This window comes from Streptomyces blattellae (assembly GCF_009709555.1).
Taxonomy (GTDB): Bacteria; Actinomycetota; Actinomycetes; order Streptomycetales; family Streptomycetaceae; genus Streptomyces; species Streptomyces blattellae.
In genome coordinates this window covers 1-49,711 of sequence record NZ_WJBG01000138.1, presented here as the reverse complement: position 1 = coordinate 49,711, position 49,711 = coordinate 1, and the positions used below count along the sequence as shown (strand labels likewise).

Genomic DNA, 49,711 nt, shown 5'->3' with positions numbered 1-49,711 from the left:
AGACCGCCGTCAGGACACCGAAGCGCACCCCGCGCTGTGGTGACACCGACACGGACCTTCCAGACCGAAACGCCTGGAAGGCTGAGAGTCACTGAGACTTTGAGTAACGGCTATTGCGGATCCGGCCCCACGGCAACCGGCCGTGACTGATCCGCGGACCACTCCGACCAGGACCCCACGTACAACGCCGCCGGAATCCCCGCGACCGCCAGTGCCAGCACCTCGTGCGCCGCGGAGACTCCGGAACCGCAGTAGACCCCGGCCTCAGGACCGTCCTCGGACACGCCCAGCGTCTTGAACCGTGCCCGAAGCTCCTCCGCGGCGAGGAAGCAACCGTCCGGCCCCACGTTCTCGTTGGTGGGTGCCGACACGGCGCCCGGAATGTGACCGCCGACCGGATCGATCGGCTCCACTTCTCCCCGGTACCGCTCCCCCGCCCGCGCGTCGAGCAGCACGCCGCTCCGCGCCAACACCGCCGCCCCGTCGGCGTCCAGCATCCCCACCGCCCCCGGCACCGGCTGGAAGTCACCCTCGGCAGGCACGGGCACGGTCGTCTCCAGCGGGCCCGGCCAAGCGGGCAGCCCGCCGTCGAGGACCCGCACATCCTGATGCCCCGTCCAGCGCAGCAGCCACCAGGCGCGTGCCGCGGCCCAGCCCTGGCCGCCGTCGTACACGACCACGGGCACCGCCGACGCGACACCGGCCCGGCGCATGGCACTGCCGAACTGTGCCGTGTCAGGCAGCGGATGCCGGCCGCGAGCGCCGGGTGCCGACGCGAGTTCCCGGTCCAGATCGACGTAGACCGCGCCGGGGAGGTGCCCGGCCGCGTACTCGGCCCGCCCGTCGAAGGACGGCTCCCCGGCCGCCTTGGCCACGCTCAGCTGCCAGCGGACATCGAGCAGGACGGGCGGGGTCGATCCCGCCAGCTCGCTCGCGAGTTCGGTTGCGGAGATGATGGCGTTCATGGCCACCATCCTTGCGTATGGGGTGGCCGCATCGTCCATGTCCGGCTACTCTGCTCGGCCGGACAGCCCCGATCACGAGGCGTACGGGATCGGGCACATGCTGTACAGCAGATCGACATCCGCCGGCAATCGCACCGAAACGGACGCGGAACCACACACCGGGCATTCTCCGGGGGCGGCGGCACAGACGGCGGCGTGCCCGGAGCGCCCGGTCCCACGGTGGTGCGAGCATCGGCACGGGGTCCGCAGAGCGGCGGCGACACGGCTGCCGCAAGGGGTCGAGGAGAGAGTGACGATGACCGAGGCACGGGGGTCGGCCGGCCCGAAAGGCGAAACGTACGCGCCCGGCACGCCCTGCTGGGTGAGTCTGATGGTGCACGGACTGGCCACGACCCAGGAGTTCTACGGGGCGCTGTTCGGCTGGGAGTTCCGGCCCGGCCCCCAGCAGCTCGGCCCCTATGTGCGGGCGCTGCTCGACGGCTGTGAAGTGGCCGGCATCGGCCAGCTCCCGCCGGACCGGCACCTCCCCATGGCCTGGACGCCCTACCTCGCCTCGGCCGACGTCGATCTGACCGCGGAGACCGTACGGCTGTGCGGCGGCACCGTCGGCGTGGGCCCGCTGGACGCGGAGGAGGCCGGGCGGCTGGTGATCGGTTCGGATCCGTCGGGCGCGGTCTTCGGCGTGTGGCAGGCGGCGGCGCACAGCGGCACGGCCATCGCCGGGGTGCCCGGCACACCGGCCTGGCACGAGCTGCTGACCATCGAGACGGCGAGTGTCGCCAAGTTCTACGAGACCGTGTTCGGCTACGACGAGGAGCCGGTGATCTCCGCCGGCTTCGACTACTTGACCCTGCTCATCGGCGGACGCCCGGTCGCCGGTGTCCACGGCGTCGGCCACTCCCTGCCCCGGGACCGGGGTCCGCACTGGGTGACGTACTTCGAAGTCGCCGACACGGACGAGAGCCTCGCCCAGGTCACCGACCTCGGCGGGCATGTCCTCAAACCGGCCCGCGACACCGCACACGGCCGCGTGGCGACGGTCGCGGATCCCGAGGGCGCCAGGTTCTGCCTGGTCCAGAGCCCGTGCTGAGCTGAGCGCAGGGCCGAGAGACCGGCAGTACGGGCTGAACTCAGGCCTGTGAGACCGGCAGTACGTCGGGGGACGGCGCCGCCGCGTGTGCCGTCGCCGCCGTCGCCGCGGTCATACGGCGGCGACGGCGGCGACAGCACAGGGCGTCCATGCTCCGAAGCCGCGGTCCGCGCCACCGCTCACCGGACGACCAGCGGCTTGAACGCGGACCGCACATCGGACTTGGATTCCGTGACGTACTGGCTTGTCGCGTCCGCGGTGGCGAAGATGGACGCCGGGCAGCTGTTGCCGTTGATCTGGATCGTGCGATTGGCGACGAGCTTGCCCGTGCGCAACTCGTAGACCTTCACCGGGACCGCGATCTTGTAGAAGGTCACGTACGAGCTGGCGCCGGAGGACCCGCTCCTGTAGTACGAGCAGGTCTCGACGGAGTCTCCGTAGGTCTCCTCGCCCATGCAGACCACGAGGGTGGCGTCTTCGGCACCGCTCGCCTGCCAGGCACCGGGGAGCTGCTCGGAGAAGTCGGTGTTGTACTCGTCGTAGGCGTAGAACAGCGCAGGGTTGGTGCCCTTGCCCATGGGCTTGGCGCCGCTGTACTTCGCCGGGCTGGAGCAGTACTCGGGCTGTGAGCCGGACCCGCCCGCGAGCAAATCCTGGACGGTGTCCAGCTCGATGCTCAGCGTGGCCTGCCTGGCGCCCTTGCGGGCCTGGTCCGCGAGGGCGTCGTCGGGATAAAGGTCGAGCAGTTCCTCGTAGTTCGTCTGGGCCGCCGCCCAGCTGTCCTTGGCCATGAGGTCGTCGGCGCACGCGACGAGCGCGGCGGGCTCGATCCGTTCGACCGTGTCGGAGGTCCGGTCCAGAACGTCGTTGCTGGGCTCGCGGTCGCGGAGCCAGTCGGCGACGGTGACGGTGTCGCAGGGATCCTCGGCGGGCAGGCTGCGGAGGAATCCGTTCAGGGTCGCCTCGACCGTCTTGTCGTTGCCGGGCTCCGCGAGCACCGACGCGAGGCGGTCGAATCCGTCCTCCAGGGCGCGGGTGTCTCCGGTCAGCGCGCCGTTCAACTGGCTCCGGGCCGTCTGCAACCGCTCGCAGGCCCGTACGACTTCGTCGCCGCGGGCGGCGAGTGGCGCGTCGGCGATGCGGTGCCCGAACCAGATCTCGTCCTGGGCGCTCCACACCCCAGCGCAGTCGCCGCGTTCGCGGGCGTCGGTGACGCTCTGCCCGATCCTGGAGGCGTCGAACCGCAGCAGCCCCACGGTCAGCAGCACCGGCAGCGTGACGCCGAGCGCGACCATGCGCTGCCGGGGTACCGCGACCCGGTCGGTGCCCCGGCCGGCCAGGTACCACCCGTGGATGATGACGGCGGCCCACCACACCAGCACGGCGATCTCGTACGACGTGTCTTCGGTCGACACGAGCTGGGAGACGAGTATGACGGTGCCGACCAGGGCGGCCACGGCGAGCCTCCACCGCCGCATCAACAGATAGCCGACACCGAGCAGGGAGGCGTTGCCCAGGGCGACGGCCAGCGGGTCGTACGCCCTGTCCTCGGCCGGCTCCGGCACCACGGGCCCGGCGGCGTACGTCGGGTTGCTCATGCTGATCTCCCTCGAACGCAGAACGTCTGGCTCACCGAATGGTGCGACCCTGCGCCTGGGAGGGGTCCCGGAGCTTCGCACGGACAGCCCCGGGCATGCCCCAGGAGCGCCCCGTGCAAGGGCGGAGACATAGCGGCGCGTCACGGCGACGGTGACGGCCGCGCTGCTCCTTCTCTTTCTCGGCCCGCACATGATCTGGGGGTTGCGAGACGCCGGCGGCGTGTCCCAGCCGGACTACGCGGTCCGGGCCCTCCTCGCCCTCATCCACGGCTCCGCCTTCACCCCGAGCAGCCCCAGGGAGACGCATGACCACCCGTATCGGCATCGAACCTGCACAGAGGCACGACTCCCCCCGGCGGCACCGCATTCGGGAGGGATACGGGCATCGCCATCACCAGTGATCCGCCCCTGCCCGGCGTCGATCCGGCTTCCCATGTTTGCGGCTCTTGCCCAGGACTCGAACCTCCGGCCGAGGCCGCCCTCCCGAAGCCACGGCCCGGAGACTCCCGCGCCCACCCAGGCGCTTGGCCCGCGGCCGACAGGCAAGTCGACGCGCTTCCCCCCGGCCGGAGGTCAAGTGGCGGTGACCGGCAGCACGTCCGGCGACAACGCCGCTGCCCGCGCCGCGGTGCTCGTCATCCGCCTGCGGTGATGACGTCGGCAGAGCACCTCGTACCCGACCTCGGCCGCCGACTGAGCCACATCGCCCACGACGACCTGCTCCCCCTCGACGACCATCTCTCCACCCACGGTGCGGGCATTGTGCGTGGCCCGGGCACCGCACCAGCACATCGCCTCGACCTGCAAAGTCTCCAGGCGATCGGCAAGTTCGATCAGACGCTGGGAGCCAGGGAAGAGCCTCGTCCGGAAGTCGGTGGTAATGCCGAACGCGAAGACGTCCAACTCCAGGTCGTCCACGATCCGGGCCAGTTGGTCGATCTGCCCGGTCAGCAGGAACTGGGCCTCGTCCACGATCACGTAATCGACCCGGCCACCCCGGGACAACTGCTCCACCACATATCCGTACAGATCCAGCCCCGGCCCGGCCTCCACCGCGTCGGTCACCAGCCCCAGACGCGACGACAGCTTGCCCTCACCGGCACGGTCGTCACGCGTGAAGATCAGCCCCTGCAGACCACGCGCCGTTCGGTTGTGTTCGATTTGCAGCGCCAAAGTCGACTTCCCGCAGTCCATCGTTCCGGAGAAGAACACCAGCTCGGGCATGGGAAGGTGAGCACCTTTCGGCGAGGATCTACGACGGTGGGCGTCAGGAGCGTACTTCGAGCAGCGGGACCAACTGCTCGGCAGGGGTCATCGAGCCGTGGTTGCCGACCATCGCCGACTCCTTCGGCTCCCGCTCGGAGGCGATGATCAGTACGTCGTCCCGCGCCGCCGCGACGACGTCGCCGATCCGGTCGTACACCCGCTCCTCGCATTCCCCGGGCCGCCCGAACCAGCCCGCCGCGATCGCCTCGTCCCGCGAGGCCACCCAGAACTGCTCGCCGAGCACCTCGCGCCAGCAGGTCAGTACGTCGTTCTCGGCGCCCGGCAGCGCGTAGACGTGGCGGGCGCGGCCCTCGCCGCCCAGCAGGGCGACGCCGGCGCGCAGCTCCCAGTCCTCGTCGAAGTCGATGCGGTGCTGCTCGTCGAAGGGCACGTCGATCATGCCGTGGTCGGCGGTGACGTACAGCGCGGTGCGCGGCGGCAGTTGCTCCGCGAGACGCTGGACCAGCCGGTCGACGTACATCAGCTGGCCGCGCCAGGTGTCGGAGTCGACGCCGAAGCGGTGGCCGGCGCCGTCGAGTTCGGCGTAGTACGTGTAGACGAGCGCACGGTCGCCGGCGGCCAGTTGCCCGGCGGCGAGATCCATCCGGTCCTCGCCGGTCAGCCGCCCGTGGAACGTTCCGCCGCTGAGCGCCACCTTCGTCAGCGGGGTGTTCTGGAAGGCGGGAGAGGACACCTGGGCCGCGTGCACGCCCGCGTCCTGGGCCAGCTGGAAGACCGTCGGGTGCGGCTGCCAGGGGCCCGGCGAGGTCCACGGCTGCCAGCGCAGCTGGTTCATCAGCTCGCCGGTGGCCGGATTGCGGACGGTGTATCCGGGCAGGCCGTGGGCGCCCGGCGGGAGGCCGGTGCCGACGGAGGCGAGGGAGGTCGCGGTGGTCGCCGGGTATCCGGCGGTGATCGGACGGCCGGTGCCCCCGCGTGAGCTGCTGATGAGGGAGGTCATGAAGGGCGCGTCCTGCGGGTGTGCCTTCAGCTGCTCCCAGCCGAGGCCGTCGATCAGAAACACGCAGTTGCGGTCGGCCGCGGTCAGCTCCGGAATGGCCGCGGTCATTCCGGGTACGTCCATGCCGGCGGCCAGCGTGGGGAGCAGGTCGGCCAGGGAACCGGTGCCGTACTCCGGCCGGGGGGCGGAGTCGACGGCGAGGGGTTCCGGGTGCGTGTCCCAGGTTGAATCGGGAGGTGTGGGCGCGGAGCGCCCTCCCTTATGGGCGGCGGGGGGAGACGGGTGGGCCATCAGTGGTCGAGATCCGCTGTCGCCTCGGAGAGCGACTGGGCGAAGGCGAGGGCCTGGCGGACCGTCTCCGGGCCGTCGCCGGCCTCGCTGACTCGCAGGCTGAGGTCGTCGGCCGTCGAACTGCCCGTGTAGCCGTGGTCGGCCTCGCAGTTGGGGTCGCCGCAGGCGGCGGGCTCCAGGTCGAGACGGGAGACGGCGCCCCAGCCGATGGTCAGCACGACCTCGCGCGGCAGCGTGCCCGGCGTGTACGACTCCGGGTTGGCGACGACCCGGCTGACCACGACGGACGAGATCCGGCTGAGCTTGACCGACTCGGTGGAGGTCGTGGCGTACGGCGTCGGGGAGGTGCTGTCGGCGGCCTGCTCGTCGGTGTGGCTGACGATGAAGCGGTTGCCGGTGAGGACGAGCACCGTCACGTGCCGCCGCACCTCGTTCTGGTCGAACGTCGTCTCCTGGTGGACCAGGTACGACCGCATGGGCTCGCCGCCCACAGCGGCCTCCACCGCCTCGGCCACGAGGGCCGGGTAGTAGCCGCTGCGCTCGATCGCCGCTCGCAGCCCCTGGGTCGTCGTACTGGTCTTGGCCATGACGCCCATCCTACGGTGGCCCACTGACTGCGAGGCACCGGTCAGGCCGGTCTCTCCGGTCTCTAATACGCCGGAAGCGTTCGCGGGCCGAGGTCGTCGCGCGCGGGCGGGGGCGCCAGCCGCACGGACGCCCCGAGCACGGTCACGCCGCGCGGGGCCACGACGACCGGCTCCAGGCTGACCTCGACGAGTTCCGGGTGGTCGTCCACCAGTCGCGACACACGCAGCAGCAGTTCCTCCAGGGCCGGGGTGTCGACCGGCGTCGAACCGCGCCAGCCGAACAGGAGCGGTGCCGTCCGGATCGATCGCACCAGCGAGGTCGCCTCCCGGTCGGTGATCGGGACGATCCGGTGCGCGGTGTCGCCGAGCAGCTGAGAGGCGGCCCCGGCGAGCCCGAACGACAGCACCGCCCCGACCGCCGGATCGATCACCGCCCGTACGACGGTGTCCACCCCGCGCGACGCCATCCCCTGCACCACCGGCCGCAGCCCCTCCGGCTTCCCGAACAGCCCGGTCAACTCGGCGTACGCCCTGCGCAGTTGCTCCTCGTCCGCCAGATCCAGCCGTACGCCGCCCAGATCCGCCCGGTGCCGCAGGTGCGGGGCCGTGGCCTTGAGGGCGACCGGGTAGCCGAGAGTGCGGGCGGCCACGGCGGCGGCGTCGGGGGACGGTGCGGGAAGCGCGCGGCGGACGTTGATCCCGTACTTCCCCAGCAACGCGCACGTGTCATCGGTACCGGGAGTGAGCCCCCGCCCGCGCGCGAGCAGCCCGTCGATCAGCTCGGCGGCGCCCTTCTCGTCGATGTCCTCGTACTCGGGCACCTTGCCGGGATCGGCGGCATCGCGCCGCCACTGCGCGTACTTCACGGCTTCACCCAGGGCGCGGACGGCACGCTCGGCGGCGGGGTAGGCGGGAATGAGCCCAGCTCCCTCAGGTGCCGCTCCCGCGGTGGGCAGTCGTTCCGCGGGGCCATGGGGGTCCCCCCGGTCCGGCGAAGCCGAGAGTGCGGGAGGGTGGGCGTCGCCTGCGGTGCCGAGTTGGGCTGAACCCGCCTGTGGTGCCGTACTCGTCGCAGCCGACAACGCCTCCGCAAGCCCTCCCAGCTCCACATGCACCACCAGCACCGGCTTCCCGGGAACGTCCGCCGCTGCCGACCGCAACGCCTCCGCCAGCATCGCGTCCCCGACCGACGACTCCCCGATCGCCGGTATCGCCGTCACCACCACCGCATCACACGCGTCGTCCGCCAATGCCCGTGACAACGCCGCATGGAAGTCCTCCGCGGTCGCCCCCGTGGTCAGGTCCAGCGGGGCCAACGGCCGAAGCCCCTCGGAGAGGCACGCGTCGTACGTCAGCAACCCCAGCGACTCCGAGTTCCCCAAGATCGCCACCCGGGGCCCCGCGGGCAGCGGCTGACGCGCGAGCAGCAGCCCCGCGTCGACCAGTTCGGTGATCGTGTCCACCCGGATCACCCCGGCCTGCCGCAGCAACGCGGACACCGTGGCATGCGGCAGCCGCGTCGCCCGCACCGCATGCCCCTGCGGCGCCGCACCCCCGTGCCGCGCGCCCTGCACGACGACCAGCGGCTTCGCCGCCGCCGTACGCCGGGCGAGCCGGGTGAACTTGCGGGGGTTGCCGATGGACTCCAGGTACATGAGGACGACGTCGGTGTCGGGGTCGTCGTACCAGTACTGGAGTACGTCGTTGCCGGACACGTCCGCCCGGTTGCCGGACGACACGAAGGTGGACACTCCCGTGACCCCGGTGACCCCTCCCCCGCGCCGGTGCAGCCGGGACAGCAGCGCGATCCCGATGGCCCCGGACTGGGCGAAGAGCCCGATGCGGCCGGCACGGGGCAGCTCGGGGGCGAGGGACGCGTTCAGCCGTACGCCGTCGGCGGTGTTGATGACCCCGAACGCGTTGGGCCCGATGATCCGCATGCCGTACGCGCGCGCGTGCCGTACGAGTTCCCGCTGCCGCTCGCGTCCCTCGGGACCGCTCTCGGCGTACCCGGCGGAGAGCACGACGAGCCCCTGCACGCCCTGCTCGCCGCACTCGGTGACGACCTCGGGCACGTGGTCCGCGGGCACGGCGACGACCGCGAGATCGACGGGCCCCTCGATGTCCTGCACGGAGCGGTACGCCGGCACCCCGTCGAGTTCCTTGAGCTCCCCGGGGAAAGCCCTGTTCACGGCGTACAGACCGCCCGTGAACCCGGCGTCCCGGATGTTGCCGAGGACGCTGCGGCCCACGCCGCCGGAGGTGCGGCCGGCCCCGATGACGGCGACGGAGCCGGGCGTCAGCAGCCGCTGCACGGACCGCGCCTCGGCGCGCTGCTCGCGCGCGTACTGCACGGCGAGCGACCGGTCGGTGGGTTCGAGGTCGAACTCCAGGCGTACGACGCCGTCCTCGAAGCTGCGCTTCTGGGTGTACCCGGCGTCCGTGAACACCTTGATCATCTTGGTGTTGGCGGGCAGCACCTCGGCGGCGAAGCGACGGATGCCGCGCTCGCGGGCGACGGCGGCGATGTGTTCGAGCAGGGCGGAGGCGACGCCGCGCCCCTGATGGGCGTCCTGCACGAGGAAGGCGACCTCGGCCTCGTCGGCGGGTGCCGACGCGGGCAGCCCCTCGGCGCCGATGCGGTCATAGCGTACGGTGGCGATGAACTCGCCGCCGATGGTGGCCGCGAGTCCCACCCGGTCCACAAAGTCGTGGTGCGTGAAGCGGTGGACGTCCTTGGCGGACAGACGCGGGTAGGGCGCGAAGAAGCGGTAGTACTTCGACTCGTCCGACACCTGCTCGTAGAAGCTGACCAGGCGCTCGGCGTCATCAACGGTGATGGGGCGGATGCGCGCGGTGCCGCCGTCGCGCAGCACCACGTCGGCTTCCCAGTGGGCGGGGTACTCGTGCCGGTCCGGCGCGCTCTGCATGGGGCCCAGAGTACGGCTCGCGTACGACAACGGCGCGAGGCAGTCTGTGGAGGACGTGAGTCGGGCCGAGGCCGCGGTCCGACGGCACTTCAAGGACGGGACGCATGGCCGTTCCGGGCTTGCTTCACGATATGGGAAAATGGTCTAGACAACCCTGAACACCTGAAGGGCAGCATCACATGGCTGAGCGCCGCGTCAACGTCGGCTGGGCCGAGGGTCTCCACGCCCGCCCCGCCTCCATCTTCGTCCGGGCCGCCACGGCCGCAGGGGTCCCCGTGACGATCGCCAAGGCCGACGGCAATCCCGTCAACGCGGCCTCCATGCTTGCCGTCCTCGGGCTCGGCGCCCAGGGCGGCGAGGAGATCGTGCTCGCCTCCGACGCCGAGGGCGCGGACGTCGCTCTCGACCGGCTGGCGAAGCTGGTCGCCGAGGGTCTTGAGGAGCTTCCCGAGACCGTCTGAGTGCCGAATTGAAGGGCTCGTCCGAATTTCCGGGCGAGCCCTTCGCATTTGCCGATCGCGGGCAGCAGAAATAATCCCCCACGAATTAGACCCTCTTTGTATACGGCCCTTGTGTTAATGCCGCAGGCTCGTCATGTTTACGACATGTTGCGAGTTCCTCACACGCTCCGTGCGATCTGCCGGGCTACTGAATCGCAGCCGGTGCGCGACCGTCGAGCGCTCCGTGTGCTGCGCCGTGACCGCCCGCGCGCGTTCGCCGTCGCCGCGCGCCACCGCGTCGACGATCGCGCCGTGCTCCACCCAGGACTCCACCGGGTCGGCCGGCGCCTCCACCGCGTACATCCAGGCGATCTTGTGCCGCAGCTGGGTCAGCATCGAGGTCAGCGCGGGGCTGCCGGAGGACTGGGCGAGCGTCTCGTGGAACCAGCCGCCCAGGGAGCGCAGATCCTCGCTGTTGCCCCGCCTGGCCCGCTCCTGACCCAGCCTGACCAGGCCCCGCAGCACCTTGAGATGCGCCTCGGTGCGCCGCTGGGCGGCCCGCAAGGCGCCGAGCGGCTCCAGGAGCATACGCATCTCCAGCAGGTCGGCGGCCTCCTGCTCGGTCGGTTCCGCGACGCACGCGCCCGCGTGCCGCCGGGTCACCACGAAACCCTCGGCCTCCAGCGTGCGCAGGGCCTCACGGACGGGGACGCGCGAGACGCCGTAGCGGCGTGCCAGGAGTTCCTCGGTGAGCCGGCTGCCGCGCTCGTAGACACCGGCGACGATGTCGTCCCGGATCGCCGTGCATACCGAGTGCGCCGGAATACGCATGACCGACCTCCGCCTTAATCCCCGTGAAACGTCGACGATTGACGCGTGTTCCGTGACTCTATGGCAATGAGCCGGAATTTCCGATGGCGGGCCGGAATCCATGGATATTTTTTGGACAGCCGAGGGTATGAAAGACCGAAGGTCCCGGCTCGTGGAGCCGGGACCTTCGGACGCGGAGCCGTCTGCCGTCAGACGTCCACGCCGTGCGAGCGCAGGTAGGCGACGGGGTCGATGTCGGAGCCGTACTCCGCGGTCGTACGGGCCTCGAAGTGCAGATGCGCCCCGGTGACGTTGCCGGTCGCGCCGGAGAGGCCTATCTGCTGACCGGGGGTGACGCTCTGGCCCACCGAGACGCCGATGGACGACAGGTGCCCGTACTGGGTGTACGTGCCGTCGTTCATCTTGATCACGACCTGGTTGCCGTACGCGCCGCCCCAGCCCGCCTCGACGACGGTGCCGCGTCCGACCGCGTGGACGGACGTGCCGCTCGCGGCGTGGAAGTCGACGCCGGTGTGGCTGCCGGAGGACCACACGGAGCCGCCGGCTCCGTAGCCGGTGGAGAGGTAGGAGCCGGTGATCGGCAGGACGTAGCCGTTGAGGCGCTTGTGCTCGGCCTCGCGGGCGGCGCGCTCCTCGGCCTCGCGGGCCTCCTTCGCCTTCTCCGCCGCGGCCCTCTTCGCGGCGGCGGCCCGCTTCGCGGCGGCGGCCTCCTCGGCGGCCTGCTGCTGGGCGGCGGCCTGCTCGGCGATCTGGTCGGCGGCGGCGCTGCTGAGGACCGGGATCAGGCCGGTCGTCTCGGCGGCGGGCTCGGCGGCGAGGGCCGGGGCGGCGAGGGTGCCGATGACGCCGGTGGTGGTGAGGGCGGCGACGCCCGCCGCGCGAGCGGTGGTGCGCTGGATACGGCTGGGACGGCGGTGCTTCCCGGAGGCGCAGGTGAACGCCATGTAGTGGCTGGTCCTTTCCTTCCTTCTCGCCTACCGGGTTAGCTGACGGGTTCGGAGCAGGAAGGTCTCCTACGGACCCCCTCGCTGCACGCGCGGGCGTCCGATTCACCCCAGGGACTGCGTTGTTGGGTCCCCGGCTCCCCTGGCTCGCGCCATTTGGGGACTCGGCGATGGCTGTCCGGTGCCGCGGGTGCGGCGCACTGCCTGACGGACAGCCCGGAAGACGCTAAACGGGACATCTTTCAATCCTCAAACGGATCACGGCTTTTGTAGCGCATGCCACAGACCAGACAGGCAACCTCTCCCATAATTCGGGCATAAGGGAGCCCTGGTGACGCTTCCGTCACCAGGGCTCCACGCGCGCGTGCCGTGCGTTCGCCTCTACTCGGCGGACACGACGGTGACTTGGCCGATGCCGAGGGCCTCCACCGGCTCCTTGATCTGGGCCGCGTCGCCCACCAGGACCGTCACGAGACGGTCCACGGGGAAGGCGCGTACGGCAGCCGCGGTGGCCTCGACGGTGCCGGTCGCAGCGAGCTCCCGGTACAGCGTGGCCTGGTAGTCGTCCGGCAGGTACTGCTCCACCTGGTCGGCCAGCGTGCCGGCCACGGCCGCGGCGGTCTCGTACTTCAGCGGCGCCACACCGACGAGGTTCTGCACGGCGACATCGCGCTCGGCGTCGGTGAGCCCGTCGGCGGCGAGCGTACGCAGCACCGTCCAGAGATCCTGGAGTGCGGGACCGGTGTTCGGGGTGTCGACGGAGCCGCTGATGGCGAGCATCCCGGCGCCCGAGCCGTCCGGGGCGGACCTGAGGACCTGCCCGAACGCCCGCACTCCGTAGGTGTAGCCCTTCTCCTCACGCAGGACGCGGTCCAGCCGGGAGGTGAGGGTGCCGCCGAGGCAGTACGTGCCGAGCACCTGCGCGGGCCACACGCGGTCGTGCCGGTCGACACCGACCCGGCCGATGAGCAGCTGCGTCTGGACGGCACCGGGGCGGTCCACGATGACGACACGGCCGGTGTCGTCGGCGGTCACCGGCGGCACCGGGCGCGGCTGCGCGGACGAGCCGGTCCAGGCGCCGACCGTCTCGCCGAGCAGCGCGTCCAGATCGATGCCGGTGAGGTCGCCGACGACCACGGCGGTGGCCGTGGCGGGACGCACATGCTTCTCGTAGAAGGCGCGCACGGCCGCGGAGTCGATGTTCTCGACCGTGTCCTCGGTGCCCTGGCGCGGGCGCGACATGCGCGAGCCGGCCGGGAACAGCTCCTTGGACAGCTCCTTGGCGGCCCGGCGGGAGGGGTTGGCCAGCTCGTGCGGGATCTCGTCGAGGCGGTTGCGGACCAGCCGTTCGACCTCGCTGTCGGCGAAGGCGGGCGCCCTGAGGGCGTCGGCGAGCAGGCCGAGCGACTTGGGCAGCCGTGAGGCGGGGACCTCCAGGCTGAGCCGGACGCCGGGGTGGTCGGCGTGCGCGTCGAGGGTGGCTCCGCAGCGCTCCAGCTCGGCGGCGAACTCCTCGGCGGAGTACTTGTCGGTGCCCTCCGAGAAGGCCCGCGCCATGATCGTGGCGACTCCGTCGAGGCCGGCCGGTTCGGCGTCCAGCGGCGCGTCCAGCAGCACCTCGACGGCGACGACCTGCTGACCGGGGCGGTGGCAGCGCAGGACCGTGACGCCGTTGTCGAGGGTCCCGCGCGTGGGGGCCGGGAACGCCCACGGCCTGGCCTCGCCGGCCTGGGGCTCGGGGTGGAATTCCATAGCGGCGAGCTCGGTCACTTGGCCGCCTCCTCGTTCTCGTCGGTGGCTTCCACGGTCGCCGCGGACTCCAGGTCTTCGGTGGGCTCCTCGACGGTCTCCGTGGGGACGGTCGGCTCGTAGACGAGCACCGCGCGGTTGTCGGGCCGCAGTCGGGCCTTGGCGACCTCCTGGACCTCCTCGGCGGTCACCTCCAGCACCCGCCCGACGGCGGTGAGGGCGAGCTGCGGGTCGCCGAACAGGACGGCGTACCGGCACAGTTCGTCGGCGCGGCCCGCGACGGTGCCGAGCCGGTCCAGCCACTCGCGCTCCAACTGGGCCTGGGCACGCTCCATTTCCTCGGCCGTGGGGCCCTCCGCGGCGAACCGGGCCAGCTCCTCGTCGATGGCGGCTTCGATGACCGGCACCTCCACGTCACCGGACGTCTTCACGTCCAGCCACCCCAGGGAGGGCGCCCCGGCCAGCCGCAGCAGGCCGAATCCGGCGGCGACGGCCGTACGGTCGCGTCGTACCAGCCGGTTGTAGAGGCGGGAGGACTCACCGCCGCCGAGGACGGTGAGCGCGAGGTCGGCCGCATCGCACGCGCGCGTGCCGTCGTGCGGCAGCCGGTAGGCGGCCATCAACGCGCGCGCGGGGACCTCTTCCTCGACGATCTCGCGCAGCTGCTCGCCGATGATCTCGGGCAGTCCGCCGTCGCGCGGGGCGGGCTTGCCCTCGTGCGCGGGGATGGAGCCGAAGTACCTCTCGACCCAGGCGAGCGTCTGCTCGGGATCGATGTCGCCGACCACGGACAGCACCGCGTTGTTGGGCGCGTAGTACGTCCGGAAGAACGCGCGCGCGTCGTCCAGGGTCGCCGCGTCCAGGTCGGCCATCGAGCCGATCGGGGTGTGGTGGTAGGGGTGGCCCTCCGGGTAGGCGAGGGCGGTCAGCTTCTCGAACGCCGTCCCGTAGGGGACGTTGTCGTAGCGCTGCCGGCGCTCGTTCTTCACGACGTCGCGCTGGTTCTCCATGGACTCGTCGTCGAGGGCGGCGAGCAGGGAGCCCATGCGGTCGGCCTCCAGCCAGAGGGCGAGTTCCAGCTGGTGGGTGGGCATGGTCTCGAAGTAGTTGGTGCGCTCGAAGCTGGTGGTGCCGTTCAGCGAGCCGCCGGCGCCCTGCACCTTCTCGAAGTGGCCATTGCCCTGCACCTGGCCCGAGCCCTGGAACATCAGATGCTCGAAAAGGTGAGCCAGGCCGGTACGTCCCTTGACTTCGTGGCGCGAGCCGACGTCGTACCAGAGGCACACCGCCGCGACCGGGGTCAGGTGGTCCTCGGAGAGCACCACGCGCAGGCCGTTGGCCAGGCGGTGCTCGGTCGCTGTCAGGCCCCCGGTGCCTGCCTGGTCTGTGGCCGTGTGACCCATGGGCATGTACGTCCCTTCGATCGCGGAAACACTCGTCGTAACTGCGGAAATCCCGCCGGTCCTGCCACTGTATGCAAGCGTGCGGAGCGTCGGCGAAGTTCCCGCCCGACGTACGCCCAGAGCGAGATCGCGTAGCCTGCGGGCGTACCGTCCGGCCAACGGCGGGCGGCACCCTGTGAACGCCCGGCGGGACGCCCGACGTCGGGTCCTGGTCCGCGTTGTCAGTGCCGCGGTCCACAATGGTCCACGTCAGATTCATTCAACGCTTCAGCAAGAGCGCGCCCGTGGGCGAGCGACCAGGAGACAGAGGAGCCAGGCAGCGATGGCCCGCCGCAGCACGAAGACCCCGCCGCCCGACGACTCGTACGAGGAGCGGATCCTCGACATCGACGTCGTGGACGAGATGCAGGGCTCCTTCCTTGAGTACGCGTACTCGGTCATCTACTCCCGCGCCCTGCCGGACGCCCGCGACGGCCTCAAGCCGGTGCACCGCCGCATCGTCTACCAGATGAACGAGATGGGCGTCCGCCCCGACCGCGGCTACGTGAAGTGCGCCCGCGTGGTCGGCGAGGTCATGGGTAAGCTGCACCCGCACGGCGACGCGTCGATCTACGACGCCCTGGTGCGCATGGCCCAGCCCTTCTCGATGCGCGTCCCCCTGGTCGACGGCCACGGCAACTTCGGCTCGCTGGGCAATGACGACCCGCCCGCCGCCATGCGGTACACCGAGTGCCGCATGGCCGAGGCCACGGGCCTGATGACGGAGTCGATCGACGAGGACACCGTCGACTTCACGCCGAACTACGACGGCCAGGAGCAGGAGCCGGTGGCCCTGCCCGCCGCCTTCCCGAACCTCCTGGTCAACGGCGCCTCGGGCATCGCGGTCGGCATGGCCACGAACATGCCGCCGCACAACCTGCGCGAGGTGATCGCGGCCGCCCGGCATCTGATCCGCCATCCGAACGCCGATCTCGACGCCCTGATGCGGCACGTCCCCGGCCCCGATCTGCCCACCGGCGGCCGGGTCGTCGGCCTGTCCGGCATCCGGGACGCGTACGAGACGGGCCGCGGCACCTTCAGGATCCGCGCGACGGTCTCCGTGGAGAGCGTGACCGCCCGCCGCAAGGGCATCGTCATCACCGAGCTGCCCTTCACGGTCGGCCCCGAGAAGGTGATCGCCAAGATCAAGGACCTGGTCGGCTCGAAGAAGCTGCAGGGCATCGCCGACGTCAAGGACCTCACCGACCGTGAGCACGGACTGCGCCTGGTCATCGAGATCAAGAACGGTTTCGTGCCGGAGGCCGTCCTGGAGCAGCTCTACAAGCTGACGCCGATGGAGGAGTCCTTCGGCATCAACAACGTGGCGCTGGTGGACGGCCAGCCGCTCACGCTGGGCCTCAAGGAGCTGCTGGAGGTCTATCTCGACCACCGCTTCAACGTCGTGCGGCGCCGCAGCGAGTTCCGCCGGGGCAAGCGCCGCGACCGGCTGCACCTGGTCGAGGGCCTGCTCACCGCCCTGGTGGACATCGACGAGGTCATCCGCCTCATCCGCTCCAGCGACAACTCCGCGCAGGCCAAGCAGCGGCTGATGGAGCGCTTCTCGCTGAGCGAGATCCAGACCCAGTACATCCTGGACACGCCGCTGCGCCGCCTCACCAAGTACGACCGGATCGAGCTGGAGTCCGAGAAGGACCGTCTGAAGGCGGAGATCGAGGAGCTGACCCGGATCCTGGAGTCGGACGCGGAGCTGCGCAAGCTGGTCTCCGCCGAACTGGCCGCGGTGGCCAAGAAGTTCGGCACCGACCGGCGTACGGTCCTGCTGGAGTCGGCCGGTGCCCCCGCGGCCGTCGTACCGCTCCAGGTGGCGGACGACCCGTGCCGGGTGCTGCTGTCCTCGACGGGACTGCTCGCCCGTACGGCGAACGGCGAGCCGTTCCCGGAGGACGCCGACGCCCGGCGCACCAAGCACGACCTGATCGTCTCGGCGGTGCCGGCCACGGCCCGCGGTGAGATCGGCGCGGTGACATCGGTCGGCCGCCTCCTGCGGATCAACGTCATCGACCTGCCCCAGCTCCCGGACACGGCCTCGGCACCCAACCTCGCGGGCGGCGCTCCGCTGGCGGAGTTCGTCTCCCTGGAGGACGGCGAGACGGTGGTCTGCCTGACCACGCTCGACGAGTCGTCCCCGGGCCTGGCGCTCGGCACCGAGCAGGGCGTGGTCAAGCGTGTCGTACCCGACTATCCGTCCAACAAGGGGGAGTTGGAGGTCATCACCCTCAAGGAGGGTGACCGGATCGTCGGCGCGGTCGAGCTGCGCACCGGCGAGGAGGACCTGGTCTTCGTCACGGACGACGCCCAGCTGCTGCGCTACCAGGCCTCGCAGGTCCGTCCGCAGGGCCGTCCGGCGGGCGGCATGGCGGGCATCAAGCTGACCGAGGGCGCCAAGGTCATCTCGTTCACGGCGGTCGACCCGGCGGCCGACGCGGTGGTCTTCACCGTCGCCGGCTCGCGCGGCACGCTGGACGACTCCGTGCAGACGACGGCCAAGCTGACTCCGTTCGACCAGTACCCGCGCAAGGGCCGCGCCACCGGAGGCGTGCGCTGCCAGCGCTTCCTCAAGGGCGAGGACTGCCTGTCCCTGGCCTGGGCGGGCCCGGTCCCGGCACGGGCCGCGCAGAAGAACGGCACACCGGCCGACCTCCCGGAGATCGACCCCCGCCGCGACGGCTCGGGGGTGTCCCTGGGGAAGACGGTGTCGGTGGTGGCGGGTCCGGTCTAAGCGGGTCCGTCGAAGTCCGGTGCGTATCGGCACGCTCCAAAGGGGCGCGGGGAACTGCGCGACCAGCCACGACGGACCCACGGCCGGCGTACCGGACTTCCAGCGGAGCGCCTAGGGCACCTGGAGACCGGGTTCCTCAAGATCCCCATCGGGATCCCGTACGTAGCGCAGGACGCCCCACATGCCATGCTCGTCGGCGTGCGGGGCGCCGTCCTTGCACGCCTCCAGCTCCTTGCCGAGGGCCTGGGCATCGATGCCGGCGCCGATGAGCACGAGCTGGGTCACCCGCGCGTCGCCGGAGCCCCAGGGCTCGGGACGGAACCGCAGGAACCGTCCGACGGCATGGACGCCGTACCGGTTGTTGACGTCATGGGCGCCGAAGTCGACGTACCCCTTGATCCGGTACAGCCCCTCCGGCCGACTGTCGAGGAACTCCATCAACCGGCGCGGGTTCAGGGGCACTTCGGAGGTGAAGGACACGCTGTCGTAGGCCGCGTGCAGATGACCTGCGTGGTCATGGAGGTCGTCGAAGGTGAGCTGCCCGATGCGCTCGCCCGCGGGGCGGCAGTCGAAGAGGAACTCGGGGTCGATGCGGCCGTAGGTGGCGGGAACGACGGCGGCACGGTCGACGAGAGACCGGGCGAGCCCGACGACCCGCTCGCCGTCGGGCGCCCGGTCGACCTTGTTGACGACGACCAGGTCGGCGAGGGCGAGATGCCGGTCGATCTCGGGGTGCTTCGCACGCGTGTCGTCGAACTCGGCGGCGTCGACGACCTCGATCAGACCGCCGTACACGATCCCCGGCTGTTCGCTGGCGAGCACCATCCGCACGAGCTCCTGCGGCTCGGCCAGCCCGCTGGCCTCGATGACGACGACGTCGATGCCGGCGGAGGGCCTGGCGAGCCGGTCGAGATAGAGATCGAGCTCACTGACGTCCACGGCACAGCACAGGCAGCCGTTCCCCAAGGACACGGTGGAGTCACCGAGCGCGCCCGCCACGGCCATCGCGTCGATCTCGATGGCCCCGAAGTCATTGACGATGGCCCCGATCCGGCTGCCGCCGCTGCGGTGGAGCAGATGGTTGAGCAGCGTGGTCTTGCCGGAGCCCAGGAATCCGGCGAGAACCACGACCGGGATCTGCGGCCGGCCCGGGCTCGGAACCAATGTGCGACCTCTCTCATGTCCGGGCGTACACCGGCTCGCAGCTCGGCGTACGTACGCGGATGGAATTCCGGCCCAGGATACGAGCAGTGAGAGTCACCGCGAAGTGAACGATTGTTAGCAGCACTCGCGGGGCAGACGTTCGACAAGGCGCCGGAGTGTGCGACCCTCGCTTCCCTCTGTGCGCCTCCTCTCCGCCTCCCCGCCGATCAGAGCCGCTCGGCACTCTGGAGGCGGCAAGCGCCGCCCACCGCTCGCCGGTCCCCATCAGTCGACCCGCACCCGACGACCGGCGGACGGTCGCCTGATTCGGGGGTTGACATGGCCACACGGGAATTTGGCATACGCGGACTGGGCGCAGTTGCCGCGACGGGGCTCGGCATGGCGGCCGGAGCACTGATCGCCATGGCCGCGCAGCGCCAGACACTCGCCTCCCTGCGGGTACGACTGGAGCACCTGGAGCTGGCCGCGCACAGCCAGCAACACACCGACCTCGCCCATCAGCAGCGCCTGCACTGGGAATTGCTGAGCAAAGCGATCGACGACCCCGAGCTCGCGGAAGTGCTCGATCTCTACGAGGGGACGATATCGCCCAAGCAGCGGCGCCAATACATATTCGCCAATGCGCTCTACACAAACCTGCTCTTCTACTACCGAATCGGCAACCTCAGCCGTGATGAATTCTTCAAGCACGCCCGCGGCATATTCCAGAGTCCCATTGTCCGGGAATATTGGTATGCCACACGCCAACAGCGCGCCAGCATTTCGGATACCGATGAGGCCGCTCTCGGACTGATGGTCGACGAGCTCTTGCGCCAACTGGAGGATGCGGAGTCCGAGGAGTGGTGGGTCGTCGGCGAGACGCCGGACACTCCATGACCACCGCCTGACGGTAAACTCCGCCCTCCCTCTCGTCACCCCCGAGCGGGGATCCCACCTACAGGCGTTACGGATCAAGAACCGGCGCGTTCTTCCAGGTGACAGGGGCCAACCGGTGCGCAACCGCGCAAGGAGTCGCCCCTCACAGGAAGCGCTGCTCCACGCCGCCGGTGATCGAGGTCCGCCCTACAGGGACGCCCACCCGGCGCAGCAGCAGTGGGCAGGCGCGTGTGCCTTGAGACCAAAGGAAATCAACAGTGAGTCAGATCATCCGCCGCCTCGGTGTGTCTCCGCGTGAACGAGGCAGCACTTCCAGTGCTACCTGCCCGGATATTTTCGAATTGGCGGACGGAAATTTTGCCGTAATCGGAACAGACGCGACTGACTCACTGGACGCGCACCTGCCCGCCGATGCCGCTCGCGCCGACTACGAACGCATCGTGGTCATCACCCGTGAAACACTGATCAAGGCCAAGGGCGACATTCCTGACGCATAACGCGTAATCGCCCGCCATTCCCCGTCCCGTTTCGGCCGTCCTCGAACCGCACTTACATCGAAAAGACCTCCAGGGCTCGGCACCAACACCAGGTGCCGAGCCCTGCCGGTTCCGACCTCGCCACTCGTTGCCACGCCGCAGTTCCAGCAGCGCGAGTTACGCCTCCGGCGCGAAGAACCCGTCATCGGCTGAAGTGGCGACCCTCTGTGCGCTCACGCCACTTTCGGTACCCCACCGGCGCCCCCCCGGCCCCACATACCGCGCCACCGGGCGGATGATCTTCGAGTCCTCCGCCTGTTCCAGGATGTTTGGCGCTCCAGCCCACCGCCCGCGCCGCCGCGCACGTCAGTGTGAACATCCCGGGCGGCACACCGCAGAGTTCCATGACCACGCCCGCGTAGAACTCGACGTTCGTGTGGAGTTCGCGGCCCGGCTTCAGCTCGGCGAGGATCGTCTCGCCCCGCCGTTCGACCTCGACGGCGAAGTCGACACGCGGGCCCCCGAAGCCCTCGGCGATCGCGCGGAGCATCCGGGAGCGGGGGTCCTCGGTGCCGTGCAGAAGGCCGGACAGCGCGCCCACGGCACCCACGAGGCATGCGGCCGCATCCGCTGCTGTCGAGGTGATGACACGCGCCGTAAAGGGTGACGCACGGTGCTCGACCAGGGCGACGCCGGACCCGTGATCGCGGACGAGCTGCGCTCAGGCCGCCGTATCCCGGGACTCGGCCAGCGGCTCTACGCCGGCGAGGACCCACGCGCGCGTGCGCTGTTCACTCTTCTGGAGGAGATCCCCCGGCTGGCGGGCCAACCAGCGGCTGGAGTTCGGGCACGCGACCTCCGCCACGGCGCCCTTCCTCGTCCCGCTCCCCCCGGCCGCGGCTCCCGCCCTCGCCGCGCCCCGCGACATCGTGGCCACCACCGCCCGGCACACCCCGCTGTACGCCAACGTCGATCTGGCACTCGCCGTCCTGACCGCACCCAGCGGCATGCTTCGCCACGGCGGGCGAGACGCTCTTCGCGGTGGCCCGTACGGCGGGCTGGATCGCGCACGCCCCGGAGGAGTACGGCGGGCTGGATCGCGCACGCCCTGGAGGAGTACGGCGAGCGCCCGCTGCGCATGCGACCGAGCGGGCTCTACGAGGGCCCGAGGCCGACCCAGCCACTGCCGGAGCAGGACTCAGGCGGCCCGGAAGCCACCCTGGATCAAGTCAGGTTAGGCTCACCTCTGTGAGTACGTGTGCAAGCGTCTCTCGAGACCTCAACGAGCCCATTTCGGGAACCGCGGCGACCGCGACGACCTGGCTGCTGCTGGAACAGCCAGGTCCCTGGGGTGTCAAGGCGCTCACTTCGAGCCATCTGGACCCCGCGCTGGGCCGCGCCCTGGAGGCCGCCGCCAAGGGCACGGGCGTACGCATCGCACTCATCCGGCGCCCCGGCCGCCACGCCGACCTGGGCACCCCCACCGCGCGTCAGGTGTACGCGGCCCACACCGTGCCCGGCAACGCGTGGCTGCACGGGGCCACCGTCCGCGACCCGTGGCGCCTGCTCGACCTCGACTTCGCCGCGCTCGGCAGCGGCGACGACCGCAGTTTCGGCCGGGCGCTCGGCGGGCGGCCCCACACCGGTGATCCGCTCGCGCTCGTGTGCACCAACGGCAAGAGGGACCGATGCTGCGCCCTCCTGGGCCGTCCATTGGCGGCCGAACTCGCCGCCTCCGGGGTCGAGGGGGTCTGGGAGGTCACCCATCTGGGCGGTCACCGCTTCTCCCCGACGCTGCTCGTCCTGCCGTACGGCTACGCCTATGGCCGGGCCGAGGCACATGCCGTCAAGGAGATCCTGCACAGCGTGCAGGAGGGACGAATCGTGGTGGAGGGATGCCGGGGCGGTTCGGCCTGGGAACGGCCCGCTCAGGCCGCCGAGCTCGCGGTGCGCACTGCGGCGCACGAGTACACCGCGGACGCGCTGACGGTCGTACGGACGGACGGCGCGGCACCACGCTGGACGGTGACCGTCGCCCACGCGGACGGGCGCCATTGGCGCGTGGTCGTTGCCCAGGGTGCGTCACTGCCGCCCCGCCAGGAGAGCTGCGGCGCGTCCGTGCTCGGCTCACCCGCGCGGATGGACGTGGTGGCGGTGCGCGAGCTGACACCGGCCGCACTCGCGAGCTGACCCCCTGACTGACGTCAGGGGACCACGGCACACCGTGTTCGCAGACAGCGCCCGTCCATGCGTGATGGCGTCCCGCCAGGTGATGCAGGGGATCAAGGCGCCGGAACCCACAGGTCGAGGACTGTGGCCGCTAAGGCCGCCGTGGGCCTCGAACCGGAACCACAAGCCTTGACCCCCTGCACCGCCTCGCGGAACACGACCTCCATGCGTTGATCAAGAGATCCGTGCCACACCCCTACGGCCGCTCCGGCACGTCCGCGTAACGTCTTGGGTATGAGCCCCACTCCCCCCGCACGTCGGCTGCGGCTCGGTCTGCCGCGCCGGGTGTTCTCGCAGGTGCTGCTGATGCAGGTGGCGATCGCCGCGGGCGTCGCGGTGCTCGCGACCGGGCTGTTCCTCGCACCGCTCAGCGACCAGCTGGACGACCAGGCGATGCGCCGGGCACTCGCGATCGCACAGACCACAGCGGCCCAGCCGCAGCTCGCGGAGCAGGTCGAGAACACCCCGCCGACGGCCGGCGGGCCGGTCCAGCGGGAGGCGGAGACGATCCGCAAGGCCACCGAAGCCGAGTACATCGTGGTCATGGACACGCGCGGAGTGCGCTGGTCGCACACCGAGCCAGCACAGATCGGCAAGCATGTCTCGACCGACCCCAGCGAGGCGCTCGCCGGCCAGGAGGTCATGGAGATCGACGAGGGCACGCTGGGCCGCTCGGCACGCGGCAAGGTGCCGCTGCGGGACAGCGACGGGGACATCGTCGGAGCGGTCTCGGTGGGCATCTCGTACGACAGTGTCCGGGGCCTGCTGATCCACGCGATCCCGGAGCTGCTGGCGTATGCCGGTGGAGCCCTGGCCGTCGGTGCGCTGGCCGCCTGGCTCATCTCCCGGCGGGTCCAGCGGCAGACCCGGGACCTGGCCTTCTCGGACATCTCCGGACTGCTCGCGGAGCGCGAGGCGATGCTGCACGGCATCCGGGAGGGCGTCGTGGCCCTGGACCGCGCGGGCCGGGTCCGCCTCCTCAACGACGAGGCACAGCGTCTGCTCGGCATCGGCGACGAAGCCGTGGGCCGCTCCCCCGACGAGGCGCTCGGCGAGGGACGTACGGCCGACGTCCTGTCCGGGCGGGTGACGGGCACCGATCTGATCACGGTGCGCGGCCAGCGTGTCCTGATCGCCAACCGGATGCCCACCGACGACGGCGGCGCGGTCGCCACCCTGCGCGACCGCACCGAGCTGGAGCAGCTGGGCCGGGAACTCGACTCGACGCGCGGTCTGATCGACGCCCTGCGGGCCCAGGACCACGAGCACGCCAACCGCATGCACACGCTCCTGGGGCTGCTCGAACTGGAGATGTACGACGACGCCGTGGACTTCGTGGGAGAGGTGGTCGGCGATCACCGGGCGACGGCGGAACAGGTCACGGAGAAGATCGAGGACCCCCTGCTGGCCGCTCTGCTGGTCGGCAAGGCGACCGTCGCCGCGGAGCGCGGAGTCGCTCTGCGGGTCTCGGACCGGACGCGGCTCCCGGACCGGCTGGTCGATCCCCGCGGGCTGGTCACGGTCGTCGGCAACCTCGTCGACAACGCTCTCGACGCTGTCGCGGGTACGACGCACGCGCGCGTGGAGGTCGAATTGCGCGCCGAGGGACGAACCGTTGTCCTCAGGGTGCGCGACACGGGGCCCGGGATCCCCGCGGAGCAGCGGGAGTTGGTCTTCACCGAAGGGTGGTCCACCAAGCAGCCGCCGGCCCACGGCAAGCGCGGGATCGGGCTCTCCCTGGTGCGCAGGCTGGCCGAGCGGCAGGGTGGCAGCGCGACCGTGGGCGAGGCGCACGGCGGGGGTGCGGAGTTCACCGTAGTCCTGCCCGAGGCACTGACCGAGCCGGACCTGGAACCGGCCCTCACGGTCCCGTCGGCACCGGCGAGCGCCGCCAAGGAGGAGTCGCGATGATCGAGGTCCTGGTGGTGGACGACGACACCCGGGTCGCCCGGGTGAACGCCGCCTACGTCGAGAAGGTGCCGGGCTTCCATGTGGCCGGCGAGGCGCACAGCGCGGAGGAGGCGCTGCGTCAGGTGGAGTCGCTGCCGCGGCTGGACCTCGTCCTGATGGACCACTATCTGCCCGACGAGACAGGGCTTGCGGTCGTCCAGGAGATGCGCCGCCGCGGCCATCAGACCGACGTGATCATGGTGACGGCGGCCCGGGACATCACGACCGTACAGGCGGCGATGCGGCAGGGCGCGCTGCAGTACCTGGTCAAGCCGTTCGCCTTCGCGGGGCTGCGGGCCAAGCTGGAGGCGTATGCGGAGCTGCGCCGCACCCTCGACGGCGGCGGCGAGGCGGAGCAGGCCGAGGTGGACCGTATCTTCGGCGCGCTGTCGGCGCCCTCGGAGCCCGACCTGCCCAAAGGGCATTCTCCGACCACCGCGGAGCTGGTCCGCCGGTCCCTGATGAACGCCGACGGCCCGCTGTCGGCCCAGGAGATCGCCGAGCGGACCGGGGTGAGCCGCCAGACCGCCCAGCGCTATCTGAAGCTTCTGGAACGCACCGGACGGGCCCGTCTCACGCTCAAGTACGGCGACGCGGGCCGCCCGGAACACCGTTACGTGTGGGCGACCCGCGCCTGAGGACACGGCCCGGGTGGGGGCGGGGGAAGGAACCGTGCCCACTCTCCATACGGATCCCGGGCGGCGTCTTCTCCGCCGCCCCGACTACACCGCCCCCGCCCCGGTCAGCGACCGCACCTCGGTCTCCGCGTGCCTGGCCTCGTCCGGGTCCTCCGCCGAGGTGACCGTGCCGAGCCAGCCCGCGACGAAGCCCAGCGGGATGGAGACCAGGCCGGGGTTCTGCAGCGGGAAGTACTGGAAGTCCACGCCGGGGAACAGCGATTCGGGGCTGCCCGACACCACCGGCGACAGCACCACGAGGACCAGGGCCGGGATCAGCCCGCCGTATACGGCCCACACCGCGCCGCGTGTGGTGAAGCCGCGCCAGAACAGCGAGTAGAGCAGTACCGGCAGATTGGCCGAGGCGGCGACGGCGAAGGCGAGCCCCACCAGGAAGGCGACATTGAGGTCACGGGCCAGCAGACCGAGGGCGATGGCGACCACGCCGATACCGACCGCGGCCGTGCGGGCGACGGCCACCTCGCTGCGCGGCTTGGCGTGCCTGCGGCGTAGGGAGGCGTAGAGGTCGTGGGCGACGGACGCCGAGGACGCGAGCGTGATACCGGCCACCACCGCGAGGATCGTGGCGAAGGCGACGGCGGCGACGATCGCGAACAGAACAGTCCCGCCGGTTGAACCGGCTCCGCCGCCGAGATCGAGCGCGAGCAGGGGAACCGCCGTGTTTCCGGCCGCGTTCGATCCGCGTACGGCATCCGGACCGACGATCGCGGCCGCGCCGAAGCCGAGCACGATGGTCATCAGGTAGAAGCCGCCGATGAGTCCGATCGACCACACCACCGAACGCCGTGCGGCCCGCGCGGTCGGCACGGTGTAGAAGCGCGACAGGATGTGCGGCAGCCCGGCCGTGCCCAGCACCAGGGCGAGTCCGAGGCTGATGAAGTCGAAGCGAGCGGTCCAGTCGCCGCCGTACTTCAAGCCGGGCGCCAGGAACGATTCGCCATGACCGCTGCGCTCCGCCGCCGTGACCAGCAGTCGGTCGAAGTCGCCGTGGAAGCGCACCAGCACGAGCACGGTCAGCGCGACCGTGCCGCTGAGCAGCAGAACCGCCTTGACGATCTGAATCCACGTGGTGGCCCGCATCCCTCCCAACGACACATAGATCACCATCAGCGCGCCGACACCGACGACCGTCCAGGCCTGCGCCGCCTCGCTCGTGCCCCCCAGCAGCAGCGCGACCAGGCTGCCCGCACCGACCATCTGCGCCACCAGATACAGAACGGACACGGTGACCGAGGAAGTTCCCGCGGCGATCCGCACCGGCCGCTCACTCATCCGCGCCGCGACCACGTCGGCGAGCGTGAACCTCCCGCAGTTGCGGACCAGTTCGGCGACAAGGAACAGCACGACGAGCCAGGCCACGAGGAAGCCCACGGAGTACAGCATCCCGTCGTAGCCGTAGAGGGCGATGAGCCCGGAGATGCCGAGGAAGGAGGCCGCCGACATGTAGTCGCCCGCGATGGCAAAACCATTCTCCATCGGCGTGAAGAGCCGCCCGCCCGCGTAGAACTCCTCCGCCGAACCCTGCCGGTTGCGGCTGACCCATGTCGTGATGCCCAAGGTGACGGCGACGAACGCGCTGAACAGGAGCAGCGCCAGCGTCTGATGGTTGTCCGTCACGAAGCACCGCCTCTGGCCTCACGCGTCAGTTCCTGGGTCTCCCAGCGCAGTTCGAGCGCGGCCCGGTCCCTGCGCAGCCGGGCATGCCGGGCATAGGCCCAGGTGAGCAGAAACGTGCTGAGGAACTGCCCCAGCCCTGCGATCATCGCCACGTTCACGGCACCCGCCACGGGACGGCCCATCAGCCCTGGAGCCGTCGTGGCCGTGACGACGTATCCGATGTACCAGGCGAAGAATCCGGCGACCGCCGGCACCACGAACCGCCGGTAGCGACTGCGCACTTCCCGGAAGGCCGCGCTGCGCTGCACTTCGAGGTACACATCGGCCGCAGCCCTCCGCTCACGTTCCTCACGCACGGGCGGAACGGCCGCGACGGGCCCTTCGGCATCACACGACTCACCCCAGCCCGAGGCGAGCGCGTCGTACCAGGGGTCGTCGTACCGGAGGCTTCCGGGCGTCTCGGCGGCGGACGGGGCACAACCGTCGTACTGGTCGGCCGTACTCTCGGGCCCGCCCCCGCCTCCGCCGGGGCGGCCGTTGCTGTAGTGCATGCCCAAGGATGGACAGAACGGGAAGATCCCCGACTCTTCTTCCCCGCGCTCTTCACTCCTTCAGGTGATTCACCCCGCCTACGGCCGGTTCCGGTCCTTTCGCGAGCACGCAACGCACCGCCTGAGCAGGGCTCTTGCGCCGTGTCTTGGTGAGACGGCACCACGTCCGGGGCGAGTTCGGCGACGGGCTCCACCCGACGGCACTGCGGTCGGAGCGGCACTGCCCGACAGTGCCGCGCCCCTCCCCCGACGGGACCGCCGCCCGTCACCGGCAACCGTTTCCGGCAACCGTTTCCGGCACCGGCACCGTTTCCGGCACCGTTTCCGGCCCAGGCCGCGCGCAGCGGCTACGCGTCGATGCGGGACCGGTCGAGCGTCGCCGCCGAGCTGGAGATGAACTCCTTGCGCGGTGCGACGTCGTTGCCCATCAGCAGGTCGAAGACCTGCTCGGCGGACTCCAGGTCGCCGAGGTTGATCCGGCGCAGCGTGCGGTGACGCGGGTCCATGGTGGTCTCGGCCAGCTGGTCGGCATCCATCTCGCCGAGACCCTTGTACCGCTGGATGGAGTCCTTGTACCGGATGCCCTTGCTCTCGAACTCCATGAGCGTGTCGCGCAGTTCGCGGTCCGAGTACGTGTAGACGTACTTGTCCTGGCCCTTCTTGGGCTGGGTGAGCTCGACACGGTGCAGCGGAGGGACGGCCGCGAAGACCCGGCCTGCCTCGACCATGGGCCGCATGTAGCGGTGGAACAGGGTCAGGAGCAGCGTCCGGATGTGGGAGCCGTCCACATCGGCGTCGGTCATCATGATGATCTTGCCGTAGCGGGCCGCGTCGATGTCGAAGGTCCGGCCCGACCCCGCTCCTATGACCTGGATGATCGCGCCGCACTCGGCGTTCTTGAGCATGTCGGTCACGGACGACTTCTGGACGTTGAGGATCTTGCCGCGGATCGGCAGCAGCGCCTGGAACTCGGAGTTCCGGGCGAGCTTGGCGGTGCCGAGCGCGGAGTCTCCCTCGACGATGAACAGTTCGCTGCGGTCCACGTCGTCGCTGCGGCAGTCGGCGAGCTTGGCGGGCAGCGACGAGGACTCCAGGGCCGTCTTCCGGCGCTGCGCGTCCTTGTGCTGGCGGGCGGCGATCCGCGTACGGGCCGCGGCGACGGCCTTCTCCAGGACCACGCGGGCCTGGGCCGCGGCGTCCCGCTTGGTGGAGGTGAGGAACGCCTTGAGCTCTTTGGAGATCACCGTGTTCACGATGCGGCGGGCCGCCGAGGTGCCGAGGACTTCCTTGGTCTGTCCCTCGAACTGGGGCTCGGCCAGCCGCACGGTGACGACCGCGGTGAGACCCTCCAGGGCGTCGTCCTTGACGATGTCGTCCTCGGCGACGCGCAGCAGCTTCTTGCCGCGCAGCACCTCGTTCAGCGTCTTGGTGACCGCCTGCTCGAAGCCCGCGACATGGGTGCCGCCCTTGGGGGTGGCGATGATGTTGACGAACGACTTCAGGCTCGTGTCATAGCCGGTGCCCCAGCGCATCGCGACGTCGACACCGAGTTCACGCGTCACCTCGGTGGGCGTCATCTGGCCGTGGTCGTCCAGGACCGGAACCGTCTCCTTGAAGGTGCCCTGCCCGGAGAAGCGGAGGACGTCGCATACCGGCTTGTCGGCGGCGAGGTACTCGCAGAACTCGCTGATGCCGCCGTCGAAGCGGAACGACTCCTCGCCCTTGCTGCCGTCGTCGCCGAGGCCGAACTCGTCGCGCACGACGATGGTCAGGCCGGGCACCAGGAAAGCCGTCTGGCGTGCCCGCTGGTGCAGGTTCTCCAGGGAGAGCTTGGCGTCCTTGAGGAAGATCTGACGGTCGGCCCAGTACCGCACGCGCGTGCCGGTGCGGGTCTTGGGGATCTTCTTGGCCTTGCGCAGGCCGCCCTTGGCCTGGAACTCGGCGTCGGGGCCGGCTGCGGCGAAGGCTCCGGGGACACCGCGCCGGAAGCTGATGGCGTGGGTGTGGCCGCTGCGGTCCACCTCGACGTCGAGCCGGCCGGACAGTGCGTTCACCACGGAGGCACCGACGCCGTGCAGACCGCCGGAGGCGGCGTACGAGCCGCCGCCGAACTTGCCACCGGCGTGCAGCTTGGTCATCACGACCTCGATACCGGAGAGGCCGGTCTTCGGCTCGACGTCGACCGGGATGCCCCGGCCGTTGTCCCGGACCTCGACGGATCCGTCGTCGTGGAGGATCACCTCGATGTGGTCGCAGTAGCCCCCGAGGGCCTCGTCCACGGAGTTGTCGATGATCTCCCACAGGCAGTGCATCAGACCGCGGCTGTCGGTCGATCCGATGTACATGCCCGGGCGCTTCCGCACGGCCTCTAGCCCTTCGAGGACGAGCAGGTGCCGCGCGGTGTAGTTGGAACCGTCCCGGTCTGCTCCTGCCAGCAGCGCTGTGGACGGCACGGACGTCTCGGCGGTCACGCGGTTCGCTCCTCGCTGAATTTCAGGTGGGGCCCTTCTGGGTAAGGGCGCGGCTTCGGTTGCCGCTCAGAGGGTACCGAGGCCTGGTAGAGCCGTTGTAACGCCACCCTCGTCATGAACTCACACTAGCCCAGGCTCGCATACGTGTTCGATCCCTCGATGGAGTGAAGCACACATCACGTTCCCTTCCAGGCATGAACCATTTAGGCTCCGGGCACGTCCTCATGAACAACCGGCAACCCAGCCGGGGGGACCGACACTGACCGACAGCGCGAAACCGTAAGACACATAGACACGCAATACGGCACATTCGCCGCCAACCGGCAGCAGGCAGCCGCCCGGAAGATTTTTTTCGAGGAAAAGCCACGAGCGGGAACGTTTTCGGGCTGGTTGGATGTTGACCCTGGTACGACAGCTCGTCGAGCTAGAGAAGAGGCGACGTGACTACTGTTCTGACCCCCGCGAGCCCGCTGACGGCCGCCGATCGCTGCGACCGCTGCGGCGCCCAGGCATACCTGCGCGTCGTCCTGCTGAGCGGCGGAGAACTGCTCTTCTGCGCCCACCACGGCCGCAAGTTCGAGCCGGAACTCAAGAAGATCGCCGCCGAGATACAGGACGAGACGGAGCGACTGACGGCCGCTCCCGCATCCGCCTCCGAAGAAGAGCGCTGACGCCTCGCGTTCCACGACGAGCCAGCACCGGCACAGGCCGGCCCGCGGGCGGCACCCCTGCCAGGGGTGCCGCCCGCGCTCGTACCCGGAGATCCCCCTCAGACGAGGCCGGGCGACCCCGTATGCCTCACCGTGGGGCTGCCGTCCCAGCCCAACGTGCGCATGACCTCGGACACCCGCGTATAGACGCCGGGGCTGTCAGCGCGCCCACAGCCACTCCCCCAGGACACGAGCCCGATCAGCTTTCCCTGCGCGACGAGCGGCCCTCCGCTGTCCCCCTGACAGGCGTCGTGGCCCCCTTTCTCCTCCCCGGCGCACACCATGGTGTCGGCGCCATAGGTACCTTCGCTGCTGCCCGGATACGCCTGCTGGCAGAGGGCATCGCGCAGTACATGCACACGTGCCCCCCGGAGGCTGCGCGCATAGTCGCCGGAGCCGGTGACATCACCCCAGCCGTAGACGGTGGCAGCCGTGCCCGGTTCGTACGCCTGATCGCCCGCGGCCGCCATCGGGACGACCGAGGTCTTCGGAAGGGCCTGCGCGAGTGTGACCACTGCGAAGTCGCCGGCGTTGCTGGCGCTGTCGTAGCCAGGGTTCACCCAGGTGTCGCGTACGGCGATCTCCCGCCCCTCGTCCGAGAGGAGGTCCGTACGCCCTGTGATGACCTTGAGATCGCGCACCTGGTCCGGGGGCGCGCTCAGCACGTCCTCGCCCAGACAGTGAGCCGCGGTGAGCACAGTGGTGGGGCCCACCACCACGCCGTCGCAGAACTGCCCCGCGCGCGTACCCCCGAACCGGTCACGGCTGGACAGGGCCACGATCCACGGGCTCTCGGATATCTCGACCGGGAAACCACCGACGACGACGTTGTCCGCGGACACCGGAGCGGCGGACACGACCGTTACGGCGGTGGCCGCGGCCACAAGAACCAGCGGCCGGGTCAGCCCCCGGGGAAGCGGCCGGGTGAGCCCCCGGGAAAAGGGAGAGCGCATACACGTTCCTCACTCTGGGGTGGTCATGGAAAACCCAGGGTGATTCACAACCCCGCGCCCCGCACCCGCTCAGCACGAAGGCCCGGCTCCCCTGGAGGGGGCCGGGCCTTCGGCGTCGTACGATCGCGACCTAGTCGAGGTAGTCGCGCAGCACCTGCGAACGGGACGGGTGGCGCAGCTTCGACATGGTCTTGGACTCGATCTGGCGGATGCGCTCGCGGGTGACGCCGTAGACCTTGCCGATCTCGTCGAGGGTCTTCGGCTGACCGTCGGTGAGACCGAACCGCATGGAGACGACGCCCGCCTCGCGCTCGGACAGGGTGTCGAGGACCGAGTGCAGCTGCTCCTGGAGGAGCGTGAAGCTGACCGCGTCGGCCGGCACGACGGCCTCGGAGTCCTCGATGAGGTCACCGAACTCGCTGTCGCCGTCCTCGCCCAGCGGAGTGTGCAGGGAGATCGGCTCGCGGCCGTACTTCTGGACCTCGATGACCTTCTCCGGGGTCATGTCGAGCTCCTTGGCCAGCTCCTCCGGGGTGGGCTCGCGGCCCAGGTCCTGGAGCATCTGGCGCTGCACGCGCGCGAGCTTGTTGATGACCTCGACCATGTGCACCGGGATACGGATGGTGCGGGCCTGGTCGGCCATCGCCCGGGTGATCGCCTGACGGATCCACCAGGTGGCGTACGTGGAGAACTTGTAGCCCTTGGTGTAGTCGAACTTCTCCACCGCGCGGATCAGACCGAGGTTGCCCTCCTGGATGAGGTCCAGGAAGAGCATGCCGCGGCCGGTGTAGCGCTTGGCCAGGGAGACCACCAGGCGGAGGTTGGCCTCCAGGAGGTGGTTCTTGGCACGGCGGCCGTCCTCGGCGATGATCTCCAGCTCGCGCTTGAGCTTCGGGGCGAGCTTGTCGGCGTTGGAAAGCTTGTCCTCGGCGAACAGACCGGCCTCGATGCGCTTGGCCAGCTCGACCTCCTGCTCGGCGTTGAGCAGCGGGACTTTACCGATCTGCTTGAGGTAGTCCTTGACCGGGTCGGCGGTGGCACCGGCCGCGGCGACCTGCTGTGCGGGCGCGTCGTCCTCGTCCTCGTCGGACAGTACGAACCCGGCGCTCTCAGCACCCTCGGGCTCCTCGCCCGCCTTGGCTTCCTCTAGGACTTCCTCTTCGACCGGCTCGGCGTCGTCCTTCTTGGCGGCGGCCGTGGTCTTCTTGGCCGCCGTCTTCTTGGCGACGGTCTTCTTCGCGGCCGCCTTCTTGGCAGTGGGCTTCTTGGCAGCGGCCTTCATCGCGGACGCCTCGTCCTCGACGGGCGGGTCGACGACGGGTGCCGTCGGTGTGGCGGTGGCGGTGGCCTTCTTGGCGGTCACCGTCTTCGCCGCGACCGTCTTGGTGGCGGTGCGCTTGGCCGGACTCTTCGCTGCGACGCTCTTACGGGTGCGCTTGGGCTCCGCGGCACTGACCATCAGCGTCACACCCTCTTCCTCGAGGATCTGGTTGAGGCTGCGCAGTACGTTCTTCCACTGAGTGGCCGGAATCTGGTCAGCTTCGAAGGCCCGACGCACGTCATCGCCGGCGATCTGCCCCTCAGCCTTTCCCCGCTCAATGAGCGCCATGACAGAGACGGACTCGGCGATCTCCGGCGGGAGCGTACGGGATGTGCTGGCCGACACGAACAACCTCTCGGAACGTTGGAAAACGGCTTCCGGCCCCGTCCAGGGCGGACAGGAGCCGACCGCCGACTGGGGGATGAGCCGACGGTGAGGGCGGGGGCCGGGAAGATGCACAGCGCCTTGAACGGCGTCCGTATTCCCTCCGCGGCTGTCACCTCTTAGGTCATCGCACTGATCCCACGAGCGTTACGCCCAATCTGCGTGGCCCGAGTCACACCCCGTAAGCGCTCAAAAACGGCCAGACACGGGCAGAGGAGGTCACCCGTGCCTGTGACGGACCCATGCCGTGTGCCTCTTCGCTCGATCGCGCCGTCGGACCCCGCAGGAACCCGAGGGGTCCTGCGGGGTCCGAGAGGGGGCGGTCCGCCGATCGGTGCTGCCACAGGAGGGGGTGGCAACCCCGGCCGCGCCGCCCGTGGTGGTGCGCGTCAGTGCTCGCGCGGGGCGGGAACCACGCGCTCCACCTCAGGGTGGACGGTGAGCAGTTGGCGCATGGCGGCCTCGGCGGCCGCCCCGTCGCCGGCGGCGAGGGCGTCGACGATCCTGCCGTGATGCGCCAGCGACGTCTCGTTCGGCCTGTCACACCCCGTGACCGGGCCGCCGGAAACCTGGAGGGCGGCCGACACGATCCCGGAGAGGTGCTCCAGCATGCGGTTGCCCGCTACCTGGATGAGCAGGGAATGGAACTCGGCGTCCGCGCGGGAGAAGGTGAGCGCGTCCCCTTGCCCCATGGCGTGGCTCATGATCTCGACCATGTCCCCGAGCCGCTGCTGGACATCCTCGCGTCCGTGCCCGGCGGCGAGGCGCGCGGCCAGTGGCTCGATCGTCCAGCGCAGTTCGCTCAGCTCGCGTCGCTGGTCGTCGCGCTGCGGTCCGAAAGCGCGCCATTCGATGATGTCCGGGTCGAGGAGGTTCCAGTCACTGACGGGACGCACGCGCGTACCGACGTTCGGGCGGGCGCTGACCAGGCCCTTGGCCTCCAGGACGCGGAGCGACTCCCGGACGACGGTGCGGGAGACCTCGAAGCGCTGGCCGATCTCCTCTGGCACCAGTGGACGATCGGCGCCCAGGTCGCCCGAAACGATCATCTGGCCCAGCTGCTGGACGAGTTGGCCGTGCAGCCCGCGTCCGCGGCTGCCCGCGGCACGCCGGCCCACCCGGCCCAGCTCCGGATCGGCGCCGTCCCAGGCGGGGGCCCCGACACGGTCGGCGGGGGGCGCCTCGGCGTAGGGATAGCGGTCGAGTTCGCCCGGGCCGGCGAGACCGGAGTCTGCGGAGCGGGCGGCGGTCATCATGGTGTGCGCAAGGGTACTCACGGATCCTTTGTCGGCGCCGTCTCCAACTGCCTTGAGGTCTTTGGTGAAAAGCACACGAAAGGGTGATCGCTCACCCCGTCGCAATTGACGCCTTATCGGAAAGAAATGGGCTTTCCCCGGGGAGTTGTGCGCAGGGCGGGATCGGAAGGGCTCGGACGGTCGTCATCGGACCCTGCTACGCAGGGTCGTGAGCAGATATGCGCAGAGCAGAACGGACAGTGACAACGCCAATGCGCCGCCCACGGGTTGACCGATCATCCGGGCCGCAGCGGCCAGATATCGCTCTCCGCCGAAGGGCCACTGCATCAGCAGCACCTCACGCAGCCGCATGGGAAACCCGGCCGTCGTTCGCACAGCCGGTCCCTCCAGGACCCTGTGTACGAGAGGTACGACCAGGATCGGTACGGAGACCACGGCAGCGAGCCCGGCCGTGGTGGACCGGAAGGTGCCGGCGGCCAGCACTCCGGCCCAGGCACAGCCGATCACGAGACCGAGCCAACTCGCGCTCAGCGACAGCCAGTCGGCGGGAACTTGCGTGAGCTCCCGTCCGTATACGAGATAGAGCGCTTCCGCGTTGCAGCCGACCGTGAGGAAGGCCAGCAGGAGCGCGGTGGCCGCGGTGACGAGGAGTTTGGCGGCGAGCAGCCCCAGCCGGCGGGGCACGCTGCCACGGTCCGCCGCCAGGGCGGGGTGGCGGAACTCGTCGCCGAAGGAGAGCGCGCCGAGCAGCCCCGCGCCGAGCGCCGCGGGCGGCAGCGGCAGCTCCTGCGGCCATGCGGCCAGCAGACGTGGCTGCGGAGTGTGACCGATGCGGGCCAGCAGTACGGCGGTGAGGACCGACACAGCGAGTACGGCGGCCCCGGTGATGAACCCCGTGCTGATTCCGGCGGCGCGACGCAGCTCGTAGCGGAGCGGGCGGAGGGGACTGGGCGAGGGGCGGACTGAGATGGGGGGTGGCAGCGGGGGCGGGGGGTCGAGGGTGCGGACTTCGCCGGAACCATCGGAGCGCGATCGCGCGCCGCCGGCCGCGACGCGCGCATCGTCGCAGGCGGCCTGTGCTCCCGCGGGCGTTTCGGTGGAGATCCGCGGTTCGCCGGCCGATGAAGGCGATACGTCGGCCGAGGGGGGCGGCTCGTCGGCAGACTCGGAGGCGGACAGTGGCACGTCGGCAGACTCGGAGGCGGACAGTGGCACGTCGGCAGACTCGGAGGCGGACAGTGGCGCGTCGCCAGCCGCTCGAAGTTCGTCTGCTGCGTTCTGCGACGCGTCGAGCGGCGTCCGGGGTGCGCCTACGGCGCTCCTCGACGCATCGGGCAGAGGTCGGTGTGCGTCCGCGGACTGCTGCGACGCGTCGAGCGGCGCGCGCGATGCGTCCCCGGTGCCCGACGACGGTTCAGACGGTGCGCGGGAGTTCTCGGTTTGCCGCGGCACGTCCGGTCCGCGATCGGCCGCGACCGGGTGCGGTTCGCGGGGGGTTTGCGGTTCCTCAGCCGGTACCGCCGCCGCACCTGCCCCCATGTCCCCGATCTCATCGGCGAGTTGATGTACGAGGATGCCGTGGCGGAACGCGGTCTCGCCGACGTCGGCGCAGGTACTGCCGTACACGGAGAGCCGGTTGCCCCCCTCGCGTACGACCTCGATGGAGCGTTGCGCGGTGCGGGCCTCCCTGGTGAGCAGGGCCGCGAGGCGTGCGGCGTGCGGGCTGCGGACGGCGACCCGAGGGCGGAGCCGGGTACGGGCGAACTCGGCGGCGTCCTGGTCGGCGACGAGCCTGCCCCGTTCCAGCGTGACCACGCGGTCGGCGGTGCGCGCGGCTTCCTTGGGGTCGGCGGTGGTGTGCAGGACCGTACCCCCCTGGGATGCGTGCGCGCGCAGCATGGCGTACAACCAGCGGGCCTCTCGGGCGGAGAGGCTGTCGGCGGGCTCGTCGAGCACGAGCGTGTGCGGGTCGGAGAGGAGGGCACAGGCCAGGCCGAGGCGGCGGTCCATGCCGCGTGAGAGGGTGCCGAGACGCTCGTCACGCAGACTGACCAGGCCCGCCACTTCGAGGACCTCGTCGGCACGCCGCACGGCAAGGCCCGCGGCGGCACACAGCATGCGAAGGTGCCCCCGCACGGTCCGGGCGGGGTGTCCGGGGACGTCGCCGAGGAGTACGCCGACCTCACGCGAGGGGTGAGCGATGCGATGCAGGGGGCGGCCTCTGAAGTAGGTGATTCCGCGGCCCTGTTGGAGTTCGAGCATCAGTCTGAGCGCCGTCGTCTTGCCTGCCCCCGGTGCGCCGAGCAGCGCGGTGACGTAGCCCGCGCGCGCCTCGAAGGTGACGTCGTCGACGGCGGGGGGAAGCTCCTTGCGGGGGTTGCTGGTCAATCCGAAGACCTCGATCACCCGAAGCAAGATAGCGCGCTATGTCCGCTTTTTCGGGCATTCCACAGCCTGCTGACCGGGCGGTTGTCGACCCGGCCGGACCTCTGTTCGCCCTTCGCTTCCGGGATTCGCGCCGGTGCCCGGTGTCACACCTCGGGGCGCAGCATCGGAGGGTTGAGCAGCGTGGCGCCGCCGGCCCGGAAGAGCTGAGCCGGACGACCGCCCTGGCGGGTGGTGGTACCGCCGGTGGGGACGAGGAATCCCGGTGTGCCCGTCACCTTGCGGTGGAAGTTGCGTGGGTCGAGCGCGACCGCCCAGACCGCCTCGTAGACACGGCGCAGCTCGCCGACGGTGAACTCGGTGGGGCAGAACGCCGTGGCCAGGGAGGAGTACTCGATCTTGGATCGGGCGCGCTCCACCCCGTCCGACAGGATCTGTGCATGATCGAAGGCGAGCGGCGCCACAGGTTCGCCGTCGCGGCCGTAGCCGCTGGGCTGCAGCAGTTCCTCGACCGGCGCCCAGCGCGCGTTGCTGGCGTCGCCGCCCGCGCGGGGGGCCGGCAGGTCGGGGGCGAGCGCCAGGTGCGCGACACTGACCACCCGCATCCGGGGATCCCGCTTGGGATCGCCGTACGTCGCCAGCTGCTCAAGATGGGCGCCGTTGTCCTGGGCGGGGACAGCGGGATCATGGGCGCGCAGCCCCGTCTCCTCGGCCAGCTCGCGTGCTGCCGCCTGTGCCAGATCCTCGTCGGCCCGTACGAAGCCTCCCGGGAGCGCCCAGCGTCCCTGGAACGGCGGTTCGCCCCTGCGTACCGCCAGCGCGCACAGGGCATGGCGGCGCACGGTCAGCACGACCAGGTCCACGGTGACGGCGAAGGCCGGAAAGGCTGACGGGTCGTAGGGCATGCGGCGATCATAGTCGTCTGCCTGACGATAAACACTCCCTTCGTCGGCCGCACCGGTGGCTGATCCACTGTGCTCGGTATGGGTCTCACCCTGTTTCCCCGGCAGTCGTGCGGTGCCGCGGCCTGCGAGATCACCCTCCCAGTTGCAGCTGGTCGGCCGCCTCCTCGACCATGGCGAGGCCGAGTCGGCTGACCCGCACGGAGAAGGGGGCGTCCGCCACCCGCAGGCCGGTCAGGACGATCTCTCCCAGGGGTGCGCTGCCCATGGGGCGCAGCGTGACCGCGCCGGCGGGTGCGTCGGGGCGGATACCGGCGAGCGTGGTCAGCAGCAGCACTCCCGCAGCCGCGGCCGTGGCGGCCGGGCGGCAGGCTGCGGGGTGCGGGAGGGGGGCGCTCCCGTCGGTGCGCTGCTCTCCCGCGTACATCTCGGGCAGCCGGTGGCCGAAGGTCTCCGCCGCGGCCAGCACGCCGCGCAACAGGGCTCCCGCTTCCTTCTCGTACCCGGCGGCGGTCAGCCCCGCCACAGCGACGGCCGTCTCCTGGACCCGCACGGCGCCGGAGCGGTGCCCGAACGAGTTGTAGCCCGGCTCCTTCACGCCCAGCCCGCGCAGGCCCCAGCCCGAGTCCATGGCCGGGCCTCCGAGCAGCCGGGCGAGCTGTTCGGTCTGCACCTTGTCGAGCAGACCCGGCGCCTGCCGGCCTCCGCCCAGCAGACCGGTGTCGAGGAGGTGGACGGCGAAGGCACCCAGCGGCGGCACGAGTCGGCCGTCCGGGGCCCGCGCGGCCGCCGGCCGGCCGCCACCCAGGTCGTCGGCCCAGAAGTCCGCCCGGAACGCCGTCCGCAAAGCCTCGGCCCACTGCCGCAGCCATGCCCCACCCGGTCTACCGGTGTCGTCGAGCAGATCGGCGCCGAGCACTCCGGCGCGATGAGCGTACGCCTGTGTCTCGCAGCGCACGGGTCCGCCCGGGTAGGCGTCGCGCAGATACGTGCCGTCGCCCACCGCGGTGCGCAGCCAGGTCAGACAGCGGTCGGCCGCCGGGAGCAGTTCCTGTGTCTCGTGTTCGGACAGGCCCCAGCGGCGGGCCTCGGCCAGGAGGACGGGGAACAGGAGCGTGGCCTCCGTGCCCGTGCAGGCCGGCGGCAGATGCGGGCCCGCGTCCCGCCGCGGACCCGGGATCATGCCGAACTGGGCGCCCGGGCCGTCGAGTTGGGTGCGGGCGAGGGTGCGCAGGGTACCCGCGGCGAGCCGGGTGCCGAGGGGCAGTGCCATCCGGGCGGCGGCCAGTGCGTCCGCCGGAGCCAGGCCGCAGCGCCAGGGCACGCCGGCGGCCAGGTGCGTGTCGAGCGGGTGGGCCGGGTCGCGCAGCAGCAGGGAGTGGAGGTCCTCGACGCTCGTACGCAGGAGTGCCTGCGCTCCGGGGTCGTCTCCCGCTGCCCGGGCGGGTGCGAGGGGGCTCGTCGCCGCACGGCCCACGGCCCGCAGGTGCCCGGCTCCGTCGGGCCGTACCCGCAGTTCCACGCTCGTGCTGCCGCCCGGGGGAAGTTCGAGCTCCCAGCGCAGCAGCCCTGCGGAGGCCAGTGCATCGTGCGGTGGTGGGTCGGCCGTGACCGATGACTTCCCGGCGGCGCAGGACCAGCGCAGGCCGGAGTCGTGGACGCCGGCCGGCAGTTCGTGCCCCGCGCTTCCGCTCGCGATCGCGGCCAGGTCGGCCAGATCCGTACCGAGGGCCACCTCGACCGGCAGGCGCAGGGGACGGAGTGCCGCACTGTGCAAGGTGATCCGTTCCGTACCGTCCGCGCTGCGGATGCGCTCCACGACGACGTCCGGGTCCGGACCGCTGTGTGCGGACGTGCGCAGGGTGCCCACGAACCGGGCGGTGTCGGCTGCGGTCATCCTTGCCTGCACCGCGAGTGGCTCGCGGCCGGCCACCCGAACCTGGCAGCGGGAGAGCACACGCCGGCCCGCGCGGTAGATCCCCTCCAGACCGCGGCCGGTCAGCTGGCCCTGTTCCATGGAGATGGCGAAGCCGGGAAGCGCGACACAGATCAGAGCGGTGTGGGCGGGCGGCAGGTCCAGGGGCCGACGCGAGGTCGGCGGTGGGGCGGCGCGAGACGGGATCGAATCCGTACCGCGCCTCTGGGCCGGGGGCCGGGATGGTGCCCAGCCATGAGCGCCGCTCGGAAACCATGGCTTGCGGGTGGCGGCACTGTCCGCGAGCGACGGTGGACCGGTACCCGCAGCGAACCCGTTGTGCGCGCGGCGGTCGTCGACGGCGGTGGCGGGCGGAGTCGGCTGGTGCATGGGCGGCTCCTTCTGCGCTCTGTGCGCCTCTGGCGTGCTCGGCGCCGTGCTGGATGCGTCCGGAGTGACGTGGGAGGTGAGGCGGCCGTGCCCGTCCAGGCGTTCCGCCACTCAGGTGAACGGCATAGGGCCGTTCGGGGTAACGCCCCCGGCAGGGCGACTGCGGCGAGTGACGGCGGAGTGGGCCGCCCACCGCGGCCCGCCCTGGTTGTCGAGCGGTCCTCCCTCCGCGACTGCCCTCCCTCCGAGTGCAGCCACCCGTGCTTCCGCTCACAGGTCCCCCTCATGGCTGTCGCCCTTGGCATGCGCGTCTCCTGGATTGCCGGTGCCATGGGCTGGCGCTCCACTGGCTGAGGTACGCGGGCGCGTGCCGCCCGCACGAGGAGCCGCCGGGCGCGTCACCCCCGCCGACGCCGTGCGCGGCCGGGAGGGCCTCGGCCTCGGCTCTCGCGCCATGGGCTTCGCCGAGCGGGACGAGTCGTCGCCGGCACTCGCAGGCCGTGCGCGGCGCCGGCGGCGGGAGGCTGACGCCGCTGTGGGAGCGGTGCACCGGTCCGGCTCGGCGGTCTCGCTCCGCACCGGCTCTTCCGTGACCTCCGCGCCGCCGGCCGGCGTCGGCTCGCGACCCTCGCGTTCCGCGCGCAGGCAGCGGCGGATCGACTCCGGGGCCAGTCCCTCGTTGCAGGCCTGGTGCAGCAGACGGGCGAAGAGGTAACCGGGGTCCGCGCCGAGTGCCATCGCGAGGGCTTCCCTGGCCTCCAGGTCGTCGCCCGTCGACCAGGCGACCCACCCGGCGAGCGTGAGTGGCGCCGCGGCATGTTCGCCGTACGGGCCGACGCAGCGGCGGGCCAGGGCTCGCCAGAGGCGCAGTGCCGGACCGGCCTCGTCGCCCTCCATCCACTCGGCCGCCCGATCACGGGTCGTACGGTCCTGCAGGCCGAGAATCAGCGTCGCGGCTTCGTCGTGTCCGACCAGTCCGTCATCGCGAAGGTCGGCCATGAGCGTTCCGGACACGGACGGGGCTTCGGCCAGACGGCTCATGACCTGCAGGGACAGCTCCAGCGTCTCCTGGGCCACGCCCGCCCGGCTCGCGTCGTCGAGGATCCGGGGGACGAGGGTCATTCCGGCGGTGTCCAGAGCGACCTCCTGTTCCACAGCGGCCGCCGCTTCCCAGGGCAGGAGCCTGGCCCGCAGTTCCCGCAGGGAGCCGCGTACCTGGAGGCCCGCATAGGTGGCAGCGGCGGCCAGCACGGAGGTGCCGGGCAGGCCCATCGGCACGCCTTCCGGCGGGCAGCATCGCTCGTTCACGCAGCAGTACGACCAGAAGCGGCCGTCCGAGATGCACACTGCTTCGATCACCGGCACGTCCAGCAGACCGCACTCGACGCGCAGCCGCTGGGCCAGCGGCTGCAGTCGATCCATGACCTGTCGGCCGGATTCCCCGTTCGCCGGTTCCTGGCAGACGTAGGCGACCAGCTGTTCCGGGCGGGCGCCCCGGCGCTCGCTGCCCGTCACCAGCCCGTGGGCCAACTGCCGGGCCGCGGACGGCCAGTCGTCCGGGTTCGCAGGGATGCCGAGTCGGGCTCGGCCGCCGAAGCGTCCACGTCCGCCCCTGTCGTGCAGGGCGACCAGGACGACACTGTCCTCCGGGCGGTAGCCGAGCAGGTATGGCAGGGCGTCGGCCAGTTCGGCCGGGGTGCGGAGGGTGACCTGGTGCTCGCCGGGATGGCCGTCGCACAGGTCGGGCGCGCTATGCGTGTCAGGTGAATTGTGCGCACCCGGTGAGCCGTGCGCGTCAGGTGCGTTGTGCGCACCCGGTGAGCTGTGCGCGTCAGGTGCGTCGTATACGTCAGGGCCGTGGGGCTCGCCGGGGCCGAAGGGCTCGCGGCCTCGGCCAGGCTCGTCCTCCGGGCCGTGCGCATCGAGGCCTTCGCGTCCGGCCATGTCCTCGTTTTCGGGAGATCCAGTCGTTTCGCCGTGATTCGTCATGCGTCGACGATCTCCCGGATTGCGGGACTCCGCTTCGACCTGTGGATAAGTCCGACCAGGGACACGTCAATCAGGTCGGACGGCCCTCTCGTCGTCCACAGCCGGCCCGGGTTGTCAGCGCCGTCCTGTTGTATGGGATGCATGGAGCACACGAGCAACGCGGATCTCCGGGCGGCCGCCGACGCGGTCCTCGCCCGCCTCGTCGGGGACGCCACGGGGGCGGCCAGGCTGCGCGAGGACCAGTGGCGGGCGATCGAGGCGCTGGTGGCGGACAGACGCCGCGCCCTCGTCGTCCAGCGCACGGGGTGGGGCAAGTCGGCGGTGTACTTCGTCGCCACATCGTTGCTGCGTGCCCGGGGCAGCGGCCCCACCGTGATCGTCTCTCCACTGCTCGCGCTGATGCGCAATCAGGTCGAGGCCGCGGCCCGTGCCGGTATCCACGCGCGGACCATCAACTCCTCCAACACCGAGGAGTGGGACATGGTCCAGAGCGAAATCGCCGCAGGTGAGGTCGATGTCCTGCTGGTCAGCCCGGAGCGGCTCAACAACCCGGACTTCCGCGACCAGGTACTGCCCAAACTCGCCGCCGCGACGGGACTGCTCGTGGTCGACGAGGCACACTGCATTTCCGACTGGGGTCACGACTTCCGCCCGGACTACCGACGGCTGCGCACGATGCTGACGGACCTCCCGCCCGGGGTGCCGGTACTCGCGACCACCGCAACCGCCAACGCGCGCGTGACCGCCGATGTCGCGGAACAGCTCGGCACCGGGGGCACGTCGGATGCCCTTGTGCTGCGTGGCCCGCTCGACCGGGAGAGCCTGAGCCTGAGCGTGCTCCGGCTGCCGGACGCCGCGCACCGGATGGCCTGGCTCGCCGACCACCTCGACGAGCTGCCGGGCTCCGGAATCATCTACACGCTCACGGTGGCGGCTGCCGAGGAGGTCACCGCCTTCCTGCGACAGCGCGGGCACACCGTCGCCCCGTACACCGGCAGGACGGAGAACGCCGACCGGCAGCAGGCCGAGGACGACCTGATCGCCAACCGGGTCAAGGCGCTGGTCGCCACCTCCGCGCTCGGCATGGGCTTCGACAAGCCCGACCTCGGATTCGTGGTGCACCTGGGCTCGCCCTCCTCTCCCATCGCCTACTACCAGCAGGTGGGCCGAGCCGGACGCGGCGTCGAGCACGCCGAAGTGCTCCTGCTCCCGGGCAAGGAGGACGAGGCGATCTGGGAGTACTTCACCTCGCTCGCCTTCCCGTCGGAGGACCTGGTGCGGCGCACGCTCGATGTCCTCGCGCGCGCGGAGCGGCCCCTGTCGCTGCCCGCTCTGGAACCGTTGGTGGAGCTGCGCCGGTCCCGCCTGGAGACCATGCTCAAGGTCCTCGACGTGGACGGGACGGTCAAGCGGGTCAAGGGTGGCTGGATCGCGACCGGGCGGCCGTGGACGTACGAGTCGGAGCGGTACGACTGGGTGGCCCGGCAGCGCAAGGCCGAACAGCAGGCGATGCGCGAGTACGCGTCGACGACGGCCTGCCGTATGGAGTTCCTGCAACGCCAGCTGGACGATGAGGGAGCCAAGCCCTGCCGCCGCTGCGACAACTGCGCGGGCGCGCGCTTCACCGCCGGCATGTCCCCGGCCGCTCTGGACGCCGCGCGCGACGACCTCGGCCGGGCGGGCGTCGAGGTGGAACCGCGCAGGATGTGGCCGACCGGGCTGCCGGCGATCGGTGTCGACCTCAAGGGCCGCATTCCCGCCGGTGAGCAGGCCGCACCGGGACGGGCCCTGGGACGGCTGTCGGACATCGGCTGGGGCAACCGGCTCCGGCCGATGCTTGCCCCTCACTCGCCTGACGGCCCGGTGCCGGACGACGTGGCAAAGGCCGTCGTCGGCACGCTGGCCGACTGGGCCAAGGGGCCCGGAGGCTGGGCCTCGGGAGCGGAGACCGCCCAGGCACGTCCTGTCGGTGTCGTCACCATCGCCTCGCGCTCCCGGCCGCAACTGGTCAACTCCCTCGGCGCACACATCTCGGAGGTGGGCCGACTGCCGCTGCTGGGATCCGTGGAGTACACGGGCGACGGGCATCAGGTCACACGGAGCAACAGCGCCCAGCGGCTCAAGGCACTCGACGGCGTGCTGACCGTGCCGCCGGCGCTCGCCTCTGCCCTGTCCGACGTCGGGGGTCCCGTCCTCCTGGTGGACGATTTCACCGAGACGGGCTGGACGCTGGCGGTCGCAGCCCGCATGCTCCGGCGTGCCGGCGCCCGAGGGGTGCTACCGCTGGTCCTGGCGGTCCAGGGTTGATCACACCCTGGCCCAGGGCGGCCCCACGCACGCGTGCACCGGCGGTAACGGTGCCCCCGCGAGCCGGCCCCGCCAGGGGGGCCGTGCGCGGCCCTCCTCGCCTCCACGGCGTACGCCCTTGAAGCACGGTCACACGATGCGTCGCAGATGACATACCCGGTGGGGATATAAACCACGGACCATCAGATATCGGTCGGTGGCCCCAATTGCTCGTTGCCGCAGCCACGTTCGACAGGAAGAATTAAGGTCCGCTCCCCGCACGGCTCGTCCGTAATCCGGCAGGGCTCCGCTGCGGTGTGCGCTCCCCCGAATCCAGACCCCGCCCGCAGTGTGGGCGCGTAGCCGAAGGGAGGACCGTGACCTTCGGATTCGCTCCGTCCTCCGCGGCATCCGCATCGTCTGCCGACCTGTCCGCCGCGTCCGCCAACCCTCTGGCCCGCGTGCTCGAACCCGCGGAGTGGGCCGCGGCCGGCATCCCCCTGCTGCGCAACCCACGGGAGGTCGTCAGCGGTCTGCACTCCCGGCACTGCCCCCGACCGGCAACCGCGATCGTGGCCGTGCTCGACCCGGACGAACGGCTCTGCGCCAGCGCATCTTTCACCCGTCGCCCGGCCCCGGCCGACGGCTGGATGTCCCGCAACGTCCTGCTCGCCCAACTGCGCCGGGTCATCCCCCACGACCTGCGGCGCCGTACGCCGGTGCGCACCGCTGTGCTGCTGTACTGCCGTGAGGGCGACGCGCGTTGGACGGAGGAGGACGGCGCATGGATGTGGGGCCTGCGCGACGCCTGCACCCTGCACGGGCTGCGCTGCGGGGCGTACATCACGCTGACCCGTGACGGCTGGCAGGTTCTCGGAGAGGGCCGCGGCGGACGCCGACCCAGCGCAGATTCCACCCCGGAGCCCTTCGCGACGTCCGAGGCGCCACCGCCGAAGCCACGGACGGGCGGCGCGGCCTCGGACGTCCTGCGCCGCGCGGCGGCTCGCTGAGTGCGCGGTTCCCTGCGGAAAGGCTGACGGAACGTTCCGGCAGTGCCCGGCCATCGGGGCGCTTCAGCCTCGACCCCGCCGAAGGCCCCGGCCCGACAGCACGCCGCGCCACGTACACGCCTCACCCAGGACGCGCCCCTCAGGACGCGCCACGTAGGCCCCGCTCAGGACGCGCCGGATGCCCGCAGACCATGTACGACAGCCAGGATCACGCACCCGCGAACGGCCTCCCCCGCTCTGAGCCCACGCCCGGAACAGGCTCACCGCATCCCGCGACGCCCCGCCTGCGCACGTCTCACTCCGCAACGCAAAACCGGACTGCCCGTCCAGGAACAAGCGGCTCGTACGCCCCACAAGCCTCACTCACCCGCGCACGCCGAACCCCCCACCGTGCAAACACCGCCACGGCGACAACGTTTCGCCGCTCCCCGGACGATCCGGAACGGGCTCAGACGCCCGCGCCCAGCACCGAATTGATCTGCTGCGGGTCGCCGCAGACGATCAACAGCGCGCCGGCCCGAGTGAGGGCCAGGGGGAGCGCGGTGGCGGCAGCGGCGTCGGGTCCGCCGTTGACGGCGACGACGACCACCGGACGCGCGGCGGCACGGCTCGCGACGGCGGCGTCCATATAGAAGACGTCGTCACCGGAGTCGTGCTGCGCCCAATAGGCGGCTTCACCGAAGGACAGCTCGTGAGCAGCCCACGGATGCTGTTCACCCGTGGTGATCACCAGCACGTCACCGGGGGTGCGACCCGAGTCCAGCAGCAGGTCCACGGCCTCCTCGGCGGCATCGAGCGCGCCTTCTACCGAGGCCGGGATCAACTGGATCTGCGGAGTCGCCGGGACCGCGTCGGAGGCGGCATGGGCGGCCGGGCCCGAAGGTCCGGGCTTGGCCACGTCTCGCGGCGTACGTTGTACCGGCGGCGTGGGCCTGAGGGGCCCGGGACGACCGGGACGTGACGGAGCCGCGGGGCGGGGACCGGGTACAGGACGGGGGGTCGGCGCGGTGCGGCCACTGGCCGGGGTGGCGCGGGGACCCTGGGCACTCTCGTGAATCTGAGGCTCCTCGGGAATGAGAGGCATGAGCTGATGTTTATCAAACGTTGGTATGGCTCGCGTCGGCGGGTGGCACATCAGTGCGAGCGGAATCGTCAGAAGTCGAAGCCGAGCTGCCCCTCGATCTCCGGAACGCTTCCGTCCACCCAGCTGCGGACCTTCTTGAGGTGCCGCCACTGGGGCAGCGCATCAAGATACGCCCACGACAACCGGTGGTACGGGGTGGGTCCCCGCTCCTCCAGCGCGGCCTTGTGCACGGGCGACGGGTACCCGGCATTGTCCGCAAAACCGAAGTCTGCATGGTCGATACCCAGTTCGGCCATCATTTTGTCGCGCTGAACCTTGGCGATCACCGAGGCCGCCGCAACCGCCACACAGGACTGGTCCCCCTTGATCACCGTGCGGACCTTCCAGGGCGCACCGAGGTAGTCGTGCTTCCCGTCGAGTATCACCGCCTCGGGACGGACCGGCAGGCCTTCCAGCGCACGCAGCGCCGCCAGGCGCAGCGCGGCCGTCATGCCCCGCTCATCGATCTCCTCCGGAGAGGCGTGCCCCAGGGCATACGAGGTCACCCACGTGAGAAGCACCTCGGCGAGTTCGGTGCGGCGCTTGACGGTGAGCAGCTTGGAGTCGGTGAGGCCTTCGGGGGGCCGACGCAGTCCGGTGATCGCCGCGCAGACGGTGACGGGGCCGGCCCACGCACCGCGCCCCACCTCGTCGACACCGGCAATGACCTTCGCTCCGGTCGTGGCGCGAAGGGAGCGCTCGACGGTGTGAGTAGGTGGTTCGTACGGCATGGCGCCCTTAGCCTACGCCGCCCGGATCCCCCGACGACACCCTGGTTCTGCCCGGTGCTCCAGTCTGACTTCGCGATCTTGTGGCCGTACCCGGCCGGGAACGGGTACGGCCACCGCGTGGTCATCGGTTGGTGTGTGGACAAACGAAGATCGTGCGGTGGCCGCTGGCCACAGCGTAGACCCAGCCCGCCGGCGGGCAATGTTCGACCAGGCCATGGCCCGGATCGCGGGGCATTTCGGCCGAGTTGAACCCCGGGCGAGTGCCCGCTCCTATCTGCTCGGGCTGCTGTCGCGTGCCGAGCGGAAGAACTGCTGGGTGCGCCACGAGGCGCCATGTGACCGAGTGGAGGTGCGAGACCTCTACCGCCGGGCCGTCGCAGCGGCCGGGTAGAAGCTGAGGGCAGTCCGAGTCGGGGAACGCCGGTGAGGACGGAAAGCAGCCCTGACAACGCCGGGACGGCGCGGTACTGCCAGACGCGTCGGGTTCGGCAAGCAAGGCCAGAAGGCGTACGAAGAGGAACCCGTGTAAAGCCCCGTAAGTCTTGCACCGGGCTCAAATCTGGCGGATATGGGCCCGGGGTGCAGTGCGTGACCTCTCGCTTCGGCAGGGGTGGTCAACTCCGAAGCCGGTCTCCAACTGCCGGTGGGGAGGCCACGCTGAAGGTCTGCGGCGTAGGCGTGGTGATGCTGCCGGGGTAGTAGCGGGACGCCGACCTGGCCGATCGGCACATGGTGAACGTGGGAACCGCCTGCGGTCGCCCCCGCTTCCCCGGCATCCGGTCCGGAGAGCGAGGGCAGGCCCGTTGCCGGCTGAGGTCCGCAGGTGGGGCGGAGGCCCCGTAGTAGTCCGAGCGGAGGAAAGCTCCGTGCATGGCGAAGGGGGCCAGCAAGTCGGCAGGGAGGATGCTGCAATGCCGGGAGGCCGCTGGTGAATACCGACGCGCTGGAGTTCGCGCTGCTCAAGGCCGAGCGCCGGGTACTGGGGATGCAGACCAAGCTGCACTGTTGGGCGACCGACGATCGTGATCGCCGGTTCGATGACCTGTTCAATCTCGTCGCCGATCCCGCGTTCTTGCTGGTCGCGTGGGTTCGGGTGCGAAGGAACAGGGGCGCCCGCTCGGCCGGAGTGGACGGGCAGACCGCTCGCTCCGTGGAGGACGGGCAAGGCGTTGAGGTCTTCCTCAACGAGCTACGGTCCGACCTGAAGGACCGTAGTTTCCGCCCGCTTCCCGTGCGGGAACGGATGATTCCCAAGCCGGGGACGGCCAAGCGCCGTCGGCTGGGGATTCCCACCGTGCGGGACCGGGTGGTCCAGGCGTCCCTGAAGCTGGTGCTGGAGCCGATCTTTGAGGCGGATTTCCTCCCGTGCTCCTACGGGTTCCGCCCGAAGCGCCGGGCTCATGACGCGCTCGCCGAGGCACACCACTTCGCCAAGAGCTCCTATGAGTGGATGGTGGAGGGGGATATCGAGGCGTGCTTCGACTCGATCGACCACACGGCCCTGATGGACCGGGTGCGCCGCCGAGTCGGGGATCGTCGTGTTCTTGACCTGGTGAAGGCGTTCTTGAAGGCGGGCATCCTCAGCGAGGGTGGTCAGTCCAAGGACACCGACACCGGCACTCCGCAGGGTGGGATTCTCTCGCCGCTGCTGGCCAACATCGCCCTGTCCGTCCTCGATGAGTTCATCGCGGCCGGTCCGGGCGGGCCGAACTCCACACAGGGCCAGCGGGCCCGACGTCGTCGTCAGGATCTGCCCAACTACCGGCTCATCCGGTATGCGGACGACTTTCTGATTGCCGTGACCGGGACGCGTGAGCAGGCCGAGGACATACGCACCCAGGTGGCGGAAGCACTCGCCCCGATGGGACTGCGGCTGTCGGTGGAGAAGACGGCGATCACTCACATCGACGAGGGGCTGGACTTCCTGGGGTGGCGCCTCCAGCGCCACCGCAAACGAGGAACACAGAAGCACTACGTCTACCTCTACCCCTCCAAGAAGGCCCTCCAGGCCGTCAAGGAGAAGGTCAAGACGCTGTGTCGACAGGACACGAACCTGCCGCTGGCAGTCGTGCTGCACCATCTCAACCCGGTGCTGCGGGGCTGGACGGCGTACTTCCGGCACGGGGTGTCGGCCGCGACCTTCCAATACCTGTCGGCCTTCACCTGGCGCCAGGTCTTCGGGTGGCTGCGGCGCAAGCACCGCCGGTCCAGTTGGAAGAGTCTGCGCCGTCGCTATAGCGCGGGTCGATGGTGGCCCGCCGACGACGAGGTGACCTTGTTCAAGTGCGCGAAGGTGCGGACCCACCGCTACCTCTACCGCGGCAACAAGATCCCCTCGCCTTGGCCCAACGGGACCACGATCGCAGCGGCCGCCTGAGAGGGCTTGTGGAGAGCCGGATGCCTGGAGATCGGGCACGTCCGGTTCGGGAGGCGGGCCGGGGAAACCCACCGACGGCAACGTCGGCAGGGCGCCCCGGTCCGACCTCACCA

General features: G+C 70.6%; 37 protein-coding genes, 2 pseudogenes and 1 riboswitch. Of the genes and pseudogenes, 15 read left to right on the top strand and 24 right to left on the bottom strand.

What is annotated here, in order from left to right:
- Positions 1-110 precede the first annotated feature (110 nt).
- The gene (locus tag GFH49_RS14390) at positions 111-965 is read right to left on the bottom strand and encodes a sulfurtransferase (protein WP_155056267.1); all 855 of its coding nucleotides are present in this window, start codon (positions 963-965) and stop codon (positions 111-113) included.
- A gap of 295 nt (positions 966-1,260) precedes the next feature.
- On the opposite strand from GFH49_RS14390, the gene GFH49_RS14385 reads away from it, so the two are divergent.
- Entirely contained in the window at positions 1,261-2,055 is a 795-nt protein-coding gene (locus tag GFH49_RS14385) for a VOC family protein (RefSeq protein ID WP_155056266.1), read from the top strand.
- 179 nt (positions 2,056-2,234) lie between these two features.
- Here the strand turns inward: GFH49_RS14385 and GFH49_RS14380 are convergent, their stop codons facing one another.
- The 5 genes from GFH49_RS14380 to GFH49_RS14360 form a co-directional block, all read right to left on the bottom strand.
- Positions 2,235-3,653, bottom strand: a complete 1,419-nt coding sequence (locus GFH49_RS14380; RefSeq protein WP_155056265.1) for a hypothetical protein — start codon at positions 3,651-3,653, stop codon at positions 2,235-2,237.
- Positions 3,654-4,226: 573 nt separating this feature from the next.
- Positions 4,227-4,877 carry a thymidine kinase gene (locus GFH49_RS14375; protein ID WP_155056264.1) on the bottom strand — a complete coding sequence of 217 codons (651 nt, stop codon included), beginning with the start codon at positions 4,875-4,877 and terminating at the stop codon, positions 4,227-4,229.
- 43 nt (positions 4,878-4,920) lie between these two features.
- Positions 4,921-6,171 carry an alkaline phosphatase family protein gene (locus GFH49_RS14370; RefSeq protein ID WP_155056263.1) on the bottom strand — a complete coding sequence of 417 codons (1,251 nt, stop codon included), beginning with the start codon at positions 6,169-6,171 and terminating at the stop codon, positions 4,921-4,923.
- Entirely contained in the window at positions 6,171-6,758 is a 588-nt protein-coding gene (locus GFH49_RS14365) for a DUF5998 family protein (protein WP_155056262.1), read from the bottom strand. The genes GFH49_RS14370 and GFH49_RS14365 overlap by 1 nt, the downstream gene beginning before the upstream one ends.
- A 62-nt stretch (positions 6,759-6,820) precedes the next feature.
- Positions 6,821-9,688 carry a bifunctional acetate--CoA ligase family protein/GNAT family N-acetyltransferase gene (locus GFH49_RS14360; RefSeq protein WP_155056261.1) on the bottom strand — a complete coding sequence of 956 codons (2,868 nt, stop codon included), beginning with the start codon at positions 9,686-9,688 and terminating at the stop codon, positions 6,821-6,823.
- A gap of 179 nt (positions 9,689-9,867) precedes the next feature.
- Between GFH49_RS14360 and GFH49_RS14350 the strand changes: the two genes are divergently transcribed.
- Positions 9,868-10,149: an HPr family phosphocarrier protein gene (locus GFH49_RS14350; protein ID WP_053655224.1), complete on the top strand. Its 282-nt coding sequence runs from the start codon at positions 9,868-9,870 to the stop codon at positions 10,147-10,149.
- 114 nt (positions 10,150-10,263) lie between these two features.
- On the opposite strand, the gene GFH49_RS14345 is transcribed toward GFH49_RS14350, so the two are convergent.
- The 4 genes from GFH49_RS14345 to GFH49_RS14330 all read right to left on the bottom strand — a co-directional run bounded on the left by GFH49_RS14345 (position 10,264) and on the right by GFH49_RS14330 (position 15,055).
- Positions 10,264-10,959 carry a GntR family transcriptional regulator gene (locus tag GFH49_RS14345; RefSeq protein ID WP_155056260.1) on the bottom strand — a complete coding sequence of 232 codons (696 nt, stop codon included), beginning with the start codon at positions 10,957-10,959 and terminating at the stop codon, positions 10,264-10,266.
- 188 nt (positions 10,960-11,147) lie between these two features.
- On the bottom strand, positions 11,148-11,903 hold the full coding sequence (locus GFH49_RS14340) for a M23 family metallopeptidase (protein ID WP_155056259.1): 756 nt from the start codon (positions 11,901-11,903) through the stop codon (positions 11,148-11,150).
- Positions 11,904-11,916: 13 nt separating this feature from the next.
- Positions 11,917-12,083: riboswitch (cyclic di-AMP (ydaO/yuaA leader) on the bottom strand.
- Between the two features lie 201 nt (positions 12,084-12,284).
- Positions 12,285-13,673 carry a M16 family metallopeptidase gene (locus GFH49_RS14335; RefSeq protein ID WP_155056258.1) on the bottom strand — a complete coding sequence of 463 codons (1,389 nt, stop codon included), beginning with the start codon at positions 13,671-13,673 and terminating at the stop codon, positions 12,285-12,287.
- A complete protein-coding gene (locus GFH49_RS14330) occupies positions 13,670-15,055 on the bottom strand; it encodes a M16 family metallopeptidase (protein ID WP_155056270.1) in 1,386 nt (461 codons plus the stop codon). Before GFH49_RS14330 ends, GFH49_RS14335 begins: the two co-directional genes overlap by 4 nt.
- A 322-nt stretch (positions 15,056-15,377) precedes the next feature.
- Between GFH49_RS14330 and GFH49_RS14325 the strand changes: the two genes are divergently transcribed.
- On the top strand, positions 15,378-17,834 hold the full coding sequence (locus tag GFH49_RS14325; protein ID WP_155056257.1) for a DNA gyrase/topoisomerase IV subunit A: 2,457 nt from the start codon (positions 15,378-15,380) through the stop codon (positions 17,832-17,834).
- 111 nt (positions 17,835-17,945) lie between these two features.
- Here the strand turns inward: GFH49_RS14325 and GFH49_RS14320 are convergent, their stop codons facing one another.
- On the bottom strand, positions 17,946-18,998 hold the full coding sequence (locus tag GFH49_RS14320; RefSeq protein WP_155056256.1) for a CobW family GTP-binding protein: 1,053 nt from the start codon (positions 18,996-18,998) through the stop codon (positions 17,946-17,948).
- A gap of 318 nt (positions 18,999-19,316) precedes the next feature.
- On the opposite strand from GFH49_RS14320, the gene GFH49_RS14315 reads away from it, so the two are divergent.
- Positions 19,317-19,874: a DUF6082 family protein gene (locus GFH49_RS14315; protein ID WP_155056255.1), complete on the top strand. Its 558-nt coding sequence runs from the start codon at positions 19,317-19,319 to the stop codon at positions 19,872-19,874.
- A gap of 257 nt (positions 19,875-20,131) precedes the next feature.
- On the top strand, positions 20,132-20,371 hold the full coding sequence (locus GFH49_RS14310) for a hypothetical protein (protein WP_155056254.1): 240 nt from the start codon (positions 20,132-20,134) through the stop codon (positions 20,369-20,371).
- 156 nt (positions 20,372-20,527) lie between these two features.
- Here GFH49_RS14310 and GFH49_RS14305 read toward each other — a convergent pair.
- Positions 20,528-21,041, bottom strand: a pseudogene (locus tag GFH49_RS14305) (citrate/2-methylcitrate synthase); the annotation flags it as partial.
- Between GFH49_RS14305 and GFH49_RS14300 the strand changes: the two are divergent.
- The 4 genes and pseudogenes from GFH49_RS14300 to GFH49_RS14285 form a co-directional block, all read left to right on the top strand.
- Positions 21,024-21,602 (top strand): annotated as a pseudogene (locus GFH49_RS14300) (citrate/2-methylcitrate synthase); the annotation flags it as partial. The pseudogenes GFH49_RS14305 and GFH49_RS14300 overlap by 18 nt on opposite strands.
- A complete protein-coding gene (locus tag GFH49_RS14295; protein WP_155056253.1) occupies positions 21,599-22,540 on the top strand; it encodes a ferredoxin family protein in 942 nt (313 codons plus the stop codon). The pseudogene GFH49_RS14300 and the gene GFH49_RS14295, both read left to right, overlap by 4 nt.
- Before the next feature lie 273 nt (positions 22,541-22,813).
- Positions 22,814-24,490, top strand: coding sequence for a sensor histidine kinase (locus tag GFH49_RS14290; protein ID WP_155056252.1), 1,677 nt, complete (start codon positions 22,814-22,816; stop codon positions 24,488-24,490).
- The gene (locus tag GFH49_RS14285; RefSeq protein WP_155056251.1) at positions 24,487-25,167 is read left to right on the top strand and encodes a response regulator; all 681 of its coding nucleotides are present in this window, start codon (positions 24,487-24,489) and stop codon (positions 25,165-25,167) included. Before GFH49_RS14290 ends, GFH49_RS14285 begins: the two co-directional genes overlap by 4 nt.
- Positions 25,168-25,251: 84 nt before the next feature.
- Here GFH49_RS14285 and GFH49_RS14280 read toward each other — a convergent pair whose 3' ends face one another.
- The 3 genes from GFH49_RS14280 to GFH49_RS14270 all read right to left on the bottom strand — a co-directional run bounded on the left by GFH49_RS14280 (position 25,252) and on the right by GFH49_RS14270 (position 29,866).
- Positions 25,252-26,844: a monocarboxylic acid transporter gene (locus tag GFH49_RS14280; RefSeq protein ID WP_155056250.1), complete on the bottom strand. Its 1,593-nt coding sequence runs from the start codon at positions 26,842-26,844 to the stop codon at positions 25,252-25,254.
- On the bottom strand, positions 26,841-27,395 hold the full coding sequence (locus tag GFH49_RS14275; RefSeq protein ID WP_155056249.1) for a DUF485 domain-containing protein: 555 nt from the start codon (positions 27,393-27,395) through the stop codon (positions 26,841-26,843). The genes GFH49_RS14280 and GFH49_RS14275 overlap by 4 nt, the downstream gene beginning before the upstream one ends.
- 347 nt (positions 27,396-27,742) lie before the next feature.
- Entirely contained in the window at positions 27,743-29,866 is a 2,124-nt protein-coding gene (locus tag GFH49_RS14270) for a DNA gyrase/topoisomerase IV subunit B (protein WP_155056248.1), read from the bottom strand.
- 440 nt (positions 29,867-30,306) lie between these two features.
- On the opposite strand from GFH49_RS14270, the gene GFH49_RS14265 reads away from it, so the two are divergent.
- Complete coding sequence (locus GFH49_RS14265; protein WP_155056247.1) at positions 30,307-30,537, top strand: DUF7455 domain-containing protein; 231 nt, start codon at positions 30,307-30,309, stop codon at positions 30,535-30,537.
- Between the two features lie 98 nt (positions 30,538-30,635).
- On the opposite strand, the gene GFH49_RS14260 is transcribed toward GFH49_RS14265, so the two are convergent.
- Complete coding sequence (locus GFH49_RS14260; RefSeq protein WP_155056246.1) at positions 30,636-31,529, bottom strand: S1 family peptidase; 894 nt, start codon at positions 31,527-31,529, stop codon at positions 30,636-30,638.
- A 130-nt stretch (positions 31,530-31,659) separates the two neighbouring features.
- Complete coding sequence (locus GFH49_RS14255; protein WP_155056245.1) at positions 31,660-33,195, bottom strand: RNA polymerase sigma factor; 1,536 nt, start codon at positions 33,193-33,195, stop codon at positions 31,660-31,662.
- On the opposite strand from GFH49_RS14255, the gene GFH49_RS39355 reads away from it, so the two are divergent.
- Positions 33,137-33,286: a hypothetical protein gene (locus GFH49_RS39355; protein ID WP_196217981.1), complete on the top strand. Its 150-nt coding sequence runs from the start codon at positions 33,137-33,139 to the stop codon at positions 33,284-33,286. The two genes, GFH49_RS14255 and GFH49_RS39355, sit on opposite strands and share 59 nt — an antisense overlap.
- Before the next feature lie 337 nt (positions 33,287-33,623).
- Here GFH49_RS39355 and GFH49_RS14250 read toward each other — a convergent pair whose 3' ends face one another.
- The 5 genes from GFH49_RS14250 to GFH49_RS14230 all read right to left on the bottom strand — a co-directional run bounded on the left by GFH49_RS14250 (position 33,624) and on the right by GFH49_RS14230 (position 42,071).
- Positions 33,624-34,511 (bottom strand): FadR/GntR family transcriptional regulator, encoded by an 888-nt coding sequence (locus GFH49_RS14250; RefSeq protein ID WP_155056244.1) that lies wholly within the window; start codon positions 34,509-34,511, stop codon positions 33,624-33,626.
- Between the two features lie 162 nt (positions 34,512-34,673).
- Complete coding sequence (locus tag GFH49_RS14245) at positions 34,674-36,896, bottom strand: ABC transporter ATP-binding protein (RefSeq protein ID WP_155056243.1); 2,223 nt, start codon at positions 36,894-36,896, stop codon at positions 34,674-34,676.
- Positions 36,897-37,021: 125 nt separating this feature from the next.
- Positions 37,022-37,780, bottom strand: a complete 759-nt coding sequence (locus tag GFH49_RS14240; protein ID WP_155056242.1) for an NUDIX hydrolase — start codon at positions 37,778-37,780, stop codon at positions 37,022-37,024.
- Positions 37,781-37,910: 130 nt separating this feature from the next.
- Positions 37,911-40,082, bottom strand: a complete 2,172-nt coding sequence (locus GFH49_RS14235) for a glycogen debranching N-terminal domain-containing protein (protein ID WP_408055909.1) — start codon at positions 40,080-40,082, stop codon at positions 37,911-37,913.
- A 270-nt stretch (positions 40,083-40,352) separates the two neighbouring features.
- The gene (locus GFH49_RS14230) at positions 40,353-42,071 is read right to left on the bottom strand and encodes a DUF4192 family protein (RefSeq protein ID WP_408055908.1); all 1,719 of its coding nucleotides are present in this window, start codon (positions 42,069-42,071) and stop codon (positions 40,353-40,355) included.
- Between the two features lie 141 nt (positions 42,072-42,212).
- On the opposite strand from GFH49_RS14230, the gene GFH49_RS14225 reads away from it, so the two are divergent.
- On the top strand, positions 42,213-44,378 hold the full coding sequence (locus tag GFH49_RS14225) for a RecQ family ATP-dependent DNA helicase (RefSeq protein ID WP_155056241.1): 2,166 nt from the start codon (positions 42,213-42,215) through the stop codon (positions 44,376-44,378).
- A 356-nt stretch (positions 44,379-44,734) separates the two neighbouring features.
- A complete protein-coding gene (locus tag GFH49_RS14220; RefSeq protein WP_155056240.1) occupies positions 44,735-45,367 on the top strand; it encodes a hypothetical protein in 633 nt (210 codons plus the stop codon).
- A gap of 448 nt (positions 45,368-45,815) precedes the next feature.
- On the opposite strand, the gene GFH49_RS14215 is transcribed toward GFH49_RS14220, so the two are convergent.
- Together GFH49_RS14215 and rnhB are read right to left on the bottom strand one after the other, a co-directional pair.
- Positions 45,816-46,451, bottom strand: coding sequence for a hypothetical protein (locus GFH49_RS14215; protein ID WP_155056239.1), 636 nt, complete (start codon positions 46,449-46,451; stop codon positions 45,816-45,818).
- 68 nt (positions 46,452-46,519) lie between these two features.
- Positions 46,520-47,221, bottom strand: a complete 702-nt coding sequence (gene rnhB, locus GFH49_RS14210; RefSeq protein ID WP_155056238.1) for a ribonuclease HII — start codon at positions 47,219-47,221, stop codon at positions 46,520-46,522.
- Positions 47,222-47,435: 214 nt separating this feature from the next.
- Between rnhB and GFH49_RS41480 the strand changes: the two genes are divergently transcribed.
- Positions 47,436-47,612 carry a hypothetical protein gene (locus tag GFH49_RS41480; protein ID WP_196217980.1) on the top strand — a complete coding sequence of 59 codons (177 nt, stop codon included), beginning with the start codon at positions 47,436-47,438 and terminating at the stop codon, positions 47,610-47,612.
- 537 nt (positions 47,613-48,149) lie between these two features.
- Entirely contained in the window at positions 48,150-49,598 is a 1,449-nt protein-coding gene (gene ltrA / locus GFH49_RS14200) for a group II intron reverse transcriptase/maturase (RefSeq protein WP_155056235.1), read from the top strand.
- The last annotated feature ends 113 nt before the right edge of the window (positions 49,599-49,711 follow it).

What these genes read in the sequence shown, in the direction of transcription:
- GFH49_RS14390 (WP_155056267.1), bottom strand. Translation starts at nt 965, where the DNA reads ATGAACGCCATCATCTCCGCAACCGAACTCGCGAGCGAGCTGGCGGGA.
- GFH49_RS14385 (WP_155056266.1), top strand. Translation starts at nt 1,261, where the DNA reads ATGACCGAGGCACGGGGGTCGGCCGGCCCGAAAGGCGAAACGTACGCG.
- GFH49_RS14380 (WP_155056265.1), bottom strand. Translation starts at nt 3,653, where the DNA reads ATGAGCAACCCGACGTACGCCGCCGGGCCCGTGGTGCCGGAGCCGGCC.
- GFH49_RS14375 (WP_155056264.1), bottom strand. Translation starts at nt 4,877, where the DNA reads ATGCCCGAGCTGGTGTTCTTCTCCGGAACGATGGACTGCGGGAAGTCG.
- GFH49_RS14370 (WP_155056263.1), bottom strand. Translation starts at nt 6,171, where the DNA reads ATGGCCCACCCGTCTCCCCCCGCCGCCCATAAGGGAGGGCGCTCCGCG.
- GFH49_RS14365 (WP_155056262.1), bottom strand. Translation starts at nt 6,758, where the DNA reads ATGGCCAAGACCAGTACGACGACCCAGGGGCTGCGAGCGGCGATCGAG.
- GFH49_RS14360 (WP_155056261.1), bottom strand. Translation starts at nt 9,688, where the DNA reads ATGCAGAGCGCGCCGGACCGGCACGAGTACCCCGCCCACTGGGAAGCC.
- GFH49_RS14350 (WP_053655224.1), top strand. Translation starts at nt 9,868, where the DNA reads ATGGCTGAGCGCCGCGTCAACGTCGGCTGGGCCGAGGGTCTCCACGCC.
- GFH49_RS14345 (WP_155056260.1), bottom strand. Translation starts at nt 10,959, where the DNA reads ATGCGTATTCCGGCGCACTCGGTATGCACGGCGATCCGGGACGACATC.
- GFH49_RS14340 (WP_155056259.1), bottom strand. Translation starts at nt 11,903, where the DNA reads ATGGCGTTCACCTGCGCCTCCGGGAAGCACCGCCGTCCCAGCCGTATC.
- GFH49_RS14330 (WP_155056270.1), bottom strand. Translation starts at nt 15,055, where the DNA reads ATGGGTCACACGGCCACAGACCAGGCAGGCACCGGGGGCCTGACAGCG.
- GFH49_RS14325 (WP_155056257.1), top strand. Translation starts at nt 15,378, where the DNA reads ATGGCCCGCCGCAGCACGAAGACCCCGCCGCCCGACGACTCGTACGAG.
- GFH49_RS14315 (WP_155056255.1), top strand. Translation starts at nt 19,317, where the DNA reads ATGGCCACACGGGAATTTGGCATACGCGGACTGGGCGCAGTTGCCGCG.
- GFH49_RS14290 (WP_155056252.1), top strand. Translation starts at nt 22,814, where the DNA reads ATGAGCCCCACTCCCCCCGCACGTCGGCTGCGGCTCGGTCTGCCGCGC.
- GFH49_RS14285 (WP_155056251.1), top strand. Translation starts at nt 24,487, where the DNA reads ATGATCGAGGTCCTGGTGGTGGACGACGACACCCGGGTCGCCCGGGTG.
- GFH49_RS14275 (WP_155056249.1), bottom strand. Translation starts at nt 27,395, where the DNA reads ATGCACTACAGCAACGGCCGCCCCGGCGGAGGCGGGGGCGGGCCCGAG.
- GFH49_RS14260 (WP_155056246.1), bottom strand. Translation starts at nt 31,529, where the DNA reads ATGCGCTCTCCCTTTTCCCGGGGGCTCACCCGGCCGCTTCCCCGGGGG.
- GFH49_RS39355 (WP_196217981.1), top strand. Translation starts at nt 33,137, where the DNA reads ATGACAGAGACGGACTCGGCGATCTCCGGCGGGAGCGTACGGGATGTG.
- GFH49_RS14240 (WP_155056242.1), bottom strand. Translation starts at nt 37,780, where the DNA reads ATGCCCTACGACCCGTCAGCCTTTCCGGCCTTCGCCGTCACCGTGGAC.
- GFH49_RS14235 (WP_408055909.1), bottom strand. Translation starts at nt 40,082, where the DNA reads ATGCACCAGCCGACTCCGCCCGCCACCGCCGTCGACGACCGCCGCGCG.
- GFH49_RS14230 (WP_408055908.1), bottom strand. Translation starts at nt 42,071, where the DNA reads ATGACGAATCACGGCGAAACGACTGGATCTCCCGAAAACGAGGACATG.
- GFH49_RS14225 (WP_155056241.1), top strand. Translation starts at nt 42,213, where the DNA reads ATGGAGCACACGAGCAACGCGGATCTCCGGGCGGCCGCCGACGCGGTC.
- GFH49_RS14215 (WP_155056239.1), bottom strand. Translation starts at nt 46,451, where the DNA reads ATGCCTCTCATTCCCGAGGAGCCTCAGATTCACGAGAGTGCCCAGGGT.
- rnhB (WP_155056238.1), bottom strand. Translation starts at nt 47,221, where the DNA reads ATGCCGTACGAACCACCTACTCACACCGTCGAGCGCTCCCTTCGCGCC.
- GFH49_RS41480 (WP_196217980.1), top strand. Translation starts at nt 47,436, where the DNA reads ATGGCCCGGATCGCGGGGCATTTCGGCCGAGTTGAACCCCGGGCGAGT.